Genomic DNA, 57,671 nt, shown 5'->3' with positions numbered 1-57,671 from the left:
TGGAAATATGCACCAAGGGCTCACGCAAGCACTTGACCAGTCGCGCATCCGAGCCAAGCTACAACGTGCCAGAAAACCAGTATGTGCTGTATGTGATTTCGAGCACGCTGAACATTGTAAAGCAATTGGTTAGGGTGGCTGAGAGCAAAACAAGCCGTTTCTCTAGTGCTATTGAAAAGCTCACTGAGCGTTTAGAAGGCCTAAAAGACTATCGCACGATCAATCGTGACTTAGTGGTTAAAGACTTAGAACGGCTGAAGAAACGGTTTGATACAGAAGTAATCAATGACGAGTTATCGGAACAATTAGCTAAAATTAATGCCAATCTGTCTCTAAGTTACTCCGAAAAAGGTTACCTAAGGTTGGAAAAAGCAACAGGTTCTGAGAATGAGTGGTGGGCTAAAATCAAACCATCGAAAAATGATGACTGGCAACAGTTTGAGCCAGATGGTTATACCATTTTTAGTTCTAGAGATCATTACGCCAGCTTGTTTAAATCTTATAGCGACTATGAGATAGAAGCTAAGATCCCTTTGCCGTTAAAAAGAGGGAAGGCGGCGGTTTTGTATCCAGAATACATCTCACGAATTTGCGTATTACCAGACTCGCGTTCTATTCAAAGAGGGCAAGAAAATTTCACTAAATTGCGTGACAAAGGCATTGCTCTAAGTAAAAAGGATTGGCATGCGAAGTTGACGCTAGATGAACTTGCTGAGCAGGAAAAAGAGCGTTCTACTATCAATAAACGCTTGAGTTACTTCGCCACTGAACATGGAAAAGTGGGAATCGTACACAAAGCGCTTGAGCCAAAACTGAAACCTTTCCAGCAAGTAGAAAAAGAATGGCGTCAATATAAAGTCAAAAGTAAAAGCACGTTTCCCAACTCTATGACCTTTGTGCAAAACCCTGCCTATCAAGCGGTTCACTCGGGTTTTAAAAAGTTAAAAGAGCAGATTGGTTTAGCCGATGAGGACATTTTGCTTTCATTGGAGAAGATCGAAGCGATTGGGTTAGTCAACATGCCACTACTTTATGAACGTTGGTGTTTACTCCAAATCATCAAAGTTCTGACTCAGTCATTCAGATATCAGCCAGAGGATAACTGGAAGCGAAAATTGATTGGGAACATTCAAGGCAATGAAGAACAAATCAGCATTCAGTTTTTCAACCCAAGAGTTTCAAGAACCATTACTCTGCAATACGAACCGTTCTTATCTAATGGTAAGCGCCCTGATTTTGTTTTGGATGTGGAAGCGACTACCAAAAGTGGTTACCAGATCTTAAAGCGGTTAGTCGTCGATGCAAAGTATTATTCTGCTGACTATCTCAAGCATAGAGGTGGGATCGGTGGGGTTATCCATGAACTATACAACGGCAAGGATTATAGCGAAGGCCAAGAGAACAGTGTATTTGTTCTTCACCCCGTGTTAGATGCAGTTAAGAAAGTCGTATCCCCGCAGGAATGGGCGAAAGACAGTTATTTAGGTGAGCTATCCATGTTTGATTGGGAGCCTCCATACCATGAACGCCAAGCTACAAACTATGGTGCAGTATGTGCTAACCCAATGAAGTCGCAACGGTATCTTGATGAAATCCAACGTATGTTAGGGATGTTTTTGCAATATGGAATTGAAGATAATACGCCATCCCATGGTGATTCTGATGATGCTCAAGCTATAAATTTCTGCGTGTCTTGTGGATCTGAAAAAGTGGCTGATGTAACTAACTCAATGAGATCAAATCATCAAAAGCGTTGGTATCGGTGCAATGAGTGTACTCAGTTTACCGTGTATACCCACTGTGGGACATGCAATACGCGATTGATTAAGAATGGAGAGTATTGGACCTATTTGTCTTTGATGCCGATGTCTTCAATTAACATTAAGTGTCCAAGTTGCGAGTCGCCAGTTTAGTGAAAATAGAATAATGTCAAAGGTATAAACACAATAATGAGCCTCTATAATATCTCTAACAAAAATCTAACCGCTTTAACTCAAACCACTTTTGCAACCGAAGGGCTGCAAGAGCGGCAGGATCTTCAAGAAGCTCTTAAAGGTTGCATCGACGCTATTGCTCCAGATTGTCTCGTGATCTCTGAAGAGTTTTCCGACTGGGAAGACAGTCGTCGTCGTATTGATCTTCTAGCAATTGATCGCAATGCTAACCTGGTAGTCATTGAGCTGAAACGCGATGAAATCGGTGCACACATGGAGCTTCAAGCTCTGCGTTATGCTGCGATGGTCTCAACCATGACGTTTGATAAGGCGTGCGAGTATTTTGAGCGTTACATCGCTAAAGAGGGGCTAGAAATCAATGCCCGCGAAACCATTCTAGAGTTTGTCGACTTAGATGAAAGCAGTTTGGATGACTTTGGGAACGATGTCCGTATCGTGCTTGCCTCCGCTGATTTTGGTAAAGAACTGACCACATCTGTCCTTTGGTTGCGAGACAAAGGCATTGATATCAGTTGTGTTCGTCTTACGCCATATCGCTACAAAGACGATGTGTTGATTAATGCAGAGCAGATCATCCCCGTACCAGAGATTGAAGCGTATCAAGTCAAATTCCGCGAGAAACAGGCCGAGCAACGCACCAGTAAAAAGGGGCAGCGCGATTACTCGAAATATCGATTTAATGGTCAAGTTTATAACAAACGTAAATTGGCATTGGCTGTCTTGACGCATTGGATTGAGCAAGAAAATCCTCAAAGTATATCTGACATAAAAGATTCGTTAAAAGATTGGAACTTGCCTCGTGCTGTCGCTTTGTTTGGTCAAATCGCTGACAAACATTTAAACCGTTATCATTCGTCGGAATGCGATTTAATCACTTTGGTTTCTGGTGAGCTTATCGCCATTTCAAATCAGTGGGGTGACAACATCCCAAGGTTGTTAGAAGCGATGAAAATATATGGTCTAGTCGCGGAACGAGTAGAGAACTAAATTAGTAAAGGGAGCTTTTAGCTCCTTTTTTGGACGTATTAATTGATTAATAGCAATATGCTCACTAATGCGCATTGGTAAAGTGTATTGATTTTAATGATTTTTCTTCTGAGGTTATCCACTTCCATGGGGCAATTACCAAAACCATCGCGTTCAAAAAGCCAGTTTATTTATGACTTTTCTGTTTACGAATATTCAAGCAAATCAGATGCCGAGCACATGGTTGAGAAGATTCGTACAGTATTAGATGATGCTCGAACTAATGAACAGTTCAAAGAAATCCAATTGGAGTTGCTTTGGAGAGATTTGAAGCGTTCTAATAAATCGAAAACTGATTCAACTAAACTCGTTAGTGAACAGAAAAAAACAAAGAAGAAAACTAAGAAAGAGAAGAATCGTGAACGTAAAGAACGCTCACAGAGTATAGTTAAAAAAGCGTCGAAGAGTGTCCCCACAAGCGTCGCTAAATCGGCCGATGTCTCTCCCTCCTCCCCAAGAGTACGAAAAATGGCTTTACAGCCAACTTCTAAAAAACAAGTGACGCCGTGGCCTACATGGGCTCAGGTTAAGGCGAATAAAGTTGTAGCTGTGCCAAAAGAGGCAGTCCCTGTAGAGACAATAATATATGAACCAGAAATTGAAACTGCTACGTTAACTAATGTCTTAATTCAATCAACGGTTCAAAATCCTGAATTAGAAGTAGAGGTTAAAGCGCCGTCTAGTTTCGAAATATCAGAAAAGACCAAAGTAGAACCAATAGTGTCATCTGCGGCAACTCCTAAGCTAGAAGCGTTTCGATGGCCTTCAACCGTCGCTTATGAAGCAGATGAGAGTATGCCTGAATCTAACTGGCCTAAAGTAGGTATGTTATCTGCGGTAGGTTATTGCGTCGGAATTAATGGCTTGGGGCTTAAACAGAGGCAAGAGTTATTGAGTAACGTTTATTCAAAACGTTTACCGTTTGTCGATAGTCGCAAGTATGTAGCCGAATGGGGTATGCCTAGAAGCTCAGAAAGGCTTAGGAAATTAGCAGAGGCAATAGCTGCTTTTGTTCGAAATGCGAAGAGAAAGAAGAATAATATGTCTGTTGCCATTCGTGAATGGGAACAAGATTTAGCATGGCTGAAAGAGAGGTACTATCTCCAACATAAATTTATATGGGTTTGGCCTAAGTCGGTATTGCCGAGTGAAGAAAAGGCAAATTGCCAACAATTGGTTGCACCAAAGACAGAAAACACTTACCAGTCTTCACGTGAGTTTTTGGTGGATCAGTATACAAATGATGCTAACGAGCTTTGTTGCCAAGTCTGCAAGTCTGCGTTGCCTTTCAAATTGCAATCAGGAGAATATTACTTTGAAGAAATTAGAGTTCATGAACTTGTAAAGCAAAGTGTTTTCTCTAATTTAGTTCTTTGTCCTAACCATAGGGCTATGTATCAATTTGCTAACAGTAACAAGGTGCAGTTGTTACGAGCTCTTGGGAATGAATTTAAGAAGGAAATTCAAATTACTTTGGCTCATAAAACAAATAAAATCTTCATAACAGAGAGGCATCAAACTGAACTGAGAAAACTTCGAACAGAAATTAATAATCACGAATTTGAGTTAGTTGATAAATCTTTGTTCGGTGTAAATAAAGTCCACCTTTATGAACTTAATGGGAAGTGGGTACTAGCGTCTCGGAGGGATGTTAAACTGGGAGAGTTTATCTCAAAGGAGCATGCCAAAAATTGGTTGGATAGATTTGATACTTTCCGTAAACGCACTTTAGCTACTCAAGTTAAAGAGACTAGACCCAAGGCAACTATTAAGAAAAAAACTATTGTTAGTAAAGCAAACTCTACAGCTCTCGGGCTAGGGTCTATAAAAAAATTAGCGCCTCAAAGTTCATATCAAACAGGGTTTACAAATTGTAGCAATTGCCATGGCGATGGTGGAATTAATGGCGGCTGTTGGAAATGCGGAGGTTCAGGATGGATGTAGGTATAGGGAGTGAAAATGTTTAAAAGTGGCAGTACTACTACAACTCAGATTGGTTATATCAATCGCAATAACCAAAAGAATCACGGTACTAGAGGAATAGATGGTAATGATCATTGCCAAGTATCTTACAAACTCGAATGTCTTGAGCCTGGGTGCGGTGTTGTTTATGGAGCCAATGGGACAGATGTATTTCAAAGAAAGTGTCCTAAATGCCAAGGCGGTAAGCCTGGAATTGATTTCTAGTCACAATTTAGCTAGATAGAATTTGAATTACTCGGATTAACGTCACCACTAAAACTTAGAAACTCTAAGTTTTAGTGGTGACATGTGAAAACGGACATTCAACTTTACCCTGACGAATCGCTCGAAAGCTTCTTGTTGCGCTTATCGCAAGAGCAAGGCTACGAGCGATTTTCTCATTTCGCCGAAGATATCTGGTTCGACACCATGGATCAGCATGAGGCGATGGCTGGTGCTTTCCCCTTAGAGCTAAATCGAGTCAATATCTACCACGCTCAAACCACAAGCCAAATGCGGGTGCGGGTTCTTATTCATCTTGAGAACCAATTAAAGCTCAATAACTTTGGTGTATTGCGCCTAGCGTTATCACATTCAAAAGCTCAATTCTCTCCGCAATACAAAGCTGTTCATAGGTTCGGGGCTGATTACCCTTATGCTTTTCTTCGCAAACGCTTTACGCCTATTTGCCCTCTGTGTATTGACGAAGCACCCTACATTCGCCAGCAGTGGCAATTTATCTCTCACCAAGCTTGTGAACACCATGGCTGTAAACTGGTTCATCACTGCCCTGAGTGTAAATCGAGACTTGAATACCAAAGTACCGAGAGTATTGGCCAATGTGAATGCGGTTATGAACTCCGAAACTCGCCAGTAGATGACGCTCCAGAGGCTGAGACCTTGGTCGCTCGATGGTTGTCAGGAAATGATGCAAAACCCTTGGGATTACTGAAGGCAGAAATGACGTTATCTGAGCGCTATGGCTTTTTACTTTGGTATGTAAATCGCCATGGTGAGTTTGATGATGATCTCAGTTTTGAGTCATTCATTGAATATTGTGGCACTTGGCCAACGGCACTGTGGCAAGACCTCAATGCCTTGAAAGAGAAGTCAGAACTTGTGCGAGTAAAAGATTGGAAGAAGGTGTTTTTCAATGAAGCCTTTGGTGCTCTGCTTAAAGATTGCCGTCAGTTACCCAGTCGGCAGCTGAGTCACAATATCGTACTTACTCAGGTGTTAGCTTACTTTACACAGCTAGTAGCAACAGTGCCCTCAAGTGCCAAAGGAAATATCGGTGATGTACTGCTCAGCCCCTTAGAAGCTTCTACATTGCTCTCTTGCACAACGGATGAAGTGTATCGGTTGTATGAATTTGGTGAGATTAAAGCCGCTGTCAGGCCGCGAATGCATACAAAGATAGCGAGTCACGAGTCGGCGTTTACTTTACGAAGTGTCATCGAAACAAAGCTGACTAGAATGAGCTCTGAAAGTGATGGTTTAAGTGTGTATCTACCTGAGTGGTAATTATGACGAAATTAAGTGACTTATTAGCAATCGAAGACGAGGCAGTAAAGCAGATTACGTTAAAGAAGATGTTCATGCCTTATACGGAAGATGTCTGTGTTGAAGGATTTGAAAAAGAAGCGTTAACGATTTTGCTCAATCTCAGTTCAAGCCATCGATCAGATAGATGCTCGGATTGGTTGGATGTTGCTCGTGCTAAAAGGCATTTAAAAGCGGCTGAGAACCTAGAGGCATCCCTTGATGAGATCAAATGGTTCCACACTCATAACCTTAAGTTTCCAGACTGCCGAGTTAAAGATCAACGGATAATTGCACAACCTCTTGCTACAACCGAGGCGTTTATCTCAAGCTCAGTATTAGAGCAAAGCTTGGGGTGGGCGCATAACTCTGCAGTGTATCGCCATACATTGTGGTTATTGAATCCTTTCCGCTGGCAATCACAGTCCGTGAGTCTTCTTTCACTTGTTCAGCAAGAAACCCCTGTTTGGGTTGAACTGCTCAAAGAATTTGGTTTAGGTGCTAATTCACTTGCTCGCTTAAAACATACAATTGAAGAACAACTTCCTGAAAATAGTTTTCCTGACAGTGTCAGCACTTACAGCAAGCAACTGCGGTTTCCATGGGAGGATGATTATGTCTCGGTCACCCCTGTGGTCAGTTATGCTATTCAGAGCGAGTTAGAGGTGAGATCGAGAAGTCGAGAAAGTAAGCTCAGCTTTGTGTCTTCGTCATTGCCAAACTCGGCAAGTATCGGGAATCTGTGTGGCAGTTTAGGTGGGCATATGAAAGTCCTAAACTATCCGCTAGACGTCAAACCAGCGTTGGATGGGACGTTAACTGAAAGTCGCAAAAAGAGTGGCCACTACTTTGATGACTATCAGGTAACTAACGCTAAAATTTGTCAGGTGTTAAACCACTTAATTGGATCAGAACCATCAAAAACACAGAAGCAAAGAGAGAGCGCTCGTAAGGTTAGAAGTAAGATATTGCGAAAGCAGATAGCCCTGTGGATGCTTCCATTAATTGAGTTAAGAGATATCGTTGACGCTGCCCCCAACCAACAGCAATTGGAACATGATGACACTTTAGCTCAAGCCTTTTTGACCCGACCAGAAGCGGATCTAGGCTCCTTAGCTAGTGAGTTTAACCGTCGCTTGCATCTCACGTTTCAGAATAACAAGTATGCCGCGAAGTTTGCCTATCACCCTAAGCTTATGCAGGTCGTCAAAGCCCAAATCGTATGGGTACTTGAACAAATCAGTAAACCAAATGGCAATGAAGATAAGGTAACGGGTGAGCAGTATATCTATTTGTCATCAATGAGAGTGCAAGATGCGGTCGCAATGAGTAGCCCATATCTGTGTGGTGCTCCTTCTTTGACTGCTATTTGGGGGTTCATGCACCATTACCAAAGAGAGTTTAATAAGCTAGTTAATTGTGATTCCCCGTTTGAGTTTTCGAGTTTCTCTTTTTATGTTCGAAGCGAGAAGATTCAACCGACAGCGAAGCTTACCGAACCCAACTCAGTCGCGAAAGCGCGAACGGTTTCGAACGCTAAGCGACCAACCATTCGTAGTGAACGATTGGCGGACCTAGAAATAGACTTAGTTATCGGAGTCCATAGCGACAGCCGAATTTCAGATTTTAAGTCCGCGCTTAAAACGGCACTTCCCGTTGCTTTCGCCGGAGGGGCATTATACCAACCACAGCTATCGACGCAGATTGAGTGGCTAAGGACATTTACCAGCAGGAGTGAGCTTTTCCACGTCATAAAAGGGTTACCAGCATACGGGCGATGGTTATATCCAAGTGAAAACCAGCCGAGTGATTTTGATGAGCTAGAGCGTTTTATTACTAAAGACGCTGATAATTTGCCAGTTTCTATTGGCTACCATTTGTTAGAACAACCAACTAAACGGGGCAACTCAATCACCAGTTGTCACGCTTATGCAGAGAATGCGATAGGGCTTGCTCAGCGAGTAAACCCGATAGAAGTGCGTTTTAGTGGAAGAGATCACTTTTTAAACCACGCCTTTTGGTCGATAGAATACAGTAGCGAAACTATTCTTATAAAAAACTATAGGGATTAATCGTTTATGGAACTTTGCACTCAGCTGAACTACGTTCGATCACTCTCTGCTGGCAAAGCATATTTTTACTATCTATCTAAAAGTGGTGAGATGTGTCCCCTTGAAATTGATAGAACTAGGTTGCGCGCACCAAAAGGTGCTTATGCAGAAGCGTATAAAGGGGGCAAGTTCGTAGCAAAGAGTGTTGCTCCACAAGATTTAGCTTACTCTAACCCTCAGTTCATCGAAGAGTGTTACGTAAAGCCTGGTGTTGATGATATCTACTGTGCATTCCCTCTTCGAATTCGAGCCAATTCTCTAACCCCAGATATCTGTAGTGGCGATGAAGTGCGCAGTAAACTCTCGTTACTAGCAACAACTTATAATGAGCTTAATGGTTATCAGGAGCTCGCTCAACGTTACGCAAAGAACATCCTGCTTGGCACTTGGCTTTGGAGAAACAGAGAGTGTCGCAATCTGTCGATAGAAGTGACCACCAGTGATTCACAAACCTTGATTGTAGAAAACGCAACAAAGCTTTCTTGGTATGGTCATTGGGATGAAGCGTCAGCAGAATGTCTAGAAAAACTCACCGCCTATTTGATGCAAGCCCTTTCCGATCCAACCGAATATTTCTATATGGATGTAAAAGCTAAAATTGGAGTTGGATGGGGTGATGAGGTTTACCCAAGCCAAGAGTTTTTAGATAGCCGAGAAGATGGTGTTCCGACTAAGCAGTTAGCTACTGTCGAACTATTGAACGGAAAGGAAACTGTTGCATTTCATGGTCAAAAAATTGGTGCAGCGTTGCAGTCCATTGACGATTGGTGGCATGAAGAAGCAGATAAGCCATTAAGAGTGAATGAATACGGGGCAGACCGAGAATACGTTATAGCAAGGCGACACTCAGCGCATGGAAACGACTTCTACCAACTACTCAGAAATACAGAGAGCTGGATTGAAAGTATGACAGCTTCTCAAGTCATCCCAAATGATGTGCACTTCATCATGTCTGTCTTGATCAAAGGCGGCCTATTCAATTGCTCTAAAGCGAAGTAAGGGATAGATATGACTAAGCGTTACTATTTCTTAATACGTTACATGCCTGCACAAACCGACCATGAATTATTGGCAGGACGGTGTATATCCCAAATGCACTTGTTTATGGTCAATAACCGACAAGCCATGAATAGGATTGGTGTGAGCTTTCCTGATTGGAATGAATCGACAGTCGGCCAAACTATTGCCTTTGTTGCCGAAGATAAGGAGATGATGGTTGGACTCTCTTTTCAGCCCTATTTTTCTTTGATGGTAAATGAAGGTTTGTTTGAGATCTCCAGTGTTTGTGAGGTGCCAGATAATGCGATAGAGGTGAGGTTTACCCGTAATCAAACGATTGGGAAAAGTTTTCTGGGTTCCAAGAAACGTCGAATCAAACGTAGCATGGCGAGAGCCGAATTACTTGATGCTGAACCATCATTACCAGTCACTAATGAAGAGCGGGTCATCGATAGTTTTCATCGAATCCCAGTTTCTAGCGGCTCATCAGCGCAAGATTATATTTTGTTCGTGCAAAAGGAGTTTGTCGGTGAGCGTGTTGCAGCAAACTTTAATAGCTATGGTTTAGCCACCAATCAAGAAAGAAAAGGCACGGCACCTGAGTTACGTTTTTGACCCTCTTTCTAAAGATCTTTTTTAGAGGCTTAAAAACAAGGGCTTACAGAAGTAAGAAGAAAAAGGGTATTTTAGACTTTTGTGATGTAAAACCAGTGGCATTAACGGTTTAGTGACTATAGTTTACAGTGACCTGCCGTATAGGCAGCTAAGAAATGTATATGGGTCATACCATTTACCTGTCAACAGTGTCCTGCCGCATAGGCAGCTAAGAATAGGCCAGGAAGAAAGCAACCTGCCTGCTGAACAAGCAGTTAAGAATCAAAATCATCATGTTTAGGCTTGATGGTTTTTTGTTGGGCATGTTGATATTAAACTGTTAAGACAAAATTTTTCTAAGTAGTAAAGTGAGTATGAGATGAGTGATGTTTTGAATATGGTGCATGAGACAGTAAACGACTTATACGAAAGTGGTGCTGTAGATCAAGCAACGTTAAACCAGTTTGAAAAGATATGTTTAACCGTAGCCGACGATGATGGTGGAGTACAGGAAAGTAAAGAAAGCTCTTAGTTATCGAATTTTGACAAGCCCCTTCGGTAATTAAGCGCTTGATGATCACAATACTAGCTTGATCTCAGCTAGCGCATTTTTGCCCAGAAGCGCCCTTAGACAAGAAGCGTCCTTAGACTTGAAATTTATCCGTGGCACTTTCTAACTCGTTTTTGCCCCATTCGGTGTTACGTTTGGTCAGCTTCTCAACATACTAAACTATCATTTGGCTAGTTTTACTTCATGCCTAGAGCTCTAACTATCTGATCAAATCTCCTAATCCACTACCGTTTATGTTGAACCTACTTGGCGGGCTCATCACGTACTGTCTGAAACCAGAAAAGCCATCGTTGAATATTACAAACACTGAAAAGACGGGGTTAATGGCAAGTGACGTCGGCTTTGTTGCGTAATTCAATGGAACTAAATCAAGAACCTACGATCTGATCAGCTACCTCCACTCTATCTCGTAGTCCTATGCCTAAGCCTCGTTATAAAACAACCAACTGGAAGCAATACAACCGATCACTCATTAACCGTGGTTCTCTGACTTTTTGGATTGATGAAGAAGCAATAAGCGGATGGGCGCAAAGCAAACAGAATAAGCGCGGTAGGCCGCGTCGGTTCAGTGATTTAGCTATCACGACAGCACTCATGGTCAAACGAGTTTTTTCTATGCCATTGAGAGCGCTGCAAGGATTTATCGACTCGATATTTAGGTTAGCCCATGTACCGTTAAGTTGTCCGCATTACACCTGCATCAGTCGTAGAGCCAAGCAAGTTGAGGTTTCATTTAAGACTAAAACGAGAGGAGCGATACAGCACCTAGCCATTGATGCTACTGGCCTTAAGGTTTATGGCGAAGGTGAATGGAAAGTCAAAAAACATGGGACGGATGGCAAGCGTAGAGTCTGGCGAAAGCTGCATATTGCAGTCGATACCAACACTCATGAGATCATTGCCGCCGAGCTAAGTTTATCGACGGTTACAGATGGAGAAGTACTCCCGAACTTACTGAAACAAACACGCCGAAGTATCCTTGAGGTGTCTGGTGATGGCGCTTACGACACGAGAGCGTGTCACGCTGCTATTAAGATTAAGGGAGCTATTGCGCTTATTCCCCCAAGAGAAGGGGCTGCCTTCTGGGAGCGTGGTCACCCTCGAAATTTCGCCGTGGGTTGCCAGAAATTATACGACTCAAATAAGTATTGGAAAGAGCGGTATGGATACCACAAACGTTCACTCTCAGAAACAGCGATGTATCGAGTTAAACAGTTGCTAGGAGGGAAACTGAGCTTAAGAAATTACAATGCCCAGGTGGGTGAAACTTACGCGATGATAAAAGCGTTGAACAAGCTTACTGGGTTAGGTATGCCTGAAACTTGTCGTATTGACTAAGAAACAAGCGAAACGGGTTGGCTCTATCTCTAAATTTAATTACGCAACAAAGCCAGTGACGTCTTAAATAATTGAACATCACACTATTAATAATAAGGTAAGGAAAGTCGTGAAAACTATACTATAAGAACATGTACAGCTTGATTCGTAATCAGAATTGAAGGTATGAAAAATTTTAAGCTAATAACGGTCTTGACAGTATCCATCGTGATGTTTGGGTGTGCTTCTTCAGTACCAGTAGTGACGGAACCCGTTGAAGATAACGAGTCATATACTATGGTTGATGTTTTCTTTGCTACAGATCGCGCAATCGATAATGAAAAAGACGTTTACGAATATTATGGTGCCGAACGCGCGGATGTGACCTACGGTATTACTCAAGTATCTATTCCTCAAGATCATGAAATTGGTGCGTTGGAATCACCCACGTGGTGGAAGTTTGAATTCTCTGAAGATCCAGATAAGCATGTCATTTTACAAAGTATCTCGCAGTTCGAAAAAGAAAATTACTTTGAGAAGTTAAAGGGCAGAGTGGGAGTATCAAGTGACAACGATTTGCTCATTTATGTGCATGGCTACAATGTGACGTTTTCAGATGCAGCGAGAAGAACGGCCCAAATGGTTTATGACCTGAGCTTCGACGGAGCAGCGGTATTTTATAGCTGGCCTTCACATGGGAAAATGTTGAAGTACACGTCAGATGAGGTGAATGTACAGTGGACTCAAGCAAATATTACGGCGTTCTTGAAAGATGTTGTTGAAAAGTCTGATGCTGAAAATATCTATTTGATTGCTCATAGTATGGGAAATAGGGCTCTCACTCGCTCTTATGTTGATTTGATGAGGAGTAACCCTGAATTTTCAGGCAAGGTTCGGGAAGTTATCCTAGCGGCACCAGATATAGACGCCGATGTGTTTAAGAGAGATATAGCACCTGAAATGGTTAAGTCCAATACCCCAATAACGCTATATGCTTCATCTGAAGATATACCCCTTCAAGTATCGCGTGAAGTGCATGCCGGTTACCCAAGGGCAGGGGATGCTGGAGAAAACTTAGTGGTATTAGATGGAGTTGAAACCATCGATGCGACTAATGTTGGTACCGGATTTCTAGACCATTCATATTACGCTGAAGAACGCCCTGTTATTTCTGACATTTTTAATATTCTTCATCATAGTATGAGGGCGTCTGATCGAGCGGGTTTGACTGAAATACAAGCTGGAGATGGGGTGTATTGGAAGTTTAGACGGTAGAATTTATATAAGAAAAATCGCGGTAGTACACCGCGCTAAAATCGATAAAGTTTGATTAGTACTTGCGCCAAAGCTTTCGCTGCGGCGTTTTTGTTTGTAAGGCATGATTGTAGTGGACAAGGAAAGTTGGTCTGCCACATGTAGGCTGGCCCAATGGTTGCGATACTAAAAGTAATCTGAAACGTTAGAATGCTCTATGAGTCGTAACTCACAATTGTCCAAAAGTTTGTTACACACATGTCGATTATGTTGTGATCACCAAGCGATTCTGTCTGCTAGAGGATTAATTGGATCGTGGTAAATTTACTACGTTGAATCTTAGTCGTTGTTCAAATTTGCAGACTTTCGATGCAATGTTATGCGAACTTATATTGCAAATAGTATTGTAAGTCTTTGATGGTTCGTTCGAGTTATGCTGACTTATCTTGCAAGCATCACATATAAAAAGCCGCTCTTTATGAACTGACCCCCAATAGTTGGACACCAATTATTGGGGGTCTTTTTATGTCCAAATATAGCCGAGAGCTAAAATGTATCATTGCTAAGCAATACTTAGATGGCACGTCATCTCTCTACTTAGCAAAACAATATTCAATTTCTTCAAGGCAGATACGGTATTGGGCTCAAGTCTTTGCCATCCATGGTACTGATTCATTTTTACCAACTAATCATGCCGCGACTGCTCAAACAAAACGAAAAGCATTGAATTTAATGTGGACGAATGAATGGTCTCTCACGCACACTAGCGCTGTATTAAACCTCTCATCCCCTGGAATACTCTCTGTCTGGCTTAAACGATTTAATGAGCTCGGTATCAAGGGGCTCGAAATGCGCCAGAAAGGAAGACCCTCAATGAAACAGCAACCTCAACGTACCACTAAGCCTGATAATGAAATGACACTTGAGGAGCTAAAAGAGGAGTTGGTCTACTTACGAACCGAGAATGCCGTTCTAAAAAAGTTGGAAGAGTTGGAGCAGAAAAAAAACCGTCGAACAAAGAAAAAGCGGTCATAGCTCTAACTCTTAAAGGCAAGTACCCATTAAAGCACTTACTGCACACTCTACAGTTGGCAAAAAGTGTCTTTTATTATCAGGCTCAAACGAGCAAGCGCCAAAATAGCTACGAACGTGAGCTGCGGTTGATAAAGTCAATTTATCATGAACATAAGGGGCGATACGGCTACCGCCGTATTCACTTGGAACTAAAGAATCAGGGGTTCGTGCTTAATCACAAAACGGTTCAAAGGCTTATGGCTCAGCTCAACCTTAAATCGACGGTCAGGATTAAAAAGTATCGTTCATACCGAGGAGAGTCAGGAAAAGCTGCTCCCAACGTTCTTGAAAGAGATTTTAGTGCGACTCAACCCGATGAAAAGTGGGTAACTGATGTCACGGAGTTCAAAGTCAAAGAGCAGAAAGTATACTTATCTCCCGTTGTCGACTTGTTTACTCAGGAGGTGGTTGCTTATAGAGTGGCCAAAAATGCCTGCTTGCCGCTTGTCACAGATATGCTGACGGAAGCTATATCAACGCTTAAACCCAACTCAAAGCCAATTATACATAGCGATCAAGGTTGGCAATATCGCCATCGACAGTATCAGAAAAAGGTAGCGGAGAGTGGGTTAACGCAAAGCATGTCGAGAAAAGGTAACTGCTTGGATAATGCTGTTGCTGAAAACTTTTTTGCTTTACTCAAAACCGAGATGTATCACAACCAAAGCTTTGAAGATGCAGATGCTCTGATAGAGCAGATTAAAGAATACATCGAGTACTACAATACCAAACGTATAAAAGTGAAACTAAAAGGCCTGACTCCGATAGAATATCGAACTCAGGCCTTGAAAGCCGCTTAACAGAAATGTCCAACTTTACGGGGTCACTTCATTATGAGCGGCTTTTTGCTATCTGCAGCTTTTTAAATCGTTTCTTCAAATATTGTCTAAATCTTTCAGATTATCCAGTTCAATATTTTCAAAACCCTATCACCCCAAAGCCTGTCAAAAAGTGCAAGCAATCATTGTCTACACTGTTTGAAAGCCACCAAACTATTCGTAAATGCTGTATGAAAAGTATTTACTCGCAATTTTTTGGTGCTGGCCATTGTCGATCAGCTTTTGTATTCCGCTATCGATAAGATCTTTTAATTCATCATCTTGTTTTCTAACAGCTACACCAATACCGCGCCCAAACCATTTTTCTTCTGTAAACTTAGGACCCGTAAAGTGATAGTCCTTACCTTGTTCCGTTTCAAGAAAGCCCGCATTGAGTCCCATAGAACCACCAAACACGCTATCTAGGCGCCCGTTGAGTAAATCGGTAAAGGCTTCGTCGAATGATCCATAACGCTTGATATCTACATTTGGGTAGATCTCGGACAGGTATTTGTCACCAATGGTAGCGCGCTGAACTCCAATTGTTAGTTCATTTAAACTGCCGTCATCCATATTGATTTCACGCCCTTTTTCCATGACAAAACGAGTGGGAACTTTAGCGTAAGGCATCGTGAAGTTAACTTTCTTTTCACGTTCTTCGGTAATTGTCATAGCCGCTATAATTGCATCGTTTTTACGGCTTAAAAGTGACGGGATAATACCGTCCCAATCAGTTTTTGAGATGATACATTTTACTTCTAATTCGACACACAAGGCGTTGGCTAAATCGACTTCAAACCCCTCTAATTCACCATCTTGCGTTGTCCAACTGAACGGTGGGTAGGCCCCTTCCACCGTAAAGCGAATTTGTTTCCAATCTTTTGCGTATGTGAACACAGAGAAAACACTGACGAATGCAACAAGTATCCATTTCATTGGTTATTTCCTTATAGTAATAATGGATACCGATGATTAACTATTTGTTAACAGTTATCAATGCGAATGCATATTGATGTGAACAAAGGCATGCAGATAAATGAGTTTACTTCCGTTTTATTTTTAGAAGCACTGCTAGCGTATTGAATGAGGATAAATTACGTATCTTTCTCAATTCGTAGGCAACACAACTGCAGATGCTTCTTCGCCTGAATCTTCTTTGTCTTCTACTTGGTGGGCAACCTAATCAATCGTCTCCGGAAAAGTAAAAAAGACTTTACACATTGGTTTACTCATTTCTGATGTATCGAACAGCGTTATTAATCCATTGAAAGTATTCTGTAAAATTTTCAAAGGGTGTAGTGTGTCCTTCGAGAAGGGAGGATATGATAGTAGCTAGTTTGATTGATAAGCCGATCGTAAGATTGACGATAAACACGTTCATACACAACGCCTAGTGGGTAACTTATAGTTTTCTGTGCCCACAGAATAAAAAATGGACAAAAATTGGCTAATATCAATTGAATACAGTTAACCATATGTCTCGAGGTGTATTTTCGCGTATGAATATAAAACAAGCCCTGAAAATTGCAGAAGACGGTTATGCTCCCTTGTTTAAAGCTACAGATTTTTTGCTAATAAACCTATCTTTAACAATTATTGTAAATATGGCATTTGTTGATGAGACTGCAATCGATGTTGCAGGGGCTTTCTTCGTCGCGACATTCTTTTTGTTGTTTGGTGAGTATTGCCATTTATACCGAACTCATATTCGCCGACGCCTTGACTCTTCTATTCTTCGTATTTTGGCGACAGCCTTCCTTACCCTGATTGCGATGGAAATCGTTAAATATAACGTGGCGGATTTGGTGGGAAGTCAAATAAGTCACTTTCGTAATGGCTTGTATTATATTTGGTTCGCCAGCGCTATGTTATCAACCATTTTAGTTCGAGTGGTTGCCTTTGCTATCTACCGACAGTGCTTTAAAAAGTACAAAAAGGTAAAGAGAATCGCGATTGTCGGATTGTCACCAGCGGCGCTCGCTTTGGAAAAACAATTGCTGACTTTTTATAGGAGTCAGGATATCGAGATTGAGCTGTATGATGACCGAAGGGAAGAGCGATTTGGGTACATGATTAAGTCTCGCTACGTAGGAAGAGTGGATGTGCTGATTGAAAAGGCACAAAACAACGAGATTGATGAAGTTTATATAGCGTTACCTATGGTTGCGAAAGAGCGAATAATAGACTGTTTAACTCTTTTATCTGATACAACCGTTGATACTTTTATGGTTCCTGATCTATACAGCTATAACCTTTCTGCGTCCCAATTTAAGTCAATTGGGCATGTACAAACGCTAAGTATTTTCGGTACTCCCTTTGATGGCATGGGCGGGGTGACTAAGCGTATCGAGGATATTGTCTTAGCTAGCCTCATTTTGTTACTTATTACGCCTGTTCTTTGCGCTGTGGCAATCGGAGTCAAACTCAGTTCTAAAGGTCCCATCTTGTTTAAACAAGATCGCTATGGTCTGGGTGGTAAAAAGATAAAAGTATGGAAATTTCGCTCTATGAATGTGATGGAGAATGGTGATGATTTTAAGCAGGCAACTCAATCGGATCCCAGAGTGACTAAGTTTGGTGCGTTTATTCGTCGAACATCACTAGATGAACTTCCGCAATTTTTCAATGTGCTACAGGGAACAATGTCTATTGTAGGGCCAAGACCTCATGCCGTTGCTCACAATGAGCAATATCGAAAGATTGTCTCTAACTATATGATTAGACACAAAATCAAGCCAGGTATCACAGGTTGGGCACAAATTAATGGCTATCGTGGAGAGACAGAAACCGTCGATAAAATGAGTAAACGGGTTCAGTATGACATCGTTTACTTACAGAACTGGTCGCTTTGGTTGGACATTAAAATAGTGTTTCTAACGGTATTTAAAGGGTTTGTTAGTGACAAGGCGTACTAGCCTACTAAGTATCAGCGCTGTAGTTTTATTTGGTTTTGTTAGCCAAGTTTGTCATGCAGAGCTTACTCCCAAGTCGCATATCTCAGTAGCGGGTATCGATGTTCAGTCAGAAGTTGGCGCTGAGTATGGTCAGGATTCAAATGTGACATACCAAGTTAACCCTATGAACGAGATTGAATCAGCTTACACCAAATTAACACCGTACTTGCGTGTAGTAGGCGAGCGTGGAGAGGACCGCTATGTGTTGGTGTATTCTGGTGATTATTCACGCTATGACAGTGCAAGCGATGATGATTACACCGACCATTTTTTAATGTTCAAATCTTCGTTGAGGTTCGGGCTTAAGCACAGTCTTGATTGGTTTATCCAGCAAGATTGGGGGCATGAAGAACGGGGGACAGAGCTAACGGAAGGTTTCAATCCTACTCAATTTACGTCTTTTGGAGTGAATACACCGTTACAAAATCGGTTCTTAAATAGTGAGATACGATATAGCTATGGAGCGCCTGAGGGGCGGGGGAAATTAGACCTTGCGTGGCAGGTTAAAGATATAACGTTTGATGAGTTGGGCGAAGTTCAAAGCGCATCCAGTGACTTCTACCATTATATAAAAGAGCAGGAATGGAACGAAAATACTATAACTGCTGAATTGTTCGACCAGTATTCATCGCGGACTCGTTTTCGATACAGTCTAATTAGTAATCTACGAAGCTATGAAGCAAATTCGGCTAAGGATTCGAGCGAACATTATGCGCTCGTCGGTTTGAAGTCCCAACGAACGGGCAAACTGATAATAGAGACTGATTTAGCATGGTTGTACAAGCGTTTTCCGAATAACAGCGAGGCACAATCGTTCAGTGGTTTAAATTGGGACGCTAATATTAACTGGCAACCACTCAAGCATTCGAAGTGGTCTTTATATGGTTGGCGCAGAGTCAAAGACCCAACGGAAGAAGGTGGTTATATTCTTAACACTAAGGTCGGTATATCGTGGAAACATCATTGGTGGGTCGAGCGGTTAAGTACTACGGTTGATTATGGAAGAGAAGTCGATGACTATCGGGTAGAACAGAATGACAGAAAGGATGATCTAGACGTTGCGTCGGTCACGTTAGGGTATGATTTTCGGCCGTCGATTCGGCTTGAGTTGAACTATCAGTTCGCCCGTAAACGTTCGAACGAGGATGAAGTGGTGTTTTTCATCGGAGATAACTCCCAATCCCCGGTGAGTCGTCAACTTGGCTATGACAAAAACACAATTGGATTGACACTAAAGGTACAGATCTAGAGATGAAAAAAATAAAGCTACTGCTATTAGGTTACTGTGTGTTGATGAGCTGTATTAGTTTTGCCGCAACTGCAAACACGACAGCACCTGAAAAAGAAGTGAAAAATACTACTTCCATGACTCTTGAAAATAGCCACCATCCGGCTAACAGTGAGACTCGAGAGTACCTTTTGGGGCCAGGGGACCAGATACGAATCTGGGTGTATGGGGAGAAAGAAATGTCGATGTCTTTAAAGATAGGCAAGCGTGGTGAAATTAATTTCCCCTATATAGGTCGAGTACAGCTCTCAGGTCAAACGACTGACTCGATAGAGCATGATATTGAAACTCGTTTGAAAGCTGGATTTATTCGTTCGCCAATGGTAACCGTTACTATGGAAGGGTTCCGTAAATTTTACCTTCTTGGGGAAGTTGAAAACCCTAATGGCTATGAATATGAGCCCCAACTTACGGTAGAACAAGCGATTGCTATGGCCGGTGGCTTCACTGATCGGGCTGATAGAGGTGATATTAACATTCGCCCTTCAGGGAAAAAAGAAATGATAAAGAAAGTCGAGATGACACACTCGGTCTATCCCGGCGATGTTGTTATTGTTGAGAAGAGCTTTTTCTAAGGTGATAAAAGTAATGGTAGAACGTGGTAAACCTTTAGAAAGTAATGTTAACTTTGCACCGTTTTTGGCTGCTCTGAAAATTCATGGGCTTAAGCTATTGCTGGTTACAGTAGTAGTAACGGGGTTAAGCCTGCCAGTGATTTGGTCGATGACGGCTAAGTATGTCTCGACTGCGACAGTATTGATTAAAGCGCAACCGGACAATGTCTCTCCGATTGATCCGATCGAAAATTATGACTCTGCTCGCTCACAGTACTATGAAACGCAATTTAACCTAATGCAATCTAGAGTCGTGTTGGTTAAAGCTGTTGAAGCGTTGGAACTACAACAAAATGAAGAGTTTAATGGTTCAACGTTAACTGGCAATGGCGATTGGACACTGTCTCGAGAGCTACGCATTAACCATGCGGTTAAAGAGTTGAAGCGACACCTAACATTTACTTCAGTCCGCTTAACTCAATTAGTTTATGTGTCTTATGAATCTATGAACGCACAACAAGCTTCAACAATCGCAAATGCAGTGGCACAAGCTTTTATTGATTATACGGTGGAGCAAAAAATTGCAAAAACCCAGCAAGCTAAACAATGGAATACGCAACAGCTAGGTGTACTCAAACAACAAATTAGTCAGCAAAAGAAAGAAATAGGCGCATTTTTGCAAAGCGAGGGGTTACTGACCTTCCGAGGTGTTGATGGTTTTGAAACAGAAGAACTTGGGATTATTACCAATAAATTGGCGGATGCAAAAGAGAGGCGCCTAGCTGCTCAAGCTAATTATGAATTGGTGAGCCAATATATGAAAAGTGATACAGGGACTCTCACTTCGTTGCCTGACTTCTCCTCCCACCCTCAGCTACAAGATCTTAGAATTGCACTCATACAAGCAAAACGGAAATTATCTGATCTTAATCGACGATATGGACCTAAACACCTTAAAGTTCTTGAGGCCAATGCTGAAATTGAGGTGATTCACAAGCAAACTGTACGCCTGCTTGATGAGCTGAAATTAGGGCTTCAGCAAAAATATCAAGCAGAACTTATCAAAGAAAATCATTATAAAGCGCTCTTAGCTCTGCATAAAAAAGACTTCTTTGCACTTGCAGATAAGCGTGAGCATTATGATGGCTTGATGGCAGATCTTACTCAAAAGCAATCGCTGTATGAGCAGCTTTATCTACGTACTACTGAGCATGCTCTTAATACGACGTATAGAGAGCAAGATGCACGAATTTATGATCCCGCGGTGGCTAGTGAGCGTCCAGCGAAACCCAACAAGCCATTGTTAGTCGTGATGATAAGTATTATGACAATGCTAGTTAGTGCTTTGGTTGTCATTATTCGAGCAGCCACAAAGCAAACAATAACAACTCTTGCACAGCTGGAAGCAAAGCTTGGATTAATTCCACTAACTGACATGCCTTCATTTACAAGTGAACCGATGTCGACATGGATGTTAGGTAAGCAAATTCGTTCCAACCAATATGCCAACGAGATCGGAAATGGCGCTTATACCGCATTATCTTTAGCTCGCCTAAGTAGTCAGTGTGTCGGTGTCGTATCGTCATACCGACAAGAAGGGGCAACGACGACGGCGTTATTATTAGCTGGTGCGGTCAGTGAAGTGAAACCAACTTTACTGCTTGATTTGGATTATCGTGGAGAAGGCGAATTTACAAGAGATATTATTGCGGACAGTCACTGCAGTACCCCTAAGTTTAACGTACAGGAGCAAATTGCTGGGTTTAGTCATTTGGTGTTTAGCCAATTGAGTTCGGTACAAATAGGTGATGAAAACAAATCTTCATCATTACAAGAAGCACTACAACTCGATATTGAGCAAGTCATAATGCCAATATCACAGGGATTGTCTTATATCGCCCCTGGTACCCTGGCTGAATCACCATTAACTTTTTTTGCTCGCCCAGAGTGTGAATCTGCATTGTTGGCACTTTGTCAGCGTTTTGAATCTGTCATCATAAAGCTTCCAGCTCTGAATGATAGTAAGGATGCACAGCTCCTATTGCGCTTTTTGGATAGCCTGATTGTTGTGGTCAAATCTGATCAACATACGGCGAATGAAATAAAGCATCAATTAAATAAGTTGTCGCCGTTGTTGGACCAGCCAGCTTTTGGAGTACTCAATCAAGTGAGTGATGACCGAGTTGTGGGTGAAGAGTCCCTGCGTTTTATTGCTCAAGGTAGTATGGATTTACTCAATATCGAGGGCTCTTAGTGAGCTTGCTTAAAAGCATTTCCACTATTGCGACATCATCGATATTGTCTCAGTTAATTGGGGCTGGTTCGATATGGTTGATTTCGCATTGGTACGGGATGTCGGAAGTCGGCTCATACGCGTTAACGTACAGTATTGCCTTAATCGGAGCACAAGTTTGTACGTTTGCATCACAGCTGCTATTGCCAAAACAACAGAGTAACGAGCTAGGGCAAAATGTCTCTTTTTGCTTGTTATTTAGTGTTTGTGCGTCGGTCATTTATTCTATGGGCATTGCATGTTTGTTTGACCGTCCCATTCTTCAAACTCTGATGTTAACGTTGGCACATGCATGGGTTTTGATCTCTGAGAATCTACTGCTGAGAGATCAAAAAATGAAGTCACTAGCTTTACAGCGAACATCGATTTCGATGTTAGTGTTGTTACTAATTGTTGTCAGTGAAGACTTGAGTGCATTCTATTGGGCTTGGGGAGCATCGTTGCTAGTGTGTATGTTGCTATGTATTGGTTACTCTCTACCAAGAAATGTGATGAATCTACAGCAATTTTCGCTTTCATCCTTGTTACTGTTTTTCCGTCAGCACAAACATCATATTGTCAAAGTTGGGAGCGCTGAGATTTTGGCGATGGTGAATAATAATTTACCCGTTATCCTTATTAACGTGTGGTTCAGCCCTGTTGTAGCCGGTTATTACGCCGTAGTTAGCCGATTTTGCTTAGCGCCTATTGTTATCATTGGTAACGCTGTAAGAAACTCTATTTTTTCCACTTGGTCTGTCGACTTTAGACGCAATCAGTTTAATTACGCTGAATTTTCCAAGGTGCGCCGGTTACTCTTTGCTATGGGGACTGCGGCGGTGCTTGGAGTTTTCATTTTCTACCCCATAGTGATGCAATTAGGGTTTAGCGCTGAATGGGTCGCTTCAGTGCCAACTTCTCGCTATATGCTACCGTATTTGTTTATGGCGCTAGCGGTGTGCCCATTGACCGTTCTTGAGTTGGTTTATGGATCTCCCAAGTATTTCTTTCGCATTCAGCTTGAGCAACTTATGGTGGTGGTATTGGCTTTTGGTGCGCTGCCATTTTTTATAAGTGATTATGCATACTCGGTTATTGCCTTCGCCCTACTGTCTTCTATTCGATACCTGTTTATTTATTTTGAAGTGAATAAAACGGCTGTGCGACTTCGTCGAACGATGGAGGTTACTTGAAGATAAATAATGGTCTGTTTTTGCAGGTATACACGTTTGTAACGTTAGTTGCTTGTGGGCTAGTACAGTATCTGACTGGTGTCGGCGCAGTGCTTTGGCTGCCATTTGTTGCTGCCTTTGCGATGGTTTTGTTGTTATTGATACAAACCAATTACGAGGTGGCTAAGTTAGATAATATAGAAACAGTACTCACATTGTTGTTGGTGGGGGCCTATACGTTGATCTTAGCGTCGACAGTTCTACAAAATGGGCTGACGGTGACCATTGTAGGTTGGAAGAACGAACTTGCATTGTCGCTTATTTTTCTATGCTTACTATTGGGGTTTATCCGAGAGTCGCAGCTTTACCGCGTGGTGCAGATGCTATATTGGATTTTCTATCTACAATTCCCAGTTATCTTGTATCAGATTTTAGTTGTTGTCCCGCAACGTGTCGCTTTGAAAGGTGAATTTGAAAAGTGGGACTCTGTGGTAGGGACTTTCGGTGGTGACCCTATGGGCGGGGGAAACACGGCAGCATTAGGGTTATTCTGTTTACTTGTAATGCTCCTTAAATTGTCTGAATTTAGGCATGGTGTAGTTAGTCGGCTTAACATGATACTGCATATTGTTGCCGCGTTTATTTTGTGCGTTCTTGGTGAAGTTAAGTTCGTCATTTTGCTTGCTCCTATACTTTTAATTTTTGTTTGGCTGTGTCCTAGTTATGTTTACGGCGTTAGGCAAAAGGATATTAAGAAAGTGCTTCTTATGGTTTGTACCATGGGATTGTTAGTTTTATTGGCAATAGTTGTCCTTGCTGCCTCTTACGCAAGCGCTTTTGATACCGACCCTGACCACAGTGCTTTAAAGGTGTTTTGGGATTCTTTAGAGTATATATATGACTCAAATTACATCTTACCAACGGGAGAATTAGGGCGGATGACCACGCTATTTTTCTGGTTGGATAATAGTCAGCTTTATGGATGGTCTAACGTGTGGTTTGGTTATGGGTTAAATGCAACCAACCACGGTAGTTCGGTAGCTCCAGGTTTCTTGAATCAAATATTTAATGTCCTTCTAGATTCTACGTCACTAAGCATGATGTTGTGGGAATTTGGCGTCGTTGGGTTAGTCCTATTTTTATGTCCAATTTTATTGGCGCTAAAGGTGTCGATGCCCAAGGAAGTGCTAAAACGTGAGCAGTTATCGATGCAAGACATTCAATTGCTCTCGTGGCAACCTGCGTTTATTGCATTTAGTTTTGCAGGTTTATTAAGCTTACCTTACAGCCAAATTTTAATGTTGGTGCCTATGTTGCAGTTCCTTTTCTATTTTTCACTTGGCGGAAGTCTAATCATACGCAAGACTGTTATTCAATCGGGGGCAAGGTTATGAGCTCTTTACCTAGAATCACCGTGATTATAAAAACACTCAATGAACAAGGTGGTATTGCTGCGACGATTAAAAGCGTTCAAAGTCAGCTAAAGAATTATCAATATGATGTCATTGTTGCCGATAGCTTATCTGATGATGATACGCAAAAAATTGCGTTAGAGAATGGCGCTAAAGTCGTGACGTTAATCAACGCTAATGATCGTTGCTGCGGCGTAGGCCATCAACTTGGCTATTTATACAGCACTGGTGACTATCTATTGTTATTGGATGGTGATATGCGTTTACAAGACGGGTTCATTGATGCGGCTATAGCATTTCTGGAAAAAGAGCCGACTTATGCCGCGGTGGCGGGGACGGTTGAAATGGATGAAGCGAATAGCTACGAATTTAAATCTCGCCAACAAAGGCATCACAAAATATACCCTACTGGTGATTGTAGTCATTTAGCCGGGGGAGGGCTGTATCGGGCGAGTGCAATCAATGATATAGGTTATCTTACACATCGCACATTGCATGCCTATGAAGAGGCCGAGCTTGGTATGAGACTCGAACATGCTGGTTACAAATTGCATCGTTTGGATACCCCGTTTTTCCATCATACTTCTTATGATATGCCGACGTTAACGTTACTGCGCTACCGATGGAATCGTGGTTATTTGTTTGCGTCAGGCGAATTGCTAAAGAGCGCGTTTGGTAAAGTGTACTTTCGAAAAGCTGTGAGTGTGGTGCGTAATGAGTTGATCTTTGCTTGCTATCTTGCTTGGTTAATTTTGGCCTTGCTGGTGGGTAATGTTTCGTTGTTGACCATTAGCCTGTTGCCATTGATGCTTTTCTTTGCTGCTAAAGCGTTTAAAAACCGCTCAATAAAGGACGGTGCGCAGAGCATTATTAATTTGACCGTATTTTCAACCGGATTGGTAAATGGTTTGTTGTTGCCCATTAAAGACCCAAATCAACCACCGTCACATAAAGTGTTAGAGCGAGATGTGTCATGAAAGTATTGGTGGTGAATAAGTTTTTTTTCTTAAAGGGGGGCGCTGAAACGGTCTTTTTTCAAGAAAGAGAAATGTTGATGGATCGAGGGTTTTCGGTTATCGACTTTTCAATGGCTCACAATGACAACTTGGTATCTGATTACAGTGCTAGTTTCGTCGATAATGTGGATTATCACGCCAATGCTACTTTACTCAGCGCGTTGAAAACGGCAATGCGGTTTGTACATAACGCAGAAGCGTGTGAAAAGCTATCTGAGTTGATTACTACTGAGCAACCCGATATCGTTCACTTTCACAACATTTATCACCAGCTAACTCCCTCAATTATCAAGGTTGCTAAGCAAGCCGGATGTAAAACGGTGCTCACCGCTCATGATACTAAAATAGCCTGTCCTAGTTATACCATGTATCGTGATGGACACACCTGTGAAGCGTGTTTACAAGGAAGTGTTTTTAACGCTTTAAGATATCGTTGCCAACAAGGATCATGGTTTAAAAGTGGCTTGCTTGTTGTGGAGGCGTTGTATCAATCGCTTGCTCAGAACTATCAATCAGTGGATGTAATAGTTTCACCTAGTCAGTTTTTAGCCAATATCATTCGTCGTAAGCTTCCTAATAATAGAATTGAGGTCATAGTGAATGGCATTGACGAGAACGTTGATCAGCAAGATGTGGCAGATCATCGATATTTTTTATATTTAGGGCGGTTGAGTCAGGAAAAAGGCGTGGCGACAATGGTAGCGGCTTACGAGTTGTCTAATCAATCGATACCATTAAAAATAGCCGGTACAGGACCACTTGCAGACTCCCTATCAGGGAAACAGAGTAAGGTCGAGTGGCTAGGTTTTAAAACGGGGCCGGATTTACATTTACTCATAAAACAAGCTAGTGCAGTTATTGTCCCTTCGGAATGCTATGAAAACTGTTCTATGTCAGTGCTTGAAGCTATGTCGTACGGGAAGCCTATTATCGGCGCAAATATTGGAGGTATCCCTGAGCAAGTTCGAGATGGAAAAGAGGGGCGTTTATTTGAAGCGGGTAATGCCCATGATCTTGCCAATGTGATGGATGAGTTTGCGATACGGCCAAAGCTTACAAAGTACTATGGTGAACAAGCAAGACAACGCTTAGAGTCGCGCTATTCATTGAGAGCACATCATCAGCAGTTGGTCGATTTGTATCAAAATTTATTGGGTGAGCAATCATGAAAGTAACCGTACTAGGGACGCGTGGTATTCCTGATGTATTAGGAGGAGTCGAAACTCACTGTCAGCACCTTTACCCTCTTATTGTTAAGCAAGGATTTGAGGTAGAGGTTATCGCTCGTTCTCCTTATGTCGCTTATAAAACGAGGAGTTATAAAGGGGTCGAGGCCAAAGCACTGTGGGCTCCGAAAAAGACATCGTTAGAAGCTATCGTTCACTCGACTATTGCGGCATCTTCTACCTTAACGGATGGCTCGAATGTGGTGCATGTTCATGCGATCGGCCCTGGGTTAGTCGTGCCACTGTTACGTTTGATTGGAAAGAAAGTGGTATTCACCCATCATGGTCCAGATTATCAGCGTGAGAAATGGGGGAAGCTAGCAAAGATTGTTTTGAAGCTCGGTGAGTGTTTTGCCGTTAAATATGCCAATGAAGTCATTGTCATATCAGAGGTGATTAATGACCTTATTAAGCAATCTTATCAAAGAGATGATGCACATCTTATTTATAATGGAGTTAACCCGGCTAAGTCTCTGCCTGTTGATGTCGTATCATCTATATTAGATCGCTACCAGTTAAGTGCGCGAGGATATATTGTCGCGGTAGGACGTTTTGTTGAAGAAAAAGGCTTCCATGATCTTCTTCAAGCCTACGCAAAATCCAAGCTTGATATGCCGCTCGTACTGATCGGAGATTCCGATCATGAAAGTGAATACAGTCGCTCATTAAAACAAGCAGCGAAAGACACCCCAGGCGTGATACTGACCGGTTTTCTCAAAGGGGAGGAGCTACAAGTTGTATTTTCTCAAGCTAAGTTATTCGTAATGCCTTCTTATCATGAAGGGCTGCCTATTGCACTGCTAGAAGCGATGTCATATTCCTTACCCGTGGTGGTTAGCGATATTGCGCCAAACAGTGAGGTTGGACTTGAATCTGATTGCTATTACCCAGTCAAAAATATAGATGAATTATCACAGACAATACAGAAAAGGAGTGTGATGCCTCTACAAGACTATCAACACTTTTTAGAACGATATGACTGGCATAAAATCGCTGATCAAACGGTGGATGTTTACAATAACATGTTGGGAAGCAAGCGTGACTAATCGTCTTAATAAAAACAATGATACGGATGAGCCTAATAAGAGCCGGGCAGTGACTCAATTTTACCGAGTTTTACAGCAAGAAACGCAACAAAGCTTGAGTGAAGAACAAAGGCAAGCTATTGAAAAAGCAGTTAATCAAGTTGGCTTAGTCGCAAAACATTCCGTTGATATCCGTAAAAGCTTTCCTTGGTTTGGCAAGCGCTACTATGTCGTGCTGTTGAGTGGGCGTGATCGCCGTACAGCAGAGCGTCAAGGTGAGTCTAAATGGTTAGTCTATGCTACAACGGTATTACTAACTACCTTTGTCCTTGCGGGGGGGATGCTCGCTCTACTGGCATTGTATTTGTTAAAGTCTGCACTGGGTATCGATCTGTTCGAGAGCTTTTCACTAGGTATATGGGACTGGTTTCAATCACTATAAGGGTTGAACTCGAGTGATAAATGATAGGAAATAAACAAGTGAAAAAAGTCATTAACTGGCAGTGCTCATGGCTATACCTATTATCGTTAGTATTCTTTGTTACCTCATACGCCTATGCTGACGAAGTAGGGGATAAAGTGACGTCAATCACGGCACTCAATACACCTATCTCTAATCCAGGTATGGGGGTTGAAACGTTTCACGACGGGTGGGGTACCGTATTAACTCTTGAGCAATATCCTGTCTCGGGAATGGGATACTACCGGTATTATTGGAGTGAGCTTGAGCCAAGCGAAGGTGAATACAACTTTTCTCTCATTGATGACTTGCTTGAACAGAATGCCAAGCAATCAAAGCGAGTAGCTTTGCGTTTTATGACACTTGATGAACCATTCTCAGGAACAAAAATTCCACAATGGCTCATCGATAAAGGTATCGAAGGGCAGTGGGTTGAAAATGGAAAAACTTTCGTAGCCGATCTCGATGACCCAACTTATTTATACTATGTAGAAAAATTACTTAGTGCTTATGGGCAACGTTACGATAATGACTCGCGGCTTGCTCAGATTGACATAGGTATGGTGGGTTCTTGGGGAGAGTGGCACAACAGCAACTTTCCAGAGCTTGAACCACTATTTAGTAGGTATTCAGAACATCAGTTAAATAAGTTCGTTGATCTGCACTTTTCAGCATTCCCAAATACTGCAAAATTAATGCTTATCAACGGGGGGGATTCTTTCGCATACGCAATAGAAAAAGGTTCTGGCTGGCGTGCCGATTGCTGGGGTGACTGGCATAACTTTTCCCCTACTTGGAGTCACATGAACGATGACTACCCGTATCGAATTCAACAAGCAAACTCGCAAACACCAATATTTGATACGGCTTGGCAGCACCAGCCGGTTAGTTTTGAAGTCTGTGGTGACATGCATGGTTGGCTAGCCACACAACATTACACAAGAGCTCAAGTGGCTGCCTCATTAGACTGGGCGATTAATCAGCATGCGAGTAGCCTAAACTTGAAATCGAAGCCAATCCCCGAACAGTACCGCGATTTGTTAGATAATGCGTTGCTAAAAATTGGATATCGCTTTCGAGTCGATACGATTCGTCATTCAGCTTACCTGTCGATGGGGAAAAACCTCTCTCTGGAAGCTCATATTTTTAACGATGGAGTGGCACCAACATACCAACCTTATTATGCGTATTATCGATTAGTAAACAGCAACGGTCAGGTGGTTTCGTTTGCAAAAGATAGTACAAGTAGCGAAGCTTGGCTCCCTGGGGATTATAAATCTATTGCGAACTTTTCATTGCCGATAGGGCTGAATGTCGGTCGTTATTATATCGAAATAGCTGTGAGTGAAAGTCGCGATAGTGAGCCTTTGAATTTGGCCAATACGGGGAAGCAGCCGGATGGCTGGTATCGGCTAAGTGAAGTTATCATTGAAGAGTAGTGACAATAATGAGCCTACACTAGTTCGCAGGCAACACAACCGCAGATGCATCTTCCTCTGAATCTTCTTTGTCTTCTACTTGGTCAGCAACCCAATCAATTGTCTTTGTTAGATAAAGCTTATTGGTTTCGGTGTCACACCAACTCTTGGATAATCCTCTTCGATTGAATTCACTGCCAATTGCTGCGAGAGTCTGGTTACTTGAGCGCCCGTAATACAAGGTGTCGCACAGTTGCAGGTTCGACATGGATTGAGGATACGTATTGACCGACGAGGAGTTCATGCTCAGTGCTTTTGATTGGTTATGAGTGCATCCTGTTAGGCTCAGGAAAAAGAAAAGGATCAGTGTATTTTTCATGTTGTATCAGGTCTGTTGCCGATGATTTGAAGACAGTATTGGCATGTATGATTAAATTATTGTCAATTTTTCGCCAACTAGTTATAGACCAAGACTTTCCTCCCAGTTAGAAAGCGTTATTAAGCCAACGACAAAAACGGTATTAACAAACAAAAACGCAATTTTGTACAAAAGCTTAAAGAGACTATAGAGTAGACTGATAAGTCGCTCGATAATCCACAGGCTTGGGAATTGTTATGGAGAACAAGAAACACTCTAAAGAAAAGGCCGAATATAAGATAACCGAAGAGCTCGGTGGCCTTGAAATTCTTAATGCTGAATACGAAAAGCAGAACTTCTCGCGCCACAGCCACGAGGGCTACACGCTGGGAGTCATCGAGCAGGGCGCTCAGCGTTTCTATCGAACGGGCGGGCATCATATTGCGCCACAAAATGCGATTATTCTGGTCAATGCCGACGAAGTTCATAGCGGTCACTCCGCTACTGAAGGCGGTTGGGCGTATCGAGCCATGTATCCACTCCCAGAGCAACTTGCCAAGATCACTCAAGAGCTTAACCTACCCAATTACGGCGCGCCTTACTTCCCAAGAGCGGTTGTTGAAGACCCTGAACTCGCTAATCAATTGAGGTTGGTCTTTAACACGATCGATGAATCCGACAATCGCCTGTTAAGAGAGACATTGATGTATGGGATGTTGGTTAAGCTGATTAGCCGACATGGAAAATCGCCGCTTAACCCCCAACTTGATGGGAAAACTCAGCGCCAACTTGTCTTAGTGAAAGAGTTTTTAGATGACTTTCCACAAGCCGATGTGTCCTTAGAAGAGTTGTCTAAACTGGCGGCTTTAAGCCCGTTCCATTTAGTGCGTTCTTTCCAAAAAGAGTTTGGTCTTCCGCCACATGCGTATCAAATCCAATCTCGGTTAAGACTTTCTCGTAAGTTATTGAAACAAGGACATACCATTTCAGATACAGCGCAAGAGTGTGGTTTTCACGACCAAAGCCATTTTCATCGACACTTCAAAAAAGCCAATGGCTACACGCCGGGGCAATACATCAAAATGCTCTAAATCGGACACCTTAATTCGTTCGCGAAATCGAGCAAGTTTGTACAATCGAACCGACTCAACTCTTCTTACATTGAATAGCGAATGTGAAGAGACAAAAGAATGATATGGATAGTAAAAAAATGGATAGACGAACACAGTTATGGAAAGGCGTTTTAGCGGGAATGCCCTTGAGCATTGCGGTAATCCCTTGGGGAATTCTTGCGGGCTCATATGCGATAGATGCTGGATTGAATCAACTTCAAGCGCAAGCGATGTCGGCTATTTTGTTTGCTGGCTCAGCGCAACTTGTCGCCGCGGGTATGTTCAAAGCGGGTATTGGTTTAGGCACCATGTTGTTGACCACACTGTTCATCACGTCTAGACACTTTCTGTATAGCGTATCGATGCGTGACAAAATCAGCTATCTTCCTGCGAGTTGGCGTCTATTACTCGGATTTTGGCTCACCGATGAGCTGTTCGCGATTTGTAGTGGGCAGTCTCAGAAAGAATTTAATCGCTGGTATGCTGCGGGTGTAGGCGGTGGTTTTTATCTTGTTTGGAATATCGCGAGTTTCGTTGGCATTGTCGCGGGAAGTCAAATTCCTTCGCTTAATGAGATTGGGCTCGATTTCGCGGTCGCAGCAACCTTTATCGCCTTGGTATTCCCATTAATCCGAACTCTACCCGTCGTGGTGTGTGTGGTTGTTTCACTGGTCACTTCGGTTGCCATGTCGGTTAACAATATTGAGGGCGGGCTAATGATTGCAGCGATTGCCGGTATGTTAGCGGGCTTTTTCAGTGAATCGTTCCAAGAGCGAAACAACGGTAACAAGACAATCGTGGAGGGGAAATAGAGATGATTTGGTTAACGATATTCCTCATGACTGCGATTGTTTTCTTTAGTCGGTATCTGTTTCTTGAGCCTGCAATCCCGCTTCGACTCAATCAAACCGCAAGGCGCCTATTACGCTATTCAAGCCCCGCGGTGTTGACTGCGATTTGGGGGCCGATTGTATTTGCTCCTGAACAAACATTTTGGCCAAGCCTTGAGAACCCATACTTGATAGGCGCGGTGGTCACAGGTCTGTTGATTTGGAAAACAGGCAATGTGCTGCTAACGATCGGCGTCAGCATGGCGGTGTTTTTGTCCTATAACCTTGTCGCGGTTGATTACCTTTTCTCGTGAGCTTCAACTTCAATGTCAACTTAGGCTTTGTGTTTCTCCTATTATTTAAGGGCTGTATAAATATGATTACTTGTTATGTTCGATATGTGATTGATCCTAAAAAGGTAAATGAGTTCGAGACATACGCAAAAATGTGGATTCCTCTGGTCGCTAAATTTGGAGGTCAACACAATGGTTATTTCTTACCGTCGGAAGGGGCGAACAATATTGCATTGGCGTTGTTTACCTTTGAAAGTCTGGCTGCCTACGAAGAATATCGGGTTAAGTCGCTGAGCGATGCTGAGTGTATTAAAGCGTTTGAATTTGCAGACGAAGTTGATTGCATTCTGAGTTATGAACGCAGCTTTTTTAGACCTGTTTTAGAGTGATAGACCTTGCAACGTATAGCGTGGTGGCATCTAATGTACTGATTCACTGTTTGTGTATTTAGGTTTTGGTAAGGAGTTAGTTTGGCTAAGAAATATTATGTGGTTTGGAAAGGTCGTACACCGGGTATTTTTACCACTTGGAATGAGTGTAAATCCCAAGTCGATGGCTTTGCTGGTGCGAGATATAAATCGTTTCCAACACTAGACGAGGCTGAGTCTGCTTTCGGTGGTAAAACGTCGTCTGCGTCAGGTTCTACTGCGACAAAGCCAAGCTCTGCGGGTAAGTCGACGAAAGCTAAGGTGCCGCCTCTTTCGGAGCAGCAAATCACAGATATGCCTTTTGATATCAAGATCTTTACCGATGGTGCGTGTGAACCAAACCCTGGTGAAGCAGGGACGGGGTTAGCGGTATACCAAAACAACCAATTAACCGAATTGTGGTATGGCTTGTATCAACCTGTTGGTACCAATAATACCGCTGAGTTGCATGGCCTTAAACAGGCGTTTTTGCTCGCAAAAGAGAAGCTAAACGCGGGTCTCTCTGTAGCGATCTATTGTGACTCTAAGTACTCGATAGATTGTATTACTAAGTGGGCAACGGGTTGGGAGAAAAAGGGCTGGACTAAGTCTGGCGGCGAGATCAAAAACCTCGATATTATTAAGCCGGCGTATGCGCTCTACCAAGAGCTGGCTTCAAAAATTACCATCTACCATGTGAACGGACACGTTGGTATTGAAGGTAACGAATTAGCCGATAGAATGTCGATTGTGGCTATTTCATCGAAAGAGCAACAACTCGCTCAATATCGTGATATCGAAGATATTGAGTCTATTTTGGCACTGCGAGCAGGCTAGCTAGGCTTCTTAATAAAAAGCTAATGAAAGTTACTGAAAGCATAAGTCGCCATCATTAGGCAGTGCTAGACGAGCGTTACATTTCAAATGGATGTAGCGCTCTTTTGTTTTTGTGGTGCTCCGTTTTCTTATGGTGCTTAGTCGTTCTTGTGAGGCGTAGCAGTCCTTGTGATGCTTACTGCCTGAGTTAATCCTTATTGAGCTGGGTTCTCTATCCAACGAGATAATTGCTGAGCTTGTTTTATCGAATTAAAACTGTCTTTCACTCTCTCACGCGCCTTTAAACCCATCGATGCTTTATCGTTGCTGCTTAGCTGCGCGAAACGCTCAATTGCTTCTCTTAATTCCTCTACGTTCTTTTCGCTAACCACAAAACCTGTCTCTGGTGATACGATCTCTTTGCATCCCATTATGTTGGTGGTAATGACGGGTGTCCCCACGGCCATCGCTTCTTTTAAAACCAGTGGTCCTGTATCTACACACCCAGTTTCGGAAAAACAGAAGGGCGCGATTAGGCTGTCATAGTTCGATAGTTTTCCTTTGACCCACTCGTGAGGTTTCGCGCCAAGAAAGGTCACGTTTCGAGTGAGCCCTTGCTCTTTGACCTGTAACTTTAATTGTTGCTCTAAATCGCCAGTACCGATGATATCGAGATGAATGTCGAGAGGTTCGGCAATCGGCGCCAATGCATCAATAAGATGGTGGATACCTTTTTGCTCCACTAATCGGCCAAGGAAAACAAAGCGAAGTTGTTTAGTTTCGGTTTTTGGGTTGAGTTGGAATTGTTTGGTATTAACTCCGCAATGCAAGAGTTTAATGTTTCCTTTCGCCATGGTGTTGAAGTCAGCAAGCATGTCTTTACACACTGCAACCACAAAATCACTCGATGAAATCTTATGTTCAATGTCATAAGCGAACTCGTAAACATCATGACCGTGAGCAACGAACGAACAGGTGATATTCAGCAGCTTTGCCGCGACGATGGCGTGAGCTGTGGTGTGCTGACAGAAGTGCGCATGAACGTGTTCGACGTCGTTTTCCGCGAGTTGCAGCGCTAATTTAAACCCATAAGCGAACAGTGACTTTTTGGGCATGCTGGTTTGCTTAGAAATAAATGAGACAGCCTTGATGAACCCTATCCAGTTAATGCTGGCGACTTTACCCATCCGAACATTTTTGCCTATTTCGACAATGTCGTAGTCGAACTGTTTTTCGCTGTTTTCAATTTTGAACGTCATTACACAAACATCGTGCCCACACGTTTTCACTGAGTCGACTTCTGTTTGAATGAAGGTCTCACTGAGTACTGGGTAGGTTGGCGCCACAAATGCTACTTTCTTCATTCCTTACTCCTCAAATCCATATGACTAAAGCTATCAAGCCAAGGTAATAACCAATCAAGCAAGATACGAACCAAGATCGAATCGTAGCTTTGGAGGGCTTTCTGATTGCTTTTCGAAGGTTACCCCTTAAGAGGTAACTCGTTTTCTCAAATTGATAATCAAATTGGAGTTGCAGTTTTTTTGAACATCTGTGTTTGGTCGTCATTTTGAGAATGGACGCGTAGGTGGCTGATCTAGATGTGATTTCATAGCAAGACACTCTCGGCATAGAACATGCAACGTCAGCCATATAAAGGATAAATCTGAGGGCGTCATTATGGCTAAAGTAAGTGTTGTTATTCCTACCTACAATTGTTTGGATTACCTGCCGAAAGCGATTGGCAGTGTACTAAAGCAGACTCATCAAGATGTTGAGCTGATTGTCATTGACGATAACAGCAACGATGGAACGTCGACGTATCTTGCTTCTATAGACGATGAACGCATTATTACGTTGTCCACATTGGGTGTTGGTGCGCCTCAAGCGAGAAACCTAGGGATTGAAAAGGCGACCGGTGAATACATCGCTTTTTTAGACGCGGACGACTTCTGGTTTCCAGAAAAAATTGAGCGCCAACTCGAATTTCATCAACGATACCCAAAACTTGCGATGAGCTTTACTAACTACGAACACCTGACTGAAGATTACCAAGCGATAGTCGATTGCTTTAGTTACTGGTCGCAGTTTCAAGACCAAGACGAGCTGTTCATCAATATCGAAAACCCGCTGGAGTTCATCATTGAAAACAATGTGATTGGAACATCAACGGTCATGGTGAAAGCGGATGTGTTTTCTCAAACAGACAGTTTCAATGCTGACATCAAGTATGGGGAAGATTGGGAACTGTGGCTTCGAATGAGTGAAAACCATCAGATTGGTGTGTTGAACTCGGTGCAGGTTGGCTACTTGATGAGAGCGAGCTCCGTTACCCAAACTGAAAGTCTTAAACTGAGAAATTTGCAGTCTATAGAGACCATTCTTCAACATTATCAAAATGACAGTCAACGATGGAATCTACCCACTTCCAGCTTCAAAATCGCAAAGGCGAGAATACTGGAAGGTTACGCTGACTATTATCGAGGCTTACAAAAAAACCGATTGGCCATCTCATACAGTATCCGCTCGTTAGTTTTGGCTCCGCAAAAACGAACGTTACGACATCTTCTTGGAGACTGTAAGAGTTTCCTAATGCCTGCATTGTAAGGAATAGGTGTCTGCTATGGGGTCACTAAAACAGTCCGCCTATTACGCCATTGGCATTGTGATGATGAAAGGGATATCGCTCGTGATGATCCCCTATATCACCCATAAGATGACGTTGGTTGAATATGGTTCTTTAGAAGCTATTGTCTTACTGGCTGACATCGGGACGATCTTATTTAGTTTTGGCATTGTTGAGGCCATGTATCGGTATGTTGGCGTCGCTGAGGGCGAAGAAAAGAGAAAGCTTGTCTCGAACTGTTTCACGTTGAGTGTCTTGGTCTGTGTGCTTGGAGGGGCTTTAATTGCTCTTAGTATGCCGCTGTTGTTGCTGATGCTTCCTGTCGAGTTCCAACCCTATCAGATCCTACTTCTGTTAATACCGACCATGTTAGATGGTGCGATTTCTATCCCGCTCACATTGATGCGAATGAATGCGATGGCTAAGCGCTTTTGCATGCTCAATGTAATGAAGGCGAGTGTGCAAGCTGCTATGACGTTTGTACTGCTTGAAGCAGGTTATGGCATCAATGGTGTACTCATATCTGCCGCTGTTTCGAGTGTGTTGTTGATGCTGTGTTTACTGCGTTACCAATGGCAGGAGATGGGCTCATTTGGCAGCCTCAAATACTCCGCTAAGATCCTGAAATTTGGATTGCCCACGTTAGTTGGTGGCGCTTCAATATATATGATTACAGGGCTAGACCGCTGGGTGATGGCAAGCTTTGTTGGTGTTGAAGAACTTGCGATTTATGCGGTCAGTGGCAAGTTTGCGTTGCTTCTTGGTTTGCTACTGCAGCCTTATGCTCTGTGGTGGTTTCCAAATCGAGTGGCCATGTTACAACAACCTGATGGTAAGAAAGAGTGTGCGGACAGAGCGCTTGTCGGCGTTAATCTGGCCATTGTGTTGGGGTGTTTGATGATCCTCACTGTACCTGGTTTTATTACTTTGATTCTGCCAAGCAGTTATCAATATGCAGGTACGATTGTCGTAGCACTCTTGGCGATTAGTGTGATTAAAAACGCTGGGGATTACCTAAACCTTGGTTGTTTCAGCGGTCACTCAAGCCAATCGCAAATGTGGATACAAGGCGGGTGTGCGATTCTAGCTGCGATTGGTTATTTTGTTGTGACACCGATTTATGGAGTGTGGGGCGTTGTGATGGTGCTTTGCAGTACTTACGCCGTGAGACTGTCACTGCTTTATATCGTGAGTCAAAAGATGGAGTACTTGCCTTATGATCATCGTAAATGGATGGCAGCGCTGAGTGTTGCCATACTTGCCATCATTTGTGATCGAGTGCTTGGCTTGGTGTTGGTTGATGTTCATGATTTTGTTTTAGGCAGTTTTGTGGCGATAGTGACGTTAGTGGCCTTCATTCGATACTCTGTTATCCCAGTTCCACAGGCGCTTCTCGATAAGTTGATGTTAGGCAAGCATTCACATGTGAGTTGAATTCGTGTCACCCAAGCACTGGGCTTTCTAATCGGCACTCTTAAATATAATAAAACACTGTTCACAATGGTTTGAATTAGATAGTATTTATAAATTCAGTGAATGCTAACGATGGAGGTATATATGAATAAGTGGATGCTGCTCCTTTCTCTGTTTTCAGCGGCTTCATACAGCGCCTCTGATTTTTCAAGTGAGGGTATTGCTGTTCCCGACTTCAATTCACCGGATTTCAAGCCACCTGAAGTTTCTCAGCAGGAACAACAAAACATCGTTTGTGAAAGCGTAGTCTGCAATTCAACATCTGCACGTCAGCCCGTTCCTGTTGTTGGTGAAGTGCCCGATAGAGAGCCTAATCAAACCATCGAAACCCTTGCGAGTGCCATTTACATAGTGGGCGAAATGGGGATTGCAGAAAACTTATCGACACCAGAATACGAGAAATTTTTTGAGAATTAGTTGAAAGGATACGACACTAGGATTGGTACTGGTTTTAATAGCTGCTATAAAGGTCATATTTCATTCAATGATACGACAACCTTGGCATATTGAGACTAGGAAATACCAATGGAAATATGGAAGTTGCTGCTGTTTATCCCCGCTTGTTTTGCGCTCAACATGACTCCGGGCCCAAACAATTTGTTATCAATGAACAACGCCCGTTGTTACGGATTTCAGGCCGCCTTTGTCGCAGGCCTAGGAAGAATCCTCGCTTTTTCTGGCATGATTGCTTTGGCTGCATCTGGCTTAGCGGTTGTGCTTTACACCTCTGAAACGTTGTTTTTCATGATTAAGCTATTTGGCGCGATGTACCTGTTATGGATCGCGTTCAACCTATGGCGCTCACAAGCTAGCCCGGTCGCGGATATCGAACGAAATAAGAATTGGTTTGGTCTGGTTAAACAAGAATTTGCACTCGCTGCTGGTAATCCAAAAGCGATACTCATTTTCACTGCATTCCTTCCTCAATTTGTCGATGTTTCAGCGAACGTAAATACTCAATTCTTTGTTTTAGGAAGCACGTTTCTTGTATTAGAAATGCTTGCGATTTCTATCTATGCGGCGTTTGGTTTATATCTACGAAGTTGGTTTTCAAAACCTCAAATGGCCAAGCGCTTTAATAAAGCATGTTCTGTGTTTCTTGCCTTATCTGGTGCGAATTTGCTGGTAAGCCGTCAGTAGGGTTCGTTCTGCTGTTTACATGGATAGAAGGATGCTATGAGTAATCAAGACCTTTCACAAATGGGCGCTGCGCAGGTTTCTTTAACTCAGCGTAATGGAATTCCTTGTATACATAAACAAGGGGCTGGCGAGGTTGAAGTCGCTTTTTACCAACACGCAGCGCAGTATCTTGATGGAGTGAATACGCCTCGACTTCTTGCGGCCGATGGTTGTGAGCTTTTTCTCGAATACATACCTAATTCGGTTTGTCTTACCGAGCTACAAACGACAAGTGCCGTATTTCAGCAGCTTGCTAGTATTCACAGTTCTCAATATCGACCAACATTCGAAGTTAAGCACCATCAATGGAGTTCAGATGACACCACATCGGCTTTATCTTCCCTACAGTTGCCTCAAGTTACGCAAGACAGTCTTAAGTACATTCAATCGCAGAGTGATGCTCTTTTTAATCATGACACGTTAATTTCGGGTGACTCCAATGAAGGAAATTGGGGAAGAAGAGATAACGGTCAACTCGTGTTATTTGATTGGGAGAGGTTTGGCTTTGGTAGCCCCGCGATAGACTTGGCGCCACTCGTCTTTCAAATGGGTACTCTGAAAGATTATGAGCTGATTGTTGAACAGTATCTTTGCCATAACACCCTGATTCCGCGTGAAGAATTAATAAAGCAATTGATCATCGCTAAAAGCTGGATCGTAATAGAAGTCACGAATATATTAGTCGGTCGTAACAACCCACAAGCTTCCAAGTACATCAATTGGTTTGGAGAGCAATTGCCAACTTGGTTGGCTTCAGTTGAAGGTCAGTTGTAGCTGAATCGCGGTTGTAGGTATTCTATTTAAGGTCGATGTATGAATGTTGTTTGTGCGGAAAAACAAGAACTGGCTGATATCTACCAGCTTGAACATGCTTTGTTTGGCGATCACGCCTATCCGTTGTTTTTCTTTCGTCAGGCATTTGATTGCTGGGGGAAGGGCTTGTTGGTGGCGAAACAGGATTCGCAGGTTGCGGGCTACGTGTTAATGACGCCAACCGACAAACAACAAGAGTATTGGGTGTTGTCACTGGCTGTTGATACCGCTTACCGAGGCATGGGAATTGGCCGTTCATTGATGCAGCAGGCGATAGGAACCTTGCCCCAAGATTCCAAGCTGTTGCTTACTGTTGATCCAAATAACAACTCGGCTTGTGAGCTGTACTTGTCGATGGGGTTCGTCACCATCAAGGAAGAGAGCAATTATTTCGGTGACGATGAGCCTCGTCTGGTCATGCAGCTCATCGTCTAGTTCCCGTTTCATTGTGTCTATTTAGATGCAGGTATCACGCGCTTAGGTCAACATCACGATACCGTGCATCAACACCACGCTAGAGGTCAGTCGGGTTCGCATATCAAAATAGCCATCGGGACCTTCACTTTGGTTCTCTTCTCTCATGGACCTTTCCGCTCGCCAAACCGCAATGTAGCCTAAGATCAGAATCAGTGTGGTGAGGAACTCTTGCTGCTCACCGAGTAGCACCGCTAGCCAGGCTGCCAACACAATAACATTGCTTAGAATCAGAGCCTTGTTGCTGGATTGGCTTTCGAAGTTCTCTATCCCATTGCCCCACAAAATGCCCGACAAAAAGCTCAAGATAACCACGCTGTAGGTGATGAAGAGCGTTTCGCCGCTCGAGCTAAAGAATTGGCTGTCGGTGAGTGATAACAGTAGGCCGAATAAAAAGGGGATTAAACCCATATAACCGAGCTTGGCCATAGTGTTTCGTGTTTGAGTTGTCTCCAAGTAATCTGACCTCATAACTGCTGCTCTATTGCATTTTTGAGGGTACTACTGGTTGGCGATGTAGAACTCGGGAAGGTTGCTATCACTTTGCCTTCTTTGCTGACCAAGAACTTGTAGAAATTCCATTTTGGTTTGATACCGGCTTGTTGTTGGATTTCGGCAAAGACTGGATTTGCGTTTGCCCCTGAGAGTGAAGCGCGCGCCATCATCGGAAAAGTCACACCATAATCTAGGTAGCAGATTTTAGCGGATTGCTCCTCACTTCCTCTGTCTTGGCGAAAATCATTGCTTGGGAAACCAACAACCGTGAACCCTTCATCTTTATAAGTTTGGTGAAGCTGCTCAAGTTGCTCGAACTGTGGCGTGAAACCGCATTGGCTTGCCGTATTTACAATCAATAAAGTCTTGCCTTGAAACTCTTCACACAGCTCAATTTCTTCGTTTGAATTTAACAGCCTTTGTTTGCCGTTGAGTATCTCAGGGCAGCTTGCTGAAAAAACGAATGAACTTGTTAGGCTCGCGATTAGGGCGGTGGAGCACAGCAGTGAATGTTTCATAAGTCTGACTCATTTTAGTTGGCGTAACTGTTATTACTGTTCAGCGACTTAAAATGATCACTTTAAAGACCAGAATCGCTTCAGTATCAGCTGTCGCTTGAGTGTCAATTGTCGCTTAGCAAATAGGGCTCCACCAAGCGCCTGATATTCACCTTTGCTCCAAGGCGAGATGCCAGCAGGTACATGCCTCCAATTTTTCGGTGGAGGAATAGGGCATCGGCTGGTGGTGTGTGCCAATACTCTTGTTCCATGCTCAATATGGTGCCTGCTTCACGAAGCCTTTGTGCTAAACCACTGGCTTTGAAGTCGTAATCTTCATCGACAAGCATGGGTTCACACGCCATAGTCACTAAGTTAAGAATGGCTTGGCGCTGGTCTGGGAGGATGGTCTCGCTAAAAAATCCAATTTGCTCTAGGGCTTTGTTTAACCCCTGCTCATCATGATTGACTACAGATGTGAAAGCCATGCGATAACTATCACTGAAGCGGGCGCTGTATTCACGGGTGGCACCGAAATCCAATAAGCCAATCTGTCGTGTTTGTTCCACATACAAGTAATTGGCGAAGTTGGGGTCGGTCTGCACCATCTTAAAATCGAACAATTCCCTGAACATGAGTTCGATCAAGCTGTGCATCACAAAATCTCGAGTACTCTGATCATAACCTTCAATTTGCTCTATCGAGATGCCCTCAATGAAGTCCATGGCGAGCACCGATTCTGATGAGATTTGCGTATGAATCTTAGGTACGACGAAGTGAGAGTGCTCTTTTAATGCATTTTGATAACGAGTCGCATAGTCAGCCTCACGAGCGTAGTCGGCTTCATAATGTAGTTGTTTTTTTGCCTCTTCTAGCAAGCCTTTGTAATCGACTGACTTTGGTATCAACCCTACGATATTGAGCAATGTACCAACGTTGTCCACATCACTGTCGATGCTTTTTCGAATGCCAGGGTATTGGACTTTGACGGCGAGTTTGTCTCCCGCATCGCTATAGGCTTGGTGAACCTGGCCTATAGATGCGCTGGCAATAGGTTTAAAGTTGAAGGAAAGGAATTCGGCTTTCCAATGGCTCCCGAGCGCGCTTTCTAACACTTGGTTGAGCTGCTTTGTTGGCAGAGGATCTGCGTCTGAGCGCAGGCGAGAAAGAATGTCGGCTAATTCAGGTTCTAAGACATCGCCTGCATCCATTGATAGCATCTGCCCCAGTTTCATTGCTGCACCGCGCAGGTGTGCAAGTTGATCGGTTAGACGAGCAATGTTTTGTGGCGTTAGCAGTAAGTCTTTTGCTTTAGGCCTGTTGCCTTGTGCTATTTGCTTGGTACCTTCCGTTAGCACATTACCCGCGACCCTTGTTGCCAGCGAGGCAAACTTACTGAATCTAGAAATTCGATGAGTGGGAAGGTTTCTCTCTTTTGCCGACATAAAGGTTCTCTCTGGGAATCAAGGTTCACTACAAAGTTCTATTAATCATTACCCAACCGAATGTTTTGTTGTGGTAACTTGTCTCGCGAAACAGTAAACAGAATTTAAAGGACAAAACATGAAGTTTATTTGGTTAAAAGTCGCGGTTACCGTTTTCGTTTTTGCCGCACTGTTTGGTGTGGTGTATTACAAAGTCGCAAGTGGTATGTCTTAACCAAGCGCTATTTTGTGCAGCTGTTACCATCGCAGCGCGACTTTCCGGTTAACCAGAACGAGACTTTATATCGGTTCTTGGCAAACCGAATATAACACCAGTCTGCCACTGGCTTGATTATCGCCCAACGTAAAGGGGCGTATAGCCAACCTTTTCCTACTAAGCGCCACGCTTGGTAGGTCACGTCTAAACCTAGCAGCAGTTTTCCCTTCTCATCCAGTGCATGCAAAATGGTGTTGGCTGCGTCGGCATCAATCTGTGGGTAGTCTGAAAAGACTTCACTGTAGATATCGATGGTTTGAATCTTATTCTCGGTATCATGCTTGGCAAGTGCCGCCATCTCTTTTGCGCACAATGGACATGTCCCATCGTAGAATATCGTAAGTTGTGTCATCGTCTGTTCACCTATCATTTCACGATCTGAACCTCCCGTTACCCGTCAATTCAACCGCTTGTTATTCAATAATCTAGCAATGGCTACGTGATTGTACCTTTTAAAGATCACTCTCCTCGTATCAAAGCTCTAAAGATGTCTGACTTAGACACTTTGTTCATCCTTCCAAGTCCTTGATTGTTTGGTCAAATCTCTGGTCTATGGACAAATGATAACAAAGCGTCCAATAAAGGTGTTCCGTCAATATATAAACATCAATCAAATCAATTAGTTGAACTTGGCTTGGAATATGCTCTATCGAACCTACGAATTGCTAAAGGATTTTCTCTAATTTGGGTAAGGCAGAAAACCCTAAAAGCATAAGTATGAACAAATGGAGAGAGAACATGAAGGTTATAAATTATTTACTTAGTGTGCTTTTGTTGTTTAGTAGCCCCCAATTGGCGTGGGCTACTGTTGATGTGATGGAACTTGATGGTAATGCGACCAGTGATAATAGTGGTATTGATTGGGACGATGTAAATGATCCCAACAGCATGGTTGGGATTGCAGAGTTTTTCGAAAAAGACCGTAACGGTATCGACCAAATCTTTTGGAAAGGTGGATCAAAAGATGATTCCGACATTACAAATTGGGCGTTCCGTACGGCGTCACCACAACCGAAAGATGACTTTACTAATGCGTATGCCGCTGCCTTTGAAAGCGAAGGCGATTTACTGATTTACTTTGGTGCAGACCGATATGCGAATAATGGTGATATGTACATTGGATTCTGGTTCCTACAAGACCAAGTAGGGTTACCGGATGGACAAACCAAAGGCGACTTTGTTGGGCAGCATGTCAATGGAGACATCCTTGTGTTGATTTCATTCCCACAAGCCAGTGGTGGTAATCCGTATATAGAAGTGTTGCAGTGGGATTTAAATAATGGTGATGTCACCGACAACATGACCAGACTGTTCCAGACGGCTGGAGACCCTAAATCGAATGATTTCGTTGGTGCAAGATGTGGCAGTGGCGCAGTCGGTGTCGATAAGATATGTGCGATTGCAAATGATGACTCTATCGGGGCAATACCGCTACCTAATGTACAAGGTTGGGACTACCTCGCGAAAACGGGTGAAACAACCTCTATTCCGACAGAGAGCTTTGTTGAAGGACGTCTGAATTTATCTGCGTTGTTGAACGATGAGTTTGGTATTGAAGATATTCCATGTTTCAGTAGCTTCTTAGTTGAGTCACGAGCTTCTCGTTCGATTGATGCATCTTTGGCTGACTTCGTTGTCGGTTCATTCAGTTTATGTAGCATCAGCATAGCGGCGACTTGTAACACAACCAGCTTTACGGTTGATGGCATGTTTAACATCGATTACACCGTGATGGTAACCAATACTGGTCCAGGTTCGTTAGGCACCAATGGTGATTACGAAGTGGCCTTTTTATCGGAGTCACCAATCTTAGGCGCGCTTCCAGTGGTTGGTAATGGTGATGAAGTGTGGAGTGTCGGTGAGTCATTCTCATTCATGGGTAATTACTTGTCTGTAAATAATGGTGCTGTCGGTGTCATAGATGGTTCGGTGGATCTTGATGGGCTTATCGTGAATGCTCAAGCTCCCGTGGCCTACAATTGTCCACCAATAGACTTGAGCCCGATGGTTGAGATTTCTAAGGTGTGTAATAGCTTCTTAGAGGTTGATGGCGGTCAAGTTGTGCTTAAGAAAACCTATGATGTTGAAATATGTAATACCGGTGATATCCCATTGGCCATTGAATCGCTGGTGGATTCTAAGGATGACTCTTTGAGCCGTTCTGATTTACCTACTGAAGTAGTCAACAGCAGTTATTACCTCGACTTTGCTTTACCTTGTGATGATCTTGAGGATGTGACCACATGTGGTGCTGGCAATATGTGTAGTGCATTAAGTGCCGACCCTGAGCTCTTTGCTTGTAAAACGGGTGAAGGAGAGTGGATACCGAACTTTGGTGATGCGATTGGTCAAGTGTGTACACAAGTAAGTAAAACTTATGCACCAAATGTGTTACCAACCGGAACTGCAGGGATGCTATCTAATCAAGTGACAGCAACGTTTGACTCGCTGTTCTTGCAAGAAGCATTTATGGAAACATCCAACATTGCAACCTGTGATGTTTGTCCATTTACTGTTCCTGAGCCATAAGCACTTTCATTAATTGAGTACAACTAAACTCTAAAGCAGCCTAATTCGTTAGGCTGCTTTATTAGTTATTTAGTTATTTAGTTATTTAGTTAGCTAGATAGGCGACTTAAATTACTATCTGATGTTTTTTAATCAGCTTGTACAAGGTTGTCCGAGAAATAGACAACGCTTTAGCAGATTGGGAAATATTGTAGTGGTGTTGCTGAATCACTCGACGAACATTTTTTGAAGAAAGTCGAGTGCCACTCTCAGTATCGGGCGACGCGTCTTTTAATTGAATCCCCATATGACGGGTAGAGAGGGCGCTTGAGTTAGAAAGAACAATCGCTCTTTTTATGCAGTTAAATAATTCTCTGACATTGCCCGGCCAATGGTACTGTTTCATTTGCTCAAGGGTGTCACTAGGCAGTTTGGTTTTGGATGCGTAATTGTGCTTCAGTTCAAATCGAACCAAATCTTCAATGTCTTCTTTGTGATCATTGAGTGGTACTAGATCTAATGGAAGTACATTGATGCGATGAAAGAGATCCTTTCGAAATTTACCCGCAGCAACGGCTTGTTCGATATTGACGTTGGTGGCGAAAATTACACGGCAATCTACGGGCAATTGGTTATTACTGCCGAGTCGTTCTATCGAACTATTTTCAAGAAAGTGGAGCAGGTAAGTTTGTAGTGAGAGCTCAAGGTCGCCGATCTCATCCAAAAATAGTGTGCCACCATTCGCTTTTTCCACATGTCCGACGTAGCGTTTGTTTGCACCCGTGAACGAGCCTTTTTCAAAGCCAAATAACTCTGAGTGAATCAGGGATTGTGGAATTGCGCCACAATTTACAGCGATGAAAGGTTTTTGACTGCGGGCTGAGGCCTCATGTATTAAACGCGCGCATAGGCTTTTTCCAGTTCCGGTTTCCCCTTGAATCAGCACTGGAAAATCGTTGTTAGCGATCTTGGCTATCTTCTTTTTAAGTTGTTGGATGGTTCTGGATTGCCCTACCAATTGACATTCATGGCACGAGGCTAGCTTAGGTTTAGTTTGCTTGGTGTCGACCATGCCATACGCATGCCCTAAATTTCGACAAAGCCATTCTGTATCAATAGGTAGGTGGTAATAATCCCAAAAGGTTTGCTTAATGAGCGATAAGTTGCGGCTTGGTGGTTGGTTGCAGATAGCGATTGCTTTTAAACTTGGAGAGTGAACCTTTAACGCTGATATTTGCTCACACTGTTTGTCGATTGAGGATGATGTTAGACAAGAAACGACAATTGGTGCGTAGCTTTCGCCGCGTCTATCAAGTAAGTGAATGGCCTGTTCGGTCGTTTCTGCAACTTGAGCTTCCCAGTTATGGAGACGCAGCTCTCCTACCCACTGACTATGGTGCAGGCATGCGGTGTTGCATAACAGAATCACAGAACGAGTTATTGGCTCAGGTGATACTCTTTTTGATGGCATTGTGCTCACTCTTCATGTTTCGACTCCATGATGAAACCTTCAGTAAGCCCCCTAAATATCCATAAGCTTAGAAGCAAAATTCAATTAATTCGAGCACACAAATCTGATGGCGTTTGGCTGACAAGTGTCATTATCTCAAGCGGGAAAGCTAATCTGGTGCTTTACTTACTGATATTTATGCTTATTAATTAAAGGTATTCACGAATATCGTGTCTTTACTGTTTTGTTTATGGATGACCACACAGTAAACTCCGCGCTAATCACTAACGATAAAGAGCTGATATTGATGATAATTAACGTAGCAAAAAAGTTCATTTTAGCAGCTTCTGCACTGATGCTAGGCGGTTGTGTGAGCTACAGCGTGACTGAGCAAGAAATGACGAACTACCTGCAAGATTCGGTGATGTTAGAGCAAGAAGTGGGTGTACAAAACGTTATGTATGCGCAAGTGGCGGTTGATGACTTAGCGGTGCAAATTGGTCGAGCTGATGCCGAGCGTGTGTCTGTTTTGGCGAATACCAATGCAAAGGTTCAAGTGTTTAACATGCCAAACATGGGGCTAGATCTGGATATCGAATTCAGCGCGATTCCCGAATACGACAAAGAGAGTGGTGAGGTCTACTTAAAATCTCTGCGTCTTGAGCGCTTTGAGGAGAAGGGAAAGCAGCTTTCTCCTGAAATAGAGAAGTTACTTAAGCCTGCCGTTTCTATGATTGGTTTTGCGTTGTCTCAGTCACCGGTTTACAAATTGGATAGCAATAAGGTTCAAGAGTCATTGATCAAGTCATCGGAACCTAATCTAGTGATTAAAGACAACAAGCTGGTCATCGAGTTATTTGATTAACCCTTCCCGTTTAGCTTGGAATCAGATTTAAAACACAATGGCTGCCGATTTGGTGGCCATTTTTGTTTGTGTTGAACAAGCAATACTTCTGTTTTTAGGCTGTCTTTTAAGCTTGTTTTCTCTGGCTCATTTATTGAATTAGCCGCGTATCTCACCTTTACTTTACTCTTGTGAGCAAGTCATCGCTTCAGTCATCAAATCATAAGAAAGAAAAGGTGAACGAACTATGAAGAATCCAGTAATAGCGGATAACAAACCCGTTAAGGTCGAGCTAACCGAAGGCGAGGAGTATTACTTCTGTACCTGTGGCAAATCGAAAAACCAACCGTTTTGTGATGGTTCTCATGCAGGAACGGGCTTCAAACCGAAGAGTTTCGTGGCCGAGGAAACCCGCGACGCTTACCTGTGCCGCTGTAAGTATTCGAATAATCTCCCTTTTTGTGATGGCACCCATAAACAGTTTACGGCTGAGCAAGTGGGTCAAGAAGGCCCCGATGTTCATATCCAAGCGGCAACGCCCGATCTCTCACCGGCGGCTTCTGCAACCAAAGAAGAGCCCACGGTCGAGTTCATTCATCAATTAGCACGAGATGGCTTATCCAAAGTGGGTCACCATGGACCAATGACTTCAATGGGTGTCCCAAGATATCTATTACCTCACTGGGATGATATTCAAGTGATGGTTGCACAAATGGCGACCAAACCGTTATTGGAAAACGTGCCCGTCGGTACTGAGCTTATTATTGGGCCAAAAGCGAAAAAGCCGCTTAAATTGAACATCTCTTTATTTGTGTCTGATATGAGTTTTGGGTCGTTATCTGAAGAAGCGAAAATCTCTTTAGCGACAGGTGCGGAGCTTGCGGGGACGGGAATTTGCTCGGGTGAGGGCGGAATGTTACCCGAAGAGCAAGCGGCGAACTCACGTTACTTTTATGAATTAGCTAGCGCACAATTTGGTTACGACGAATCTAAGCTCAAAAATGTCCAAGCCTTCCATTTTAAAGGTGGGCAGGGTGCTAAAACCGGAACAGGCGGTCACCTACCGGGTGCGAAGAACATTGGCAAGATAGCCGAGGTGCGTGGCATTGAAGCGGGTACCGCCGCGATTTCACCACCCACCTTTGTTGATCTAAAAACCGTCGAGGATTTCAAAAATTTCGCCGACCGAGTTCGAGAAGTGACGGGCGGTATCCCAATAGGGTTCAAGTTGAGTGCCAATCATATTGAAGAGGATATTCAGTTTGCGCTTGATGCCAGTGCCGATTACATCATTTTGGATGGTCGAGGCGGTGGTACTGGGGCGGCGCCAGAAATGTTCCGTGACCATATTAGTGTGCCGACCATTCCAGCGCTTGGTCGTGCCAGAGCCTATCTAGACAAGCAAGGCGTAAGTGACAGAGTCACCTTAATCATTACCGGTGGGCTTCGTGTTCCAATGGACTTCGTAAAAGCGATGGCGCTTGGTGCAGATGGTGTCGCTATCTCGAACAGTGCCATGCAGTCGATAGGTTGTGTTGCTGCCCGTATGTGTAACACCAATAATTGCCCGGCGGGCATAGCGACTCAAAAAGCCGATTTACGCCAACGGTTAAATGTCGAGAAGGCATCGAATCAATTAAAGAACTTTTTCGAAGCCTCGACGGAGTTGATGCAAGTGATGGCGAGAGCGTGCGGTCATGATCATTTGAATCAGTTTAATCCTCACGATTTGGCAACGTGGAATCGCGAAATGGCCGAGCTATCTGGAGTCGCTTACTCAGGTGTCAGTTCACTAAATCAACTTAAGTAAATAGTATTTCGATAAAGCACACTCACTGTATTTTGGGTGTGCTTATTTTTATCTGTGCAATGCCAGTCTATGTTTAACCTTTCGTAATCAACTGCTTTATAAGTATTTTTAAATTATTTCCTATTTTTTGAAAATATCGCTTTACCTCAAGTTAACTTGAGGTTCTATCATCATCCCCAATCTAAAAACATAAACAATCACCTTGTCATTTTTGAGCGTTGTTAGCTTGGAAGACGTCAGTCATTAGGTGATGAAAACAAATCAGGGGTTAGGTATGGAACAGCGTCAAATCACCGAATATTTTTCAAGAATTGGTTTATCTCAACCAAGCGATACCACAATCGAAAACCTAATAGCGATCCATAAGCATCAACACCGAACCATTCCGTTCGAGAATTTTGATGTGGTTCAGGGGCTGCCTATTCAACTGTCTCAAGAGGCATTGCATGAAAAGCTGGTGGTTAATCAGCGAGGTGGTTATTGCCAAGAACTTAATGGGTTGTTGTTGAATGTGTTAACCCATATGGGCTTTGAAGCGAGAGCCTTGCTTGGTCGAGTACACCTAGCAGGAGAGCCTACAGGGCGTAGCCATCGAGTGACATTGGTGACGATTGAAGGCAAACAGTGGCTGGTGGATACGGGCTTTGGCACCTTTACCCCTCGTGCTCCATTGCTGATTGAAACCAATATTGAGCAGTCTAATGACTTACAAACTTTTCGTTTTATCGAAGATGAACGATATGGCTTCTTACTGCAGATAAAGCAGGGTGAAGAGTGGATGAGCGTGTACAGCCTAGACATGACGTATGTGGGTGCCAACGACCTAGAGTCGAGCAACTTCTTCACTTCAAACAGTCCGAAATCCATTTTCACATCAAACTGTATTGCGGCACTGCCGATTGAAGGTGGGATTGTCACGCTGCTTAACCAGAAAATTAAAATTAGCAAAAATGGCTCAACAGAGGAATGGCTACTTGAAGACGAGCCTACGTACCTTGCTGCATTACAAACGTACTTTGGTTTAGCGCCAAATGTGCCTTTTCAAACTTTAGAGAAATGTTTCTAACCATATTCGAGGATCAACAATGAAAGTATTAGTAATTGGCGCGACCAACAGTAAAGCATCGATTAACCAACAATTGGCAGCGTACACCGCAAGCTTAGTTGAGGGCGCACAAGTAGAGGTGCTCGATCTTAATGATTTCGAGATGCCCATTTACAGTGAAGACAGAGAAAAAGAGTCCGGTGTTCACCAACACGCGCAACGCTTTTTTAGCAAGATTGGCGAAGCAGATGCTATTGTCATCTCTTTTGCAGAGTACAACGGTTCATACACCGCAGCCTTTAAGAATGTGTTTGATTGGACATCACGAATCGACATGAAAGTGTATCAAGGCAAACCTGTTGTGATGCTCTCCACATCACCAGGCCCAGGCGGCGCAAGCTCTGTGTTGTCGTCTGCGGTAAATTCGGCACCTTATTTTGATGCTGATGTGAAGGGCTCGATGTCGATACCAAGTTTCTACGACAACTTTAATGTAGAAACGGGTGAGATCATCAATGCCGAAATAGCCGAGAGCCTGAAATCGATCATGAGTCAGATTTAGCTGTTTTAGTGAGTGAGATAATTACTACATCGGTGCGCAGATAAATAGATAAATAAATAGTTAGATACATCAATGGCCATCAAGCGATGGCCATTTAATTGCGTCATTGTCTATTGTGATAACTCTGCTGCGGTGTCAACGAAGATACCTTGAATGTCTTTCGCTTCACGCTCAGTTTGACCACCGTGTTTTAGAAACGCACCGATAATTGCTGCGGTTTTTTGCTCTTTTGCGCGCTCTAAGAAGTAACGCAATTCTAGTTCAGCGCCCGCTTGTTCATCTTTGATTGAGGCTGCGATGATCTCTTTGTACATCACGATATCACGTACTTCTAATTGACTGATCACACCGAGTGTCGCTGCTAAGAAATCCTCTAGCTCAGCCTTCGGTACGAACTGCGTAATGATGTTACGGTGTTCTGCTTGTTGAGCCGTAAAGTCGTTGCCAAGCAACAAAGCTTGTAGCGCTTTGTTTTTGCCCATGCGTCTGGCAAATTGCACAGCGCCTTGGCCACCCGTTGGGATGTTTACATGAATTTCTGGTTGTGCGAACGCTGAGTTTTCAGTGCCGTAAGCAAGGTCACACGCCATCACAAACTCATTACCGCCCCCACGAGCTACGCCATCAACCACCGCGACAGAGACTTGTTTCATCGCTTTAATGTTCTCAATCATATGGTTGAATTCAATCGAACCGGCTTGTCCAGCTTGTGTACCGTTGATCACATTGAGATCTAGGTGAGCCAGAAAGAAGCTCTCATGTAATGATTTAAAGACCACAACCTTAGTATCACGATCATCTTTCAATGAAAGTACAAAGGCATTGATCTCGTTGATCAAGTCGAAAGTCAGCACGTTCACTGGTGGGTTGTTGATTGATACCGTTGCGATGCCATTTTGGTTAGTCACAGATAGTAGTGTCATGGGGTGTTCCTCTATTAGGTCGGGACTGAATGTTGTCTCCGTTATGTGCAGCTACTATAGATTTGTAATAAGATGAGAAAAATAGTCATATTGGCACTTAATTGGTGCTTTAAATGCAATAAAGGGCGTTATGGATATATCGAGTCGTTTATTATTGTTACTTGAAGTGGTTGAGCTGGGTTCGTTTGTCAAAGTGGCGGAGCAAAGAAACGTCGACCGTTCTGTTATCTCTAAACAGATCAGCCGTCTTGAAGAAGAGCTGGATGTTCGATTACTCAATCGCACCACTCGTTCGTTATCTCTGACAGCTGCAGGCAATGAGATGGTCAATCAAGCGCATCAGCTTCGTGCGCTGTTGAACGATACTCGACGTTTGGCGCAAAACTACCATGCAGAGCCTAGAGGGTTATTAAGAATCACCAGCTCTACCATGTTCGGTCGACAATATGTTCAGCAGGCGATTGCGGTTTTCCAGAAGCAGTATCCAGATGTTGATTTTGAATTGAGACTCGAAGACCGAATCGTCGATATGGTTAAAGAAGGGTTTGATATTGGTTTCCGTATTGGTAAGCCCAAAAACTCTAGCTTAATCAGCCGTAAGATAGCCAGAAGTCGATTGTTGATTGTTGCTTCACCTGAGTTCATTGCTCAGCATGGCGAGATCAACACCATCGAAAAATTAGAGTCATTACCTGCGACTATTTATGCCGCTCCGGGTTTGTTAATCGATAAGTTTTCTTATGTCGATCAAGAGGGGCAAGCGCAGCATTTTCAGCTTAATGCCGCTTATAAAGTGAATGATGTTGAGATGATTTCCAAGAGCGCGCTAACTGGTAGTACTCTCGCGGTTGTCACGGCGCAGATGATTGAAGATGAAGTACTCAGTGGTGAGTTGGTGCCTATAATGACTCACTTAAACTTGGATGACTTTGGCACTTTCTATGCGGTGTACCCACATCGAGATGCACCTATAAAAACCAAGCTCTTCATTGATACATTGAAAACCATTGTCGGTGAAGATAAACCCGTGTGGGAGCAAGGCATTCCCGGGTTTGATGACATGTATGGTAATCAGAGAAAAAAATCATAGCTCTGAGAATCAATACGTTAGGTTGCTTTGTCGCTCGTATTTTGTAACCTAACCCAAATCTTAATTTGAGCTCAAACTTCAAGTTAAAGTGAACTCTATTATACTGTTCATTATCAGGATGAAACGGCTATTCAAACAGGAAGTGAAAGACCATGAGAAACATCGTATACCTCAGCATCGGCCAATTGGCAGAGCGCAGTGGCGTGGCTCCTTCGGCCTTACGTTTTTACGAAACCAAGGGGTTGATTGCTTCGATTCGTACTAACGGAAATCAGCGCCGTTATCAGTCGGCGATGTTGAGACGAATTGCGTTGATCCAAGTGGCGCAGTCGATAGGCTTCACGCTGGAAGAGATCACCGAAGAATTATCGACACTGCCGATGAACCATACCGCGACTAAGCGAGACTGGGAGCGCGTTGCTAAGAAGTGGCAGGGGCAACTCGATAGCAAAATGGCGCAGATTAAATCGCTACAAGAGAACTTAACAGGCTGTATCGGTTGCGGGTGTTTGAGTATGCAGAAATGCCACTTGTTGAACCCTGAAGATATTCTGCATGACCAAGGGCAGGGCGCACAACGGATCGTTGAGTAGCCCTGAATTAATGTATCTTATCTGAGATCGTCGAATCCAATGCACTCTATCTGATGGTCAGCTAGCCAATGTTTTAGCTCTGGGCTAGTGAGAAGTTGATGCTCTTCGACGCGTTTATCGCTGTAGCTTGATAGGGACTTAAGCTGTTCACTTGCCACTGATGAAGGGTGGCACATTAACTCAAGCACACCGTCAGGCATCATAGTTTGGTAGCTCAGTAATAAATCTTGCAGGCCATTCAGTGATACGCCTTCGTCAAAGAAACGCATGTCGAAAGCATCTGGCGTTGGCACTCGCAGTGCATCTTGGCCACTCAAGATGTTATCGATTCGTCTAACAGGCAGACCAATGCGATTCACTGTGCGGGTAAACGCTGCTTTTAGAGGTTTAAATACACCACCAAAGTGATGGCTGTCGATATGGTTAATCTTTAAGCCTGCATCGAGGGCGGCTTGATATTGCGCGTTGAGCTCGAGCATCACCTCACCTTCATTCACATCTGATTTATCGAACAGATTAACGTTGCTAAAGAAGTGGCCGTGTTCGTCGACTAAGCTCGGCACTAACTCTGGTGACGTCAGTGGTTTGCCTGCGGTGACTGTAAAGTGCAAGCCAACTTCAGGGACTAAACCTTGATGATAGAGCTCAATCGCGTGCTGTGTACCCGGTTGATTCATCATGATGGTGGTCGACTTAACCAGACCCGCCTTAAAGCAGTCGACGATGCCGTGGTTCACGCTTTCAGTGAGGCCGAAATCATCGGCGTTGAGTATCAATTTCATCATGACCTCTTATTAAAAGATTTGGATTCAATATCTTGAATGAGCTCTGCTATCACTGAGCTTATTAGCTGTTATCACCGAGCTCTGGGGTGTAACTTGAGCCACCACCAATCACGGTTACTTTGAGTTTTTGATTCTGTTGCATGCTGTTCACCATTCAATGTTGTAGATTACTTGGTTTAATTTATATGATGGTCACATACACCGACAAACCAGTTATGACGACTTATGAATTAGTGGGGTTAATGCATGGGGCTATTCGAAAATCGCCAACAAACGCTGTCACTGCTGCACACCTTTAGTGTTGCGGCTAAACATTTAAGTTTTACACTTGCCGCCGACGAGCTCTTCCTAACTCAGGGAGGGGTTAGCCATCGCATTAAAAAACTCGAACAACAATTGAAGTTCAATCTGTTTGTGCGCAAGACAAGAAAGCTCGAACTGACGCCAGAAGGTCAGCGCGTGTTATCCATGTTGAATGTCTCGTTTGAGTCTATCTTTTCCGAACTCATGGATATTCAAACGGGTGAGCTAAGTGGGGAGCTGTACATCGCGACATCGCCTTATTTCGCTTCATCATGGTTAATGCCGCGTTTGCCAGAATTTAGACGCTTGTATCCGAATCTAAGCATCAAACTGCAAACCAAACAGAGCCAGTCAGGCTTCCAGTTTGAACCTTATGACGTGGCAATTTTCTATAGCGAAGGCCATTACCCAAACCATTACAGTGAGCGATTATTCAGTGGAGTAAGAACCCCTGTGTGCAGCCCTGAATACGCGAAACGCTTCAAACTAGACCTAGGCATTCAACACTTAGACGATGTTCGTTTCATTCACAGTGGCGATATCACTGCCTGGCAACGTTGGTTGTATGAAGCTCAAAGTGATACCAACTGCGCACTTCAGTGTGACTATTACAGCGATAACCGCTTGGCGATGGATGCGGCGATATTATCGATGGGGCTAGCACTAGGGCGGTTAGAGTTTATGACGCCGCAGATTGAACAAGGCTTATTGGTCGCGCCTCTTATGAGCATTGAATCGGGCAAAGGGTATGATTTAGTGTGTCCGAAAGGCATGGAACAGCGAACTAAGTTTCAGGTGTTTGCTCAATGGGTTAAGCAACAGTTGTGAACGAATAGCGTGCCTAGACAAACACGAATTATAGGTCTAGTTTAGGTGGTTCTTTCAATAAAAGAAGAGGTTAGTTATGTTCAGCCATGTTTTTCTCGGTACTGAAGATATTGAACGCGCGAAGGCTTTTTATGACCCAATCATGAAAGTGCTTGGTTATAGCGAAGGTTCTGTTGATCCTAAAGGGCGCTGTGTTTACGTTAGCCAAACGGGCGTGTTGGGCTTAACAAAGCCGATTGATGGTCAGCCTGCGACTCACGGCAACGGCATGACGGTGGGTTTTCTTGCGTCTTCTCCTGAAGTTGTAGATGAGTGGCATCGGGTTGGCGTCGAGAATGGCGGTACCAGCATTGAAAATGGCCCCGGAGCGAGAGGTTCTGATGAGCGTCGCTTGTACATGGCTTATTTGCGAGATCCTGATGGAAACAAGATCTGCGCAACTCACTTTATGCCGTAGTTCGCCTTATGCTATCGTTCATTATATGCCACAGTGGCGTATACTTAGATCATGTTGATGGTTCGGAGTTGGCGAAGTCGCGGCTCTGAACTTGTTAGCTTCCCGAAGACTCAAAATTTTGCAAAGGACTGGCTAGATGAAACCGAATGAACTGTTTTATGAAAGCTTTGAGCGCTGCCGGATTGACCAAGAATTTCTCGAAACGTTTTTGGCGGATTTTTGCGAGCATAATCCAAGGTTTTCAGAACGTTTTGAAAAGATAGGGTTAGAGCAACAAACCAAGATGCTTAAAGCCTCGATCATTCTTATCTATAACTCTGCTGGTCTACCGAGCGTACGAAACTCGGTGAAAAAGCTTGGGAAGCGACATAAAGATTTAGGAATGGATATCTCTGAGCAAGAGCTCAACGAGTGGTTCAATTCGTTACTTAATACGGTTAAAAAATACGATCCTCACTATGATGAAAGCGTTGAACAAGCATGGACAGAAACGCTCGAAGCCGGCTTAACTATCATGAAGAAAGAGTGCGTAGTCTGAATCAAAATGTGTAACGAAGTAAGCCTCGTCTAACGAGAGGCTTACTCATTTTTTCTACTCAATTAAAAGGTAAAGCCTGCTTGGATACTTAGTGCCGACTCAGTGGTATACCAACCAGTACTTCCTCCGAACTCATACCAATCAAATCCAGCTCGAGTCACAAACTTGGAGTGGCCGAAAACTGGTTTTAGTGACTTATATTCTGCGCCGATACCGTAAGTTAAGCCAAGATCACCATGGGACCCTTTGTGGACTTCATTATTATCGCTAGATAGGAACACCAATTTGGTATCTGAGTGTGCGTAAAAAGCGCCCGCCTTACCATAAACAGCGAAGTTTTCGCTGAAGCTGTGCTTATACATAGGTGTTAATGAAAGCATTAAAGAATCGAACTCTTGCTCTGTTTTAAGATCTTTTTCATCAGTGCTGATAACAAGCAACGTTGATTCAACATACCAGTTGCTTTGCATGACTTGGCTACCAAATGTGAATTGACCACCGACATCGCCATCATCCATCCCGAAACCGCCTAGTGCGTACATTTCATTTGATGCAAAAGCTGAAGTTGATGCGATGCCGGTAACTGAGGCAATCGTAAGAGCCGCTAAGATTAATTTTTTCATTGTTTCCACTCTGGTTTGTAAATTTCGGGAGAGGATTCTAGCGATATTTTTAAAATAAAAAACACTGTTCGAATGGGGCGGGAAGGATTAAATGAAGATTAAATATCTCAAGATATAAACCTGTATTTCTATGATCTAAAATTACAATTTTTTAGATAGATGAAATGAACGATGTGCAGGCGTTACTCTATGATTTTATGGGTTTTCTTTGAGGGAGG

The 57,671-nt window shown here is 43.2% G+C and carries 56 protein-coding genes (1 of these 56 cut by a window edge); 45 read left to right on the top strand and 11 right to left on the bottom strand.

The genetic code is table 11. The features are described 5' to 3' along the window. The 13 genes from OCV20_RS11775 to OCV20_RS11715 all read left to right on the top strand — a co-directional run. Positions 1 to 1,913, top strand: partial view of a nuclease domain-containing protein gene (locus OCV20_RS11775; protein ID WP_086774862.1) — the 3' portion only. 664 nt of this gene lie to the left of the window's left edge; the window shows 1,913 of its 2,577 coding nt (coding positions 665-2,577); its start codon lies off the left edge, out of view; it ends in the stop codon at positions 1,911 to 1,913. Between the two features lie 36 nt (positions 1,914 to 1,949). After that, a complete protein-coding gene (locus OCV20_RS11770; protein ID WP_086774861.1) occupies positions 1,950 to 2,942 on the top strand; it encodes a PDDEXK family nuclease in 993 nt (330 codons plus the stop codon). 126 nt (positions 2,943 to 3,068) lie between these two features. Then, positions 3,069 to 4,925 carry a hypothetical protein gene (locus OCV20_RS11765; RefSeq protein WP_238382846.1) on the top strand — a complete coding sequence of 619 codons (1,857 nt, stop codon included), beginning with the start codon at positions 3,069 to 3,071 and terminating at the stop codon, positions 4,923 to 4,925. Positions 4,926 to 4,940: 15 nt separating this feature from the next. Then, the gene (locus tag OCV20_RS11760; protein WP_032498549.1) at positions 4,941 to 5,168 is read left to right on the top strand and encodes a hypothetical protein; all 228 of its coding nucleotides are present in this window, start codon (positions 4,941 to 4,943) and stop codon (positions 5,166 to 5,168) included. Positions 5,169 to 5,252: 84 nt separating this feature from the next. Further along, complete coding sequence (locus OCV20_RS11755) at positions 5,253 to 6,467, top strand: TniQ family protein (protein ID WP_086774860.1); 1,215 nt, start codon at positions 5,253 to 5,255, stop codon at positions 6,465 to 6,467. A 2-nt stretch (positions 6,468 to 6,469) separates the two neighbouring features. Next, positions 6,470 to 8,557 carry a type I-F CRISPR-associated protein Csy2 gene (locus tag OCV20_RS11750; RefSeq protein WP_086774859.1) on the top strand — a complete coding sequence of 696 codons (2,088 nt, stop codon included), beginning with the start codon at positions 6,470 to 6,472 and terminating at the stop codon, positions 8,555 to 8,557. 6 nt (positions 8,558 to 8,563) lie between these two features. Further along, positions 8,564 to 9,595 carry a type I-F CRISPR-associated protein Csy3 gene (gene csy3 / locus OCV20_RS11745; protein WP_086774858.1) on the top strand — a complete coding sequence of 344 codons (1,032 nt, stop codon included), beginning with the start codon at positions 8,564 to 8,566 and terminating at the stop codon, positions 9,593 to 9,595. 9 nt (positions 9,596 to 9,604) lie between these two features. Then, a complete protein-coding gene (cas6f, locus tag OCV20_RS11740; RefSeq protein ID WP_086774857.1) occupies positions 9,605 to 10,210 on the top strand; it encodes a type I-F CRISPR-associated endoribonuclease Cas6/Csy4 in 606 nt (201 codons plus the stop codon). Positions 10,211 to 10,568: 358 nt separating this feature from the next. Continuing rightward, entirely contained in the window at positions 10,569 to 10,721 is a 153-nt protein-coding gene (locus OCV20_RS11735) for a hypothetical protein (RefSeq protein WP_162838724.1), read from the top strand. 456 nt (positions 10,722 to 11,177) lie between these two features. Beyond that, positions 11,178 to 12,098, top strand: a complete 921-nt coding sequence (locus OCV20_RS11730; RefSeq protein ID WP_086773621.1) for an IS5 family transposase — start codon at positions 11,178 to 11,180, stop codon at positions 12,096 to 12,098. A 165-nt stretch (positions 12,099 to 12,263) separates the two neighbouring features. After that, positions 12,264 to 13,352, top strand: a complete 1,089-nt coding sequence (locus tag OCV20_RS11725) for an alpha/beta hydrolase (protein WP_086776009.1) — start codon at positions 12,264 to 12,266, stop codon at positions 13,350 to 13,352. A gap of 504 nt (positions 13,353 to 13,856) precedes the next feature. Continuing rightward, the gene (locus OCV20_RS11720) at positions 13,857 to 14,366 is read left to right on the top strand and encodes a helix-turn-helix domain-containing protein (protein ID WP_086774936.1); all 510 of its coding nucleotides are present in this window, start codon (positions 13,857 to 13,859) and stop codon (positions 14,364 to 14,366) included. Then, complete coding sequence (locus OCV20_RS11715) at positions 14,363 to 15,205, top strand: IS3 family transposase (protein ID WP_108721729.1); 843 nt, start codon at positions 14,363 to 14,365, stop codon at positions 15,203 to 15,205. Before OCV20_RS11720 ends, OCV20_RS11715 begins: the two co-directional genes overlap by 4 nt. 192 nt (positions 15,206 to 15,397) lie before the next feature. On the opposite strand, the gene OCV20_RS11710 is transcribed toward OCV20_RS11715, so the two are convergent. Further along, positions 15,398 to 16,159: a transporter substrate-binding domain-containing protein gene (locus tag OCV20_RS11710; RefSeq protein ID WP_086775065.1), complete on the bottom strand. Its 762-nt coding sequence runs from the start codon at positions 16,157 to 16,159 to the stop codon at positions 15,398 to 15,400. 563 nt (positions 16,160 to 16,722) lie between these two features. Between OCV20_RS11710 and OCV20_RS11705 the strand changes: the two genes are divergently transcribed. The 11 genes from OCV20_RS11705 to OCV20_RS11655 are packed head-to-tail and all read left to right on the top strand — an operon-like array spanning position 16,723 to position 30,041. Continuing rightward, a complete protein-coding gene (locus OCV20_RS11705) occupies positions 16,723 to 18,138 on the top strand; it encodes an undecaprenyl-phosphate glucose phosphotransferase (protein WP_086775064.1) in 1,416 nt (471 codons plus the stop codon). Beyond that, complete coding sequence (locus OCV20_RS11700) at positions 18,122 to 19,426, top strand: outer membrane beta-barrel protein (protein WP_086775063.1); 1,305 nt, start codon at positions 18,122 to 18,124, stop codon at positions 19,424 to 19,426. Before OCV20_RS11705 ends, OCV20_RS11700 begins: the two co-directional genes overlap by 17 nt. Positions 19,427 to 19,428: 2 nt before the next feature. Then, positions 19,429 to 20,040, top strand: coding sequence for a polysaccharide biosynthesis/export family protein (locus OCV20_RS11695; protein WP_238382877.1), 612 nt, complete (start codon positions 19,429 to 19,431; stop codon positions 20,038 to 20,040). A 13-nt stretch (positions 20,041 to 20,053) separates the two neighbouring features. Further along, positions 20,054 to 22,273 (top strand): exopolysaccharide transport family protein, encoded by a 2,220-nt coding sequence (locus OCV20_RS11690; RefSeq protein ID WP_086775062.1) that lies wholly within the window; start codon positions 20,054 to 20,056, stop codon positions 22,271 to 22,273. After that, on the top strand, positions 22,273 to 23,484 hold the full coding sequence (locus tag OCV20_RS11685) for a lipopolysaccharide biosynthesis protein (protein WP_086775061.1): 1,212 nt from the start codon (positions 22,273 to 22,275) through the stop codon (positions 23,482 to 23,484). Before OCV20_RS11690 ends, OCV20_RS11685 begins: the two co-directional genes overlap by 1 nt. Beyond that, positions 23,481 to 24,857 carry a capsular biosynthesis protein gene (locus OCV20_RS11680; protein WP_086775060.1) on the top strand — a complete coding sequence of 459 codons (1,377 nt, stop codon included), beginning with the start codon at positions 23,481 to 23,483 and terminating at the stop codon, positions 24,855 to 24,857. Before OCV20_RS11685 ends, OCV20_RS11680 begins: the two co-directional genes overlap by 4 nt. Further along, the gene (locus OCV20_RS11675) at positions 24,854 to 25,852 is read left to right on the top strand and encodes a glycosyltransferase family 2 protein (RefSeq protein ID WP_086775059.1); all 999 of its coding nucleotides are present in this window, start codon (positions 24,854 to 24,856) and stop codon (positions 25,850 to 25,852) included. Before OCV20_RS11680 ends, OCV20_RS11675 begins: the two co-directional genes overlap by 4 nt. Further along, complete coding sequence (locus tag OCV20_RS11670; protein ID WP_086775058.1) at positions 25,849 to 27,060, top strand: glycosyltransferase family 4 protein; 1,212 nt, start codon at positions 25,849 to 25,851, stop codon at positions 27,058 to 27,060. The genes OCV20_RS11675 and OCV20_RS11670 overlap by 4 nt, the downstream gene beginning before the upstream one ends. After that, a complete protein-coding gene (locus OCV20_RS11665) occupies positions 27,057 to 28,163 on the top strand; it encodes a glycosyltransferase family 4 protein (protein WP_086775057.1) in 1,107 nt (368 codons plus the stop codon). The genes OCV20_RS11670 and OCV20_RS11665 overlap by 4 nt, the downstream gene beginning before the upstream one ends. Before the next feature lie 49 nt (positions 28,164 to 28,212). Beyond that, the gene (locus tag OCV20_RS11660; protein ID WP_170964679.1) at positions 28,213 to 28,584 is read left to right on the top strand and encodes a hypothetical protein; all 372 of its coding nucleotides are present in this window, start codon (positions 28,213 to 28,215) and stop codon (positions 28,582 to 28,584) included. Positions 28,585 to 28,604: 20 nt separating this feature from the next. Continuing rightward, on the top strand, positions 28,605 to 30,041 hold the full coding sequence (locus tag OCV20_RS11655) for a DUF4832 domain-containing protein (RefSeq protein ID WP_086775056.1): 1,437 nt from the start codon (positions 28,605 to 28,607) through the stop codon (positions 30,039 to 30,041). 19 nt (positions 30,042 to 30,060) lie between these two features. Here the strand turns inward: OCV20_RS11655 and OCV20_RS11650 are convergent, their stop codons facing one another. After that, complete coding sequence (locus tag OCV20_RS11650; protein WP_086775055.1) at positions 30,061 to 30,399, bottom strand: hypothetical protein; 339 nt, start codon at positions 30,397 to 30,399, stop codon at positions 30,061 to 30,063. 236 nt (positions 30,400 to 30,635) lie between these two features. On the opposite strand from OCV20_RS11650, the gene OCV20_RS11645 reads away from it, so the two are divergent. The 5 genes from OCV20_RS11645 to OCV20_RS11625 all read left to right on the top strand — a co-directional run bounded on the left by OCV20_RS11645 (position 30,636) and on the right by OCV20_RS11625 (position 33,857). After that, positions 30,636 to 31,469, top strand: a complete 834-nt coding sequence (locus OCV20_RS11645) for an AraC family transcriptional regulator (protein WP_050650324.1) — start codon at positions 30,636 to 30,638, stop codon at positions 31,467 to 31,469. Positions 31,470 to 31,573: 104 nt separating this feature from the next. Further along, positions 31,574 to 32,302, top strand: a complete 729-nt coding sequence (locus OCV20_RS11640; RefSeq protein ID WP_086775054.1) for an AzlC family ABC transporter permease — start codon at positions 31,574 to 31,576, stop codon at positions 32,300 to 32,302. 2 nt (positions 32,303 to 32,304) lie between these two features. Next, positions 32,305 to 32,634 carry an AzlD domain-containing protein gene (locus tag OCV20_RS11635; protein WP_086775053.1) on the top strand — a complete coding sequence of 110 codons (330 nt, stop codon included), beginning with the start codon at positions 32,305 to 32,307 and terminating at the stop codon, positions 32,632 to 32,634. A gap of 62 nt (positions 32,635 to 32,696) precedes the next feature. Then, positions 32,697 to 33,002, top strand: a complete 306-nt coding sequence (locus tag OCV20_RS11630) for an NIPSNAP family protein (protein WP_086775052.1) — start codon at positions 32,697 to 32,699, stop codon at positions 33,000 to 33,002. Positions 33,003 to 33,083: 81 nt separating this feature from the next. Then, a complete protein-coding gene (locus OCV20_RS11625) occupies positions 33,084 to 33,857 on the top strand; it encodes a ribonuclease H1 domain-containing protein (RefSeq protein WP_050652361.1) in 774 nt (257 codons plus the stop codon). 194 nt (positions 33,858 to 34,051) lie between these two features. Here OCV20_RS11625 and OCV20_RS11620 read toward each other — a convergent pair whose 3' ends face one another. Continuing rightward, on the bottom strand, positions 34,052 to 35,200 hold the full coding sequence (locus OCV20_RS11620) for a glycosyltransferase family 4 protein (RefSeq protein WP_086775051.1): 1,149 nt from the start codon (positions 35,198 to 35,200) through the stop codon (positions 34,052 to 34,054). A gap of 316 nt (positions 35,201 to 35,516) precedes the next feature. On the opposite strand from OCV20_RS11620, the gene OCV20_RS11615 reads away from it, so the two are divergent. The 6 genes from OCV20_RS11615 to OCV20_RS11590 all read left to right on the top strand — a co-directional run bounded on the left by OCV20_RS11615 (position 35,517) and on the right by OCV20_RS11590 (position 40,362). Then, positions 35,517 to 36,443 (top strand): glycosyltransferase family 2 protein, encoded by a 927-nt coding sequence (locus tag OCV20_RS11615; RefSeq protein WP_086775050.1) that lies wholly within the window; start codon positions 35,517 to 35,519, stop codon positions 36,441 to 36,443. A 16-nt stretch (positions 36,444 to 36,459) separates the two neighbouring features. Then, the gene (locus OCV20_RS11610) at positions 36,460 to 37,896 is read left to right on the top strand and encodes a lipopolysaccharide biosynthesis protein (RefSeq protein WP_086775049.1); all 1,437 of its coding nucleotides are present in this window, start codon (positions 36,460 to 36,462) and stop codon (positions 37,894 to 37,896) included. Positions 37,897 to 37,998: 102 nt separating this feature from the next. Continuing rightward, entirely contained in the window at positions 37,999 to 38,352 is a 354-nt protein-coding gene (locus OCV20_RS11605; RefSeq protein ID WP_086775048.1) for a hypothetical protein, read from the top strand. Between the two features lie 108 nt (positions 38,353 to 38,460). Further along, positions 38,461 to 39,075: a LysE family translocator gene (locus tag OCV20_RS11600; RefSeq protein ID WP_050649453.1), complete on the top strand. Its 615-nt coding sequence runs from the start codon at positions 38,461 to 38,463 to the stop codon at positions 39,073 to 39,075. 36 nt (positions 39,076 to 39,111) lie between these two features. Beyond that, positions 39,112 to 39,888 (top strand): phosphotransferase family protein, encoded by a 777-nt coding sequence (locus OCV20_RS11595; protein WP_086775047.1) that lies wholly within the window; start codon positions 39,112 to 39,114, stop codon positions 39,886 to 39,888. A gap of 39 nt (positions 39,889 to 39,927) precedes the next feature. Further along, positions 39,928 to 40,362: a GNAT family N-acetyltransferase gene (locus OCV20_RS11590; protein WP_086775046.1), complete on the top strand. Its 435-nt coding sequence runs from the start codon at positions 39,928 to 39,930 to the stop codon at positions 40,360 to 40,362. A 42-nt stretch (positions 40,363 to 40,404) separates the two neighbouring features. Here OCV20_RS11590 and OCV20_RS11585 read toward each other — a convergent pair whose 3' ends face one another. The 4 genes from OCV20_RS11585 to OCV20_RS11570 all read right to left on the bottom strand — a co-directional run bounded on the left by OCV20_RS11585 (position 40,405) and on the right by OCV20_RS11570 (position 43,446). Next, positions 40,405 to 40,872 (bottom strand): DUF3429 domain-containing protein, encoded by a 468-nt coding sequence (locus OCV20_RS11585; RefSeq protein ID WP_086775045.1) that lies wholly within the window; start codon positions 40,870 to 40,872, stop codon positions 40,405 to 40,407. Beyond that, entirely contained in the window at positions 40,869 to 41,414 is a 546-nt protein-coding gene (locus OCV20_RS11580) for a glutathione peroxidase (RefSeq protein WP_086775044.1), read from the bottom strand. The genes OCV20_RS11585 and OCV20_RS11580 overlap by 4 nt, the downstream gene beginning before the upstream one ends. A 104-nt stretch (positions 41,415 to 41,518) precedes the next feature. Then, positions 41,519 to 42,838 (bottom strand): ABC1 kinase family protein, encoded by a 1,320-nt coding sequence (locus OCV20_RS11575; RefSeq protein ID WP_086775043.1) that lies wholly within the window; start codon positions 42,836 to 42,838, stop codon positions 41,519 to 41,521. A 221-nt stretch (positions 42,839 to 43,059) separates the two neighbouring features. Then, positions 43,060 to 43,446: a thiol-disulfide oxidoreductase DCC family protein gene (locus OCV20_RS11570; protein ID WP_086775042.1), complete on the bottom strand. Its 387-nt coding sequence runs from the start codon at positions 43,444 to 43,446 to the stop codon at positions 43,060 to 43,062. A gap of 386 nt (positions 43,447 to 43,832) precedes the next feature. Between OCV20_RS11570 and OCV20_RS11565 the strand changes: the two genes are divergently transcribed. Beyond that, positions 43,833 to 45,623 (top strand): hypothetical protein, encoded by a 1,791-nt coding sequence (locus OCV20_RS11565; protein ID WP_086775041.1) that lies wholly within the window; start codon positions 43,833 to 43,835, stop codon positions 45,621 to 45,623. A gap of 106 nt (positions 45,624 to 45,729) precedes the next feature. On the opposite strand, the gene OCV20_RS11560 is transcribed toward OCV20_RS11565, so the two are convergent. Further along, the gene (locus OCV20_RS11560) at positions 45,730 to 47,073 is read right to left on the bottom strand and encodes a sigma-54 interaction domain-containing protein (RefSeq protein ID WP_086775040.1); all 1,344 of its coding nucleotides are present in this window, start codon (positions 47,071 to 47,073) and stop codon (positions 45,730 to 45,732) included. Positions 47,074 to 47,359: 286 nt separating this feature from the next. Here OCV20_RS11560 and OCV20_RS11555 point away from each other — a divergent pair, with 286 nt between their 5' ends. The 4 genes from OCV20_RS11555 to OCV20_RS11540 all read left to right on the top strand — a co-directional run bounded on the left by OCV20_RS11555 (position 47,360) and on the right by OCV20_RS11540 (position 51,313). Then, positions 47,360 to 47,917 (top strand): YceB family lipoprotein, encoded by a 558-nt coding sequence (locus OCV20_RS11555; protein WP_086775067.1) that lies wholly within the window; start codon positions 47,360 to 47,362, stop codon positions 47,915 to 47,917. 226 nt (positions 47,918 to 48,143) lie between these two features. Next, positions 48,144 to 49,706 (top strand): glutamate synthase-related protein, encoded by a 1,563-nt coding sequence (locus OCV20_RS11550; protein ID WP_086775039.1) that lies wholly within the window; start codon positions 48,144 to 48,146, stop codon positions 49,704 to 49,706. 274 nt (positions 49,707 to 49,980) lie between these two features. Then, positions 49,981 to 50,772 (top strand): arylamine N-acetyltransferase family protein, encoded by a 792-nt coding sequence (locus tag OCV20_RS11545; RefSeq protein ID WP_086775038.1) that lies wholly within the window; start codon positions 49,981 to 49,983, stop codon positions 50,770 to 50,772. 19 nt (positions 50,773 to 50,791) lie between these two features. Then, positions 50,792 to 51,313, top strand: a complete 522-nt coding sequence (locus tag OCV20_RS11540) for an NADPH-dependent FMN reductase (protein WP_086775037.1) — start codon at positions 50,792 to 50,794, stop codon at positions 51,311 to 51,313. 110 nt (positions 51,314 to 51,423) lie between these two features. Here the strand turns inward: OCV20_RS11540 and OCV20_RS11535 are convergent, their stop codons facing one another. Further along, a complete protein-coding gene (locus OCV20_RS11535; RefSeq protein WP_086775036.1) occupies positions 51,424 to 52,236 on the bottom strand; it encodes an enoyl-CoA hydratase/isomerase family protein in 813 nt (270 codons plus the stop codon). A 130-nt stretch (positions 52,237 to 52,366) separates the two neighbouring features. On the opposite strand from OCV20_RS11535, the gene OCV20_RS11530 reads away from it, so the two are divergent. Continuing rightward, the gene (locus OCV20_RS11530) at positions 52,367 to 53,326 is read left to right on the top strand and encodes a LysR family transcriptional regulator (protein WP_086775035.1); all 960 of its coding nucleotides are present in this window, start codon (positions 52,367 to 52,369) and stop codon (positions 53,324 to 53,326) included. A 152-nt stretch (positions 53,327 to 53,478) separates the two neighbouring features. Continuing rightward, the gene (soxR, locus tag OCV20_RS11525; RefSeq protein ID WP_017087167.1) at positions 53,479 to 53,919 is read left to right on the top strand and encodes a redox-sensitive transcriptional activator SoxR; all 441 of its coding nucleotides are present in this window, start codon (positions 53,479 to 53,481) and stop codon (positions 53,917 to 53,919) included. A 17-nt stretch (positions 53,920 to 53,936) separates the two neighbouring features. Here the strand turns inward: soxR and OCV20_RS11520 are convergent, their stop codons facing one another. Beyond that, positions 53,937 to 54,701 carry a carbohydrate deacetylase gene (locus tag OCV20_RS11520; protein ID WP_086775034.1) on the bottom strand — a complete coding sequence of 255 codons (765 nt, stop codon included), beginning with the start codon at positions 54,699 to 54,701 and terminating at the stop codon, positions 53,937 to 53,939. A 249-nt stretch (positions 54,702 to 54,950) separates the two neighbouring features. Between OCV20_RS11520 and OCV20_RS11515 the strand changes: the two genes are divergently transcribed. The 3 genes from OCV20_RS11515 (at position 54,951) to OCV20_RS11505 (ending at position 56,830) form a co-directional block, all read left to right on the top strand. Then, positions 54,951 to 55,835, top strand: coding sequence for a LysR substrate-binding domain-containing protein (locus OCV20_RS11515; protein ID WP_086775033.1), 885 nt, complete (start codon positions 54,951 to 54,953; stop codon positions 55,833 to 55,835). Between the two features lie 76 nt (positions 55,836 to 55,911). Then, positions 55,912 to 56,292: a VOC family protein gene (locus tag OCV20_RS11510; protein ID WP_048609300.1), complete on the top strand. Its 381-nt coding sequence runs from the start codon at positions 55,912 to 55,914 to the stop codon at positions 56,290 to 56,292. Between the two features lie 136 nt (positions 56,293 to 56,428). After that, positions 56,429 to 56,830: a globin family protein gene (locus tag OCV20_RS11505; RefSeq protein ID WP_048616730.1), complete on the top strand. Its 402-nt coding sequence runs from the start codon at positions 56,429 to 56,431 to the stop codon at positions 56,828 to 56,830. A 62-nt stretch (positions 56,831 to 56,892) separates the two neighbouring features. Here OCV20_RS11505 and OCV20_RS11500 read toward each other — a convergent pair whose 3' ends face one another. Further along, complete coding sequence (locus OCV20_RS11500) at positions 56,893 to 57,453, bottom strand: hypothetical protein (protein WP_086775032.1); 561 nt, start codon at positions 57,451 to 57,453, stop codon at positions 56,893 to 56,895. Positions 57,454 to 57,671 lie beyond the last annotated feature (218 nt).

This window comes from Vibrio coralliirubri, from assembly GCF_024347375.1.
In the GTDB taxonomy this organism is placed as follows: Bacteria; Pseudomonadota; Gammaproteobacteria; order Enterobacterales; family Vibrionaceae; genus Vibrio; species Vibrio coralliirubri.
The sequence above is the reverse complement of the archived record's forward strand: the minus strand, read 5'-3'. Positions and strand labels throughout refer to the sequence as shown.

Bases quoted from the DNA above. Each gene is read 5' to 3' on its own strand.
- OCV20_RS11535 (WP_086775036.1), bottom strand. From the start codon at position 52,236: ATGACACTACTATCTGTGACTAACCAAAATGGCATCGCAACGGTATCA.
- OCV20_RS11620 (WP_086775051.1), bottom strand. From the start codon at position 35,200: ATGAAGAAAGTAGCATTTGTGGCGCCAACCTACCCAGTACTCAGTGAG.
- OCV20_RS11705 (WP_086775064.1), top strand. From the start codon at position 16,723: ATGAATATAAAACAAGCCCTGAAAATTGCAGAAGACGGTTATGCTCCC.
- OCV20_RS11645 (WP_050650324.1), top strand. From the start codon at position 30,636: ATGGAGAACAAGAAACACTCTAAAGAAAAGGCCGAATATAAGATAACC.
- csy3 (WP_086774858.1), top strand. From the start codon at position 8,564: ATGGAACTTTGCACTCAGCTGAACTACGTTCGATCACTCTCTGCTGGC.
- OCV20_RS11570 (WP_086775042.1), bottom strand. From the start codon at position 43,446: ATGACACAACTTACGATATTCTACGATGGGACATGTCCATTGTGCGCA.
- soxR (WP_017087167.1), top strand. From the start codon at position 53,479: ATGAGAAACATCGTATACCTCAGCATCGGCCAATTGGCAGAGCGCAGT.
- OCV20_RS11750 (WP_086774859.1), top strand. From the start codon at position 6,470: ATGACGAAATTAAGTGACTTATTAGCAATCGAAGACGAGGCAGTAAAG.
- OCV20_RS11655 (WP_086775056.1), top strand. From the start codon at position 28,605: ATGATAGGAAATAAACAAGTGAAAAAAGTCATTAACTGGCAGTGCTCA.
- OCV20_RS11615 (WP_086775050.1), top strand. From the start codon at position 35,517: ATGGCTAAAGTAAGTGTTGTTATTCCTACCTACAATTGTTTGGATTAC.
- OCV20_RS11560 (WP_086775040.1), bottom strand. From the start codon at position 47,073: ATGCCATCAAAAAGAGTATCACCTGAGCCAATAACTCGTTCTGTGATT.
- OCV20_RS11630 (WP_086775052.1), top strand. From the start codon at position 32,697: ATGATTACTTGTTATGTTCGATATGTGATTGATCCTAAAAAGGTAAAT.
- cas6f (WP_086774857.1), top strand. From the start codon at position 9,605: ATGACTAAGCGTTACTATTTCTTAATACGTTACATGCCTGCACAAACC.
- OCV20_RS11500 (WP_086775032.1), bottom strand. From the start codon at position 57,453: ATGAAAAAATTAATCTTAGCGGCTCTTACGATTGCCTCAGTTACCGGC.
- OCV20_RS11595 (WP_086775047.1), top strand. From the start codon at position 39,112: ATGAGTAATCAAGACCTTTCACAAATGGGCGCTGCGCAGGTTTCTTTA.
- OCV20_RS11760 (WP_032498549.1), top strand. From the start codon at position 4,941: ATGTTTAAAAGTGGCAGTACTACTACAACTCAGATTGGTTATATCAAT.
- OCV20_RS11720 (WP_086774936.1), top strand. From the start codon at position 13,857: ATGTCCAAATATAGCCGAGAGCTAAAATGTATCATTGCTAAGCAATAC.
- OCV20_RS11515 (WP_086775033.1), top strand. From the start codon at position 54,951: ATGGGGCTATTCGAAAATCGCCAACAAACGCTGTCACTGCTGCACACC.
- OCV20_RS11670 (WP_086775058.1), top strand. From the start codon at position 25,849: ATGAAAGTATTGGTGGTGAATAAGTTTTTTTTCTTAAAGGGGGGCGCT.
- OCV20_RS11590 (WP_086775046.1), top strand. From the start codon at position 39,928: ATGAATGTTGTTTGTGCGGAAAAACAAGAACTGGCTGATATCTACCAG.
- OCV20_RS11710 (WP_086775065.1), bottom strand. From the start codon at position 16,159: ATGAAATGGATACTTGTTGCATTCGTCAGTGTTTTCTCTGTGTTCACA.
- OCV20_RS11765 (WP_238382846.1), top strand. From the start codon at position 3,069: ATGGGGCAATTACCAAAACCATCGCGTTCAAAAAGCCAGTTTATTTAT.
- OCV20_RS11690 (WP_086775062.1), top strand. From the start codon at position 20,054: ATGGTAGAACGTGGTAAACCTTTAGAAAGTAATGTTAACTTTGCACCG.
- OCV20_RS11545 (WP_086775038.1), top strand. From the start codon at position 49,981: ATGGAACAGCGTCAAATCACCGAATATTTTTCAAGAATTGGTTTATCT.
- OCV20_RS11640 (WP_086775054.1), top strand. From the start codon at position 31,574: ATGGATAGTAAAAAAATGGATAGACGAACACAGTTATGGAAAGGCGTT.
- OCV20_RS11585 (WP_086775045.1), bottom strand. From the start codon at position 40,872: ATGAGGTCAGATTACTTGGAGACAACTCAAACACGAAACACTATGGCC.
- OCV20_RS11605 (WP_086775048.1), top strand. From the start codon at position 37,999: ATGCTAACGATGGAGGTATATATGAATAAGTGGATGCTGCTCCTTTCT.
- OCV20_RS11580 (WP_086775044.1), bottom strand. From the start codon at position 41,414: ATGAAACATTCACTGCTGTGCTCCACCGCCCTAATCGCGAGCCTAACA.
- OCV20_RS11770 (WP_086774861.1), top strand. From the start codon at position 1,950: ATGAGCCTCTATAATATCTCTAACAAAAATCTAACCGCTTTAACTCAA.
- OCV20_RS11510 (WP_048609300.1), top strand. From the start codon at position 55,912: ATGTTCAGCCATGTTTTTCTCGGTACTGAAGATATTGAACGCGCGAAG.
- OCV20_RS11520 (WP_086775034.1), bottom strand. From the start codon at position 54,701: ATGAAATTGATACTCAACGCCGATGATTTCGGCCTCACTGAAAGCGTG.
- OCV20_RS11635 (WP_086775053.1), top strand. From the start codon at position 32,305: ATGATTTGGTTAACGATATTCCTCATGACTGCGATTGTTTTCTTTAGT.
- OCV20_RS11610 (WP_086775049.1), top strand. From the start codon at position 36,460: ATGGGGTCACTAAAACAGTCCGCCTATTACGCCATTGGCATTGTGATG.
- OCV20_RS11540 (WP_086775037.1), top strand. From the start codon at position 50,792: ATGAAAGTATTAGTAATTGGCGCGACCAACAGTAAAGCATCGATTAAC.
- OCV20_RS11675 (WP_086775059.1), top strand. From the start codon at position 24,854: ATGAGCTCTTTACCTAGAATCACCGTGATTATAAAAACACTCAATGAA.
- OCV20_RS11530 (WP_086775035.1), top strand. From the start codon at position 52,367: ATGGATATATCGAGTCGTTTATTATTGTTACTTGAAGTGGTTGAGCTG.
- OCV20_RS11505 (WP_048616730.1), top strand. From the start codon at position 56,429: ATGAAACCGAATGAACTGTTTTATGAAAGCTTTGAGCGCTGCCGGATT.
- OCV20_RS11565 (WP_086775041.1), top strand. From the start codon at position 43,833: ATGAAGGTTATAAATTATTTACTTAGTGTGCTTTTGTTGTTTAGTAGC.
- OCV20_RS11695 (WP_238382877.1), top strand. From the start codon at position 19,429: ATGAAAAAAATAAAGCTACTGCTATTAGGTTACTGTGTGTTGATGAGC.
- OCV20_RS11555 (WP_086775067.1), top strand. From the start codon at position 47,360: ATGATAATTAACGTAGCAAAAAAGTTCATTTTAGCAGCTTCTGCACTG.
- OCV20_RS11550 (WP_086775039.1), top strand. From the start codon at position 48,144: ATGAAGAATCCAGTAATAGCGGATAACAAACCCGTTAAGGTCGAGCTA.
- OCV20_RS11665 (WP_086775057.1), top strand. From the start codon at position 27,057: ATGAAAGTAACCGTACTAGGGACGCGTGGTATTCCTGATGTATTAGGA.
- OCV20_RS11575 (WP_086775043.1), bottom strand. From the start codon at position 42,838: ATGTCGGCAAAAGAGAGAAACCTTCCCACTCATCGAATTTCTAGATTC.
- OCV20_RS11725 (WP_086776009.1), top strand. From the start codon at position 12,264: ATGAAAAATTTTAAGCTAATAACGGTCTTGACAGTATCCATCGTGATG.
- OCV20_RS11650 (WP_086775055.1), bottom strand. From the start codon at position 30,399: ATGAAAAATACACTGATCCTTTTCTTTTTCCTGAGCCTAACAGGATGC.
- OCV20_RS11735 (WP_162838724.1), top strand. From the start codon at position 10,569: ATGAGTGATGTTTTGAATATGGTGCATGAGACAGTAAACGACTTATAC.
- OCV20_RS11730 (WP_086773621.1), top strand. From the start codon at position 11,178: ATGCCTAAGCCTCGTTATAAAACAACCAACTGGAAGCAATACAACCGA.
- OCV20_RS11600 (WP_050649453.1), top strand. From the start codon at position 38,461: ATGGAAATATGGAAGTTGCTGCTGTTTATCCCCGCTTGTTTTGCGCTC.